At 48.4% G+C, this 57,671-nt stretch carries 49 protein-coding genes, 4 tRNA genes, 1 pseudogene and 2 riboswitches (2 of these 56 only partly in view); of the genes and pseudogenes, 35 read left to right on the plus strand and 19 right to left on the minus strand.

The features are described from left to right. The 4 genes and pseudogenes from ACOMHB_RS03555 to ACOMHB_RS03570 all read right to left on the minus strand — a co-directional run. A protein-coding gene (locus ACOMHB_RS03555) for a CHY zinc finger protein (protein WP_448215530.1) crosses the window boundary here: on the minus strand, window positions 1-523 show its beginning. 2,342 nt of this gene lie to the left of the window's left edge; only the first 523 of its 2,865 coding nucleotides appear in the window; the start codon lies at window positions 521-523; its stop codon lies off the left edge, out of view. 232 nt (window positions 524-755) lie between these two features. Then, window positions 756-2,687, minus strand: a complete 1,932-nt coding sequence (locus tag ACOMHB_RS03560) for a CHY zinc finger protein (protein WP_448215531.1) — start codon at window positions 2,685-2,687, stop codon at window positions 756-758. Window positions 2,688-2,979: 292 nt separating this feature from the next. Beyond that, window positions 2,980-3,405, minus strand: a complete 426-nt coding sequence (locus ACOMHB_RS03565) for a hypothetical protein (RefSeq protein WP_448218677.1) — start codon at window positions 3,403-3,405, stop codon at window positions 2,980-2,982. 3 nt (window positions 3,406-3,408) lie between these two features. Then, window positions 3,409-3,546 (minus strand): annotated as a pseudogene (locus ACOMHB_RS03570) (RING finger domain-containing protein); the annotation flags it as partial. Window positions 3,547-3,705: 159 nt separating this feature from the next. On the opposite strand from ACOMHB_RS03570, the gene xerC reads away from it, so the two are divergent. From xerC to ACOMHB_RS03590, 4 genes are all read left to right on the plus strand, one after another. Next, a complete protein-coding gene (gene xerC, locus ACOMHB_RS03575) occupies window positions 3,706-4,719 on the plus strand; it encodes a tyrosine recombinase XerC (RefSeq protein ID WP_448215532.1) in 1,014 nt (337 codons plus the stop codon). Then, window positions 4,719-5,426 (plus strand): HAD family hydrolase, encoded by a 708-nt coding sequence (locus ACOMHB_RS03580; RefSeq protein ID WP_448215533.1) that lies wholly within the window; start codon window positions 4,719-4,721, stop codon window positions 5,424-5,426. Before xerC ends, ACOMHB_RS03580 begins: the two co-directional genes overlap by 1 nt. A gap of 155 nt (window positions 5,427-5,581) precedes the next feature. Beyond that, window positions 5,582-6,199, plus strand: coding sequence for a hypothetical protein (locus ACOMHB_RS03585; RefSeq protein WP_448215534.1), 618 nt, complete (start codon window positions 5,582-5,584; stop codon window positions 6,197-6,199). 102 nt (window positions 6,200-6,301) lie between these two features. After that, window positions 6,302-6,898: a PX domain-containing protein gene (locus tag ACOMHB_RS03590; protein WP_448215535.1), complete on the plus strand. Its 597-nt coding sequence runs from the start codon at window positions 6,302-6,304 to the stop codon at window positions 6,896-6,898. Window positions 6,899-6,960: 62 nt separating this feature from the next. Here the strand turns inward: ACOMHB_RS03590 and ACOMHB_RS03595 are convergent, their stop codons facing one another. From ACOMHB_RS03595 to mutM, 5 genes are all read right to left on the minus strand, one after another. Then, window positions 6,961-7,917: an ABC transporter substrate-binding protein gene (locus ACOMHB_RS03595; protein ID WP_448215536.1), complete on the minus strand. Its 957-nt coding sequence runs from the start codon at window positions 7,915-7,917 to the stop codon at window positions 6,961-6,963. A 21-nt stretch (window positions 7,918-7,938) separates the two neighbouring features. Continuing rightward, a complete protein-coding gene (locus tag ACOMHB_RS03600) occupies window positions 7,939-8,691 on the minus strand; it encodes an ABC transporter permease (protein ID WP_422136633.1) in 753 nt (250 codons plus the stop codon). After that, window positions 8,688-9,473 (minus strand): ABC transporter ATP-binding protein, encoded by a 786-nt coding sequence (locus ACOMHB_RS03605; protein WP_448215537.1) that lies wholly within the window; start codon window positions 9,471-9,473, stop codon window positions 8,688-8,690. Before ACOMHB_RS03605 ends, ACOMHB_RS03600 begins: the two co-directional genes overlap by 4 nt. 10 nt (window positions 9,474-9,483) lie before the next feature. Next, complete coding sequence (gene thiD, locus ACOMHB_RS03610) at window positions 9,484-10,302, minus strand: bifunctional hydroxymethylpyrimidine kinase/phosphomethylpyrimidine kinase (RefSeq protein ID WP_448215538.1); 819 nt, start codon at window positions 10,300-10,302, stop codon at window positions 9,484-9,486. A gap of 80 nt (window positions 10,303-10,382) precedes the next feature. Continuing rightward, a riboswitch (TPP riboswitch) is annotated at window positions 10,383-10,485 on the minus strand. Window positions 10,486-10,549: 64 nt separating this feature from the next. Further along, window positions 10,550-11,365: a bifunctional DNA-formamidopyrimidine glycosylase/DNA-(apurinic or apyrimidinic site) lyase gene (gene mutM, locus ACOMHB_RS03615; protein WP_422139747.1), complete on the minus strand. Its 816-nt coding sequence runs from the start codon at window positions 11,363-11,365 to the stop codon at window positions 10,550-10,552. A 191-nt stretch (window positions 11,366-11,556) separates the two neighbouring features. Between mutM and ACOMHB_RS03620 the strand changes: the two genes are divergently transcribed. The 5 genes from ACOMHB_RS03620 to ACOMHB_RS03640 all read left to right on the plus strand — a co-directional run bounded on the left by ACOMHB_RS03620 (window position 11,557) and on the right by ACOMHB_RS03640 (window position 16,579). Next, complete coding sequence (locus ACOMHB_RS03620) at window positions 11,557-12,930, plus strand: MATE family efflux transporter (protein WP_448215539.1); 1,374 nt, start codon at window positions 11,557-11,559, stop codon at window positions 12,928-12,930. Window positions 12,931-13,410: 480 nt separating this feature from the next. After that, window positions 13,411-14,382 carry a hypothetical protein gene (locus ACOMHB_RS03625; protein ID WP_448215540.1) on the plus strand — a complete coding sequence of 324 codons (972 nt, stop codon included), beginning with the start codon at window positions 13,411-13,413 and terminating at the stop codon, window positions 14,380-14,382. Window positions 14,383-14,563: 181 nt separating this feature from the next. After that, on the plus strand, window positions 14,564-15,574 hold the full coding sequence (locus ACOMHB_RS03630; protein WP_448215541.1) for a tryptophan--tRNA ligase: 1,011 nt from the start codon (window positions 14,564-14,566) through the stop codon (window positions 15,572-15,574). 241 nt (window positions 15,575-15,815) lie between these two features. Beyond that, window positions 15,816-15,974 carry a DUF5993 family protein gene (locus tag ACOMHB_RS03635; RefSeq protein ID WP_448218600.1) on the plus strand — a complete coding sequence of 53 codons (159 nt, stop codon included), beginning with the start codon at window positions 15,816-15,818 and terminating at the stop codon, window positions 15,972-15,974. A gap of 20 nt (window positions 15,975-15,994) precedes the next feature. Further along, window positions 15,995-16,579 (plus strand): disulfide bond formation protein B, encoded by a 585-nt coding sequence (locus ACOMHB_RS03640; protein WP_448215542.1) that lies wholly within the window; start codon window positions 15,995-15,997, stop codon window positions 16,577-16,579. Here ACOMHB_RS03640 and ACOMHB_RS03645 read toward each other — a convergent pair. From ACOMHB_RS03645 to ACOMHB_RS03655, 3 genes are all read right to left on the minus strand, one after another. After that, a complete protein-coding gene (locus ACOMHB_RS03645; RefSeq protein ID WP_448215543.1) occupies window positions 16,564-18,096 on the minus strand; it encodes a PhoPQ-activated pathogenicity-related family protein in 1,533 nt (510 codons plus the stop codon). The genes ACOMHB_RS03640 and ACOMHB_RS03645 overlap by 16 nt on opposite strands. Window positions 18,097-18,275: 179 nt before the next feature. Then, entirely contained in the window at window positions 18,276-18,797 is a 522-nt protein-coding gene (locus ACOMHB_RS03650; protein WP_448215544.1) for a hypothetical protein, read from the minus strand. Window positions 18,798-18,857: 60 nt separating this feature from the next. Beyond that, window positions 18,858-20,516, minus strand: a complete 1,659-nt coding sequence (locus ACOMHB_RS03655; protein WP_448215545.1) for a hypothetical protein — start codon at window positions 20,514-20,516, stop codon at window positions 18,858-18,860. Between the two features lie 172 nt (window positions 20,517-20,688). Between ACOMHB_RS03655 and ACOMHB_RS03660 the strand changes: the two genes are divergently transcribed. The 4 genes from ACOMHB_RS03660 (at window position 20,689) to tal (ending at window position 23,372) form a co-directional block, all read left to right on the plus strand. Beyond that, window positions 20,689-21,069 (plus strand): hypothetical protein, encoded by a 381-nt coding sequence (locus ACOMHB_RS03660; RefSeq protein WP_448215546.1) that lies wholly within the window; start codon window positions 20,689-20,691, stop codon window positions 21,067-21,069. Further along, window positions 21,062-21,505 carry a YbaN family protein gene (locus ACOMHB_RS03665; protein ID WP_448215547.1) on the plus strand — a complete coding sequence of 148 codons (444 nt, stop codon included), beginning with the start codon at window positions 21,062-21,064 and terminating at the stop codon, window positions 21,503-21,505. The genes ACOMHB_RS03660 and ACOMHB_RS03665 overlap by 8 nt, the downstream gene beginning before the upstream one ends. 227 nt (window positions 21,506-21,732) lie before the next feature. Then, window positions 21,733-22,200 carry a hypothetical protein gene (locus ACOMHB_RS03670; RefSeq protein WP_448215548.1) on the plus strand — a complete coding sequence of 156 codons (468 nt, stop codon included), beginning with the start codon at window positions 21,733-21,735 and terminating at the stop codon, window positions 22,198-22,200. 221 nt (window positions 22,201-22,421) lie between these two features. Continuing rightward, window positions 22,422-23,372: a transaldolase gene (gene tal / locus ACOMHB_RS03675; RefSeq protein WP_448215549.1), complete on the plus strand. Its 951-nt coding sequence runs from the start codon at window positions 22,422-22,424 to the stop codon at window positions 23,370-23,372. A 78-nt stretch (window positions 23,373-23,450) separates the two neighbouring features. On the opposite strand, the gene ACOMHB_RS03680 is transcribed toward tal, so the two are convergent. Beyond that, window positions 23,451-23,870: a hotdog fold thioesterase gene (locus tag ACOMHB_RS03680; protein WP_448215550.1), complete on the minus strand. Its 420-nt coding sequence runs from the start codon at window positions 23,868-23,870 to the stop codon at window positions 23,451-23,453. Window positions 23,871-23,954: 84 nt separating this feature from the next. On the opposite strand from ACOMHB_RS03680, the gene ACOMHB_RS03685 reads away from it, so the two are divergent. Then, entirely contained in the window at window positions 23,955-24,380 is a 426-nt protein-coding gene (locus ACOMHB_RS03685; RefSeq protein WP_448215551.1) for a hypothetical protein, read from the plus strand. A gap of 95 nt (window positions 24,381-24,475) precedes the next feature. On the opposite strand, the gene ACOMHB_RS03690 is transcribed toward ACOMHB_RS03685, so the two are convergent. Further along, window positions 24,476-25,822 (minus strand): PhoPQ-activated protein PqaA family protein, encoded by a 1,347-nt coding sequence (locus tag ACOMHB_RS03690; protein WP_448215552.1) that lies wholly within the window; start codon window positions 25,820-25,822, stop codon window positions 24,476-24,478. A gap of 250 nt (window positions 25,823-26,072) precedes the next feature. Between ACOMHB_RS03690 and ACOMHB_RS03695 the strand changes: the two genes are divergently transcribed. From ACOMHB_RS03695 to ACOMHB_RS03715, 5 genes are all read left to right on the plus strand, one after another. Then, entirely contained in the window at window positions 26,073-26,588 is a 516-nt protein-coding gene (locus ACOMHB_RS03695; RefSeq protein WP_448215553.1) for a GNAT family N-acetyltransferase, read from the plus strand. Window positions 26,589-26,685: 97 nt separating this feature from the next. Next, window positions 26,686-27,516, plus strand: a complete 831-nt coding sequence (locus ACOMHB_RS03700) for a phosphodiesterase (protein ID WP_422136652.1) — start codon at window positions 26,686-26,688, stop codon at window positions 27,514-27,516. Beyond that, window positions 27,513-28,181: a phosphohydrolase gene (locus tag ACOMHB_RS03705; RefSeq protein WP_422411806.1), complete on the plus strand. Its 669-nt coding sequence runs from the start codon at window positions 27,513-27,515 to the stop codon at window positions 28,179-28,181. The genes ACOMHB_RS03700 and ACOMHB_RS03705 overlap by 4 nt, the downstream gene beginning before the upstream one ends. Before the next feature lie 65 nt (window positions 28,182-28,246). Further along, window positions 28,247-28,351: riboswitch (TPP riboswitch) on the plus strand. A 50-nt stretch (window positions 28,352-28,401) separates the two neighbouring features. After that, a complete protein-coding gene (thiC, locus tag ACOMHB_RS03710) occupies window positions 28,402-30,129 on the plus strand; it encodes a phosphomethylpyrimidine synthase ThiC (RefSeq protein WP_448215554.1) in 1,728 nt (575 codons plus the stop codon). A 120-nt stretch (window positions 30,130-30,249) separates the two neighbouring features. Further along, complete coding sequence (locus tag ACOMHB_RS03715) at window positions 30,250-34,773, plus strand: HAD family hydrolase (protein ID WP_448215555.1); 4,524 nt, start codon at window positions 30,250-30,252, stop codon at window positions 34,771-34,773. Here ACOMHB_RS03715 and ACOMHB_RS03720 read toward each other — a convergent pair whose 3' ends face one another. Beyond that, on the minus strand, window positions 34,774-35,826 hold the full coding sequence (locus ACOMHB_RS03720) for a pyridoxal phosphate-dependent aminotransferase (protein WP_448215556.1): 1,053 nt from the start codon (window positions 35,824-35,826) through the stop codon (window positions 34,774-34,776). It abuts the gene before it with no gap. 193 nt (window positions 35,827-36,019) lie between these two features. Continuing rightward, window positions 36,020-37,117, minus strand: coding sequence for a WD40 repeat domain-containing protein (locus tag ACOMHB_RS03725; protein ID WP_448215557.1), 1,098 nt, complete (start codon window positions 37,115-37,117; stop codon window positions 36,020-36,022). Between the two features lie 531 nt (window positions 37,118-37,648). Here ACOMHB_RS03725 and birA point away from each other — a divergent pair. The 15 genes from birA to rpoC all read left to right on the plus strand — a co-directional run bounded on the left by birA (window position 37,649) and on the right by rpoC (window position 53,310). Next, window positions 37,649-38,611: a bifunctional biotin--[acetyl-CoA-carboxylase] ligase/biotin operon repressor BirA gene (birA, locus tag ACOMHB_RS03730; RefSeq protein WP_448215558.1), complete on the plus strand. Its 963-nt coding sequence runs from the start codon at window positions 37,649-37,651 to the stop codon at window positions 38,609-38,611. Then, entirely contained in the window at window positions 38,608-39,360 is a 753-nt protein-coding gene (locus ACOMHB_RS03735) for a type III pantothenate kinase (protein WP_448215559.1), read from the plus strand. The genes birA and ACOMHB_RS03735 overlap by 4 nt, the downstream gene beginning before the upstream one ends. A 107-nt stretch (window positions 39,361-39,467) precedes the next feature. Beyond that, the gene (locus ACOMHB_RS03740; protein ID WP_448215560.1) at window positions 39,468-40,166 is read left to right on the plus strand and encodes an SPOR domain-containing protein; all 699 of its coding nucleotides are present in this window, start codon (window positions 39,468-39,470) and stop codon (window positions 40,164-40,166) included. Window positions 40,167-40,271: 105 nt separating this feature from the next. Beyond that, a tRNA-Tyr gene (locus tag ACOMHB_RS03745) sits at window positions 40,272-40,355 on the plus strand. 70 nt (window positions 40,356-40,425) lie between these two features. After that, a tRNA-Gly gene (locus tag ACOMHB_RS03750) sits at window positions 40,426-40,499 on the plus strand. A gap of 17 nt (window positions 40,500-40,516) precedes the next feature. Beyond that, window positions 40,517-40,592: transfer RNA gene (locus tag ACOMHB_RS03755), tRNA-Thr, on the plus strand. Between the two features lie 148 nt (window positions 40,593-40,740). Then, window positions 40,741-40,816: transfer RNA gene (locus tag ACOMHB_RS03760), tRNA-Trp, on the plus strand. A gap of 60 nt (window positions 40,817-40,876) precedes the next feature. Next, window positions 40,877-41,248: a preprotein translocase subunit SecE gene (secE, locus tag ACOMHB_RS03765; protein ID WP_448215561.1), complete on the plus strand. Its 372-nt coding sequence runs from the start codon at window positions 40,877-40,879 to the stop codon at window positions 41,246-41,248. 9 nt (window positions 41,249-41,257) lie between these two features. Next, complete coding sequence (nusG, locus tag ACOMHB_RS03770) at window positions 41,258-41,791, plus strand: transcription termination/antitermination protein NusG (protein ID WP_317143703.1); 534 nt, start codon at window positions 41,258-41,260, stop codon at window positions 41,789-41,791. Window positions 41,792-41,964: 173 nt separating this feature from the next. Further along, on the plus strand, window positions 41,965-42,399 hold the full coding sequence (rplK, locus tag ACOMHB_RS03775) for a 50S ribosomal protein L11 (RefSeq protein WP_252177357.1): 435 nt from the start codon (window positions 41,965-41,967) through the stop codon (window positions 42,397-42,399). Then, complete coding sequence (gene rplA, locus ACOMHB_RS03780) at window positions 42,399-43,094, plus strand: 50S ribosomal protein L1 (RefSeq protein WP_422136663.1); 696 nt, start codon at window positions 42,399-42,401, stop codon at window positions 43,092-43,094. The genes rplK and rplA overlap by 1 nt, the downstream gene beginning before the upstream one ends. Before the next feature lie 345 nt (window positions 43,095-43,439). Beyond that, on the plus strand, window positions 43,440-43,970 hold the full coding sequence (rplJ, locus tag ACOMHB_RS03785) for a 50S ribosomal protein L10 (RefSeq protein ID WP_317143700.1): 531 nt from the start codon (window positions 43,440-43,442) through the stop codon (window positions 43,968-43,970). Window positions 43,971-44,102: 132 nt separating this feature from the next. Continuing rightward, window positions 44,103-44,480 carry a 50S ribosomal protein L7/L12 gene (gene rplL / locus ACOMHB_RS03790; protein ID WP_422136664.1) on the plus strand — a complete coding sequence of 126 codons (378 nt, stop codon included), beginning with the start codon at window positions 44,103-44,105 and terminating at the stop codon, window positions 44,478-44,480. Window positions 44,481-44,957: 477 nt separating this feature from the next. Beyond that, window positions 44,958-49,034, plus strand: coding sequence for a DNA-directed RNA polymerase subunit beta (gene rpoB / locus ACOMHB_RS03795; RefSeq protein WP_448215562.1), 4,077 nt, complete (start codon window positions 44,958-44,960; stop codon window positions 49,032-49,034). Window positions 49,035-49,098: 64 nt separating this feature from the next. Next, window positions 49,099-53,310 carry a DNA-directed RNA polymerase subunit beta' gene (gene rpoC, locus ACOMHB_RS03800; RefSeq protein WP_422136666.1) on the plus strand — a complete coding sequence of 1,404 codons (4,212 nt, stop codon included), beginning with the start codon at window positions 49,099-49,101 and terminating at the stop codon, window positions 53,308-53,310. Between the two features lie 228 nt (window positions 53,311-53,538). On the opposite strand, the gene ACOMHB_RS03805 is transcribed toward rpoC, so the two are convergent. Continuing rightward, on the minus strand, window positions 53,539-54,909 hold the full coding sequence (locus ACOMHB_RS03805) for a Fic family protein (protein WP_448215563.1): 1,371 nt from the start codon (window positions 54,907-54,909) through the stop codon (window positions 53,539-53,541). Window positions 54,910-55,022: 113 nt separating this feature from the next. Further along, window positions 55,023-55,550: a hypothetical protein gene (locus ACOMHB_RS03810; RefSeq protein ID WP_448215564.1), complete on the minus strand. Its 528-nt coding sequence runs from the start codon at window positions 55,548-55,550 to the stop codon at window positions 55,023-55,025. A gap of 423 nt (window positions 55,551-55,973) precedes the next feature. Here ACOMHB_RS03810 and nhaA point away from each other — a divergent pair, with 423 nt between their 5' ends. Next, window positions 55,974-57,377 (plus strand): Na+/H+ antiporter NhaA, encoded by a 1,404-nt coding sequence (gene nhaA, locus ACOMHB_RS03815; RefSeq protein ID WP_448215565.1) that lies wholly within the window; start codon window positions 55,974-55,976, stop codon window positions 57,375-57,377. 226 nt (window positions 57,378-57,603) lie between these two features. On the opposite strand, the gene ACOMHB_RS03820 is transcribed toward nhaA, so the two are convergent. Next, on the minus strand, window positions 57,604-57,671 hold the end of the coding sequence (locus ACOMHB_RS03820) for an IS4 family transposase (protein ID WP_448218596.1). Its footprint extends 1,213 nt past the window's final position; only the last 68 of its 1,281 coding nucleotides appear in the window; the start codon falls outside the window, past its right edge — the gene reads right to left on this strand; the stop codon is at window positions 57,604-57,606.

Genomic DNA, 57,671 nt, shown 5'->3' on the forward strand with positions numbered 1-57,671 from the left:
TTTGGCCGACTTCCAGCCCAGGGTCAGTCATCCTGTCGGGGTAAACCAGAAGGGTTAGTGGGGTAGCATGGGATTTGCCGCTCAGGAGTTGGTGGATGGCGACAGAAGCCAACTCCGGTTTGTCTGCCGTCCTGGATTTCAAGCGTACAAGCAGGCTGTTTTCAGAGGCACGTTTTGAGACATCCTGAAAGACGGATGTTTGCTCCTTTGCGGCTATTACCAGCTGATAGCAATAGTTACTCAAGTCGTTGTTGACCAATAGTGCGATACTGTTCCAATCTGCTGACACCAGGGGTGCCTTAAAGCAAAGGGTGCTGTTTTGGTCATCGAAATCTTCCGGAAGCAGCAAATTCATTCGCCACTGACTCACACCCTGAGGATCTGTGCCATTATTGATTTCAATCCGAGCCCTGCGTCCATCGGGATAGTGTCGGTCAATGATGGTGGAGGAATGGCACAACTGCACAGTCATCATAACCATTAGGAAAAGTGCAAATGCCATGAAAAAACGGTAAAAATGCATTCAAACCTTTCCAAATAACTTGTGTTAATAACACCAACTTTCTGGTCTGATAAAAAAGTCAGGACAATCTGTGCTGACTTTCTGCAATTGAAAAATAGAGCAACATTATTGACCGATCTTATTATTCGCAGAACAAATAGAGAATAGACAAGAATTTCTGAATTGCTAAATGGGTTACTTGCTTATAAAAATGAAGCGATCACGACGGTGATTATTAAATCCGGTCAGACGGTTAATTATTGTTTTCATCCAACGGACTGTAAAGAGGGTATCTGCAAACAGGGCAGGTTCTTATCCCGTTTTGCATCATCGCAATGGCGCACTCCCTATGAACTTTGTGGAAGCAGGGCAATATTTGGCTACCGCGAAAGGCATCTTCCAGGCAGATGCCGCAGTCATCGTGGCCTGAGTTTTCCCGGCATTTGTGATTGCCTTTTAAGCGAATATCCAGACAGACATTGCAAACATCACAGTGATAGGTTATATCCTTTTCTACTCGGCAAAGGCCGCATTTATCGCAGTGGGATGGTTCTTTTTCCGTATCGGTAAAGTGTTTGCATAGTGCACAGAAATATTGCGACATTTGTTCGTTACAGTTTGGACATGTCTGAGAGTTCTCAGTAATCGTCCCTTCATATCCACATACAGAACATAGAAGCCATGTTGCATCAACAGCCCTGCAATCTGTCACTTTGCATTTATCGCTCTCGTTATGACATTTGTGGCAGGGGAAATACAAACCACAGCACTTAAAATTCACACGGCAGAGCCTGTTGTAATGTTCGCACAATCGCTCTCGGGTTTTTTGAACCCGTGTCGTTAATTCTGCACCCGACGGGGTTGCCTCCTCATTATGTAAGTGCGAACCAGGCGCCTGCCTTATCAGTTCATTTGAGAGGCGTTCTAATTCATGGAACGATGGGTGCTGTTCAAGTTGTATAAGGATATCGTGAAAAGGAGTGGAGAATGTTAATGATTGTGCAGAATTCATAATATCGTGTCTGATGACTGAATCTGATATTTCCCCTAACAGCTCACGAATGGATTCAAGTGGGTTTGAATAAAGCAGGAGTAATTGAACGAAGTACTCAGCAATGCAAGATTTTTCAAAGTGTCCTATTGATGGCTGTTGGTCAGATTGATTGAATCTGTTGATGATGTCCTGAACAATCTTATACAAAATCATCAGGTTATTGTCGTCTGATTCGGGCATTGACCGGTCAGTTGGAATGTTAAAATCATCCAAAGTCCTTGTTTGATCACTCGTAGCTTCTATCATCTGCTCAATAAACCGATTGCGCGTTGAGTTCTCATAGAAAGAACGCTGCAGTTTCAATATTGCCTCAAGAGGCGTGACTGTATTACCACAGGTGTTTGTGCTTTTTGTTTCGAGAACCTGCAAACGCTGAGGCATGTTCAGCTCATCCAGTATTTGCCTTAGCATAAAAACAGCATCGGGATCGTCGCTTTCAATGAGGGCTACGAGTTGGTTGGCAATTAGCTGAAGGTCTTGAGTCCTGGTGTTTTTTGCACTTTCTTTTCCATCGTCGTCTTTTCTGTTATCACCCTCTTCGCTGCCATAATTGCTTTCTCCCGGTGAGTCGCTCCCCTGATCTCCAGGTTCACCTTTTTTTTCTTTTTGGTGGTCGTTACTTTCGTCCTTTGGAGCTTTACCTGATACCTTGCCCGATGGTTCTCCACCACCATTACCTGCCTTTAAGCCCTCTCTATGAGAAGTAGTATGGGGTTTCAGCGATTGATTGGTGGTGATAAAAGCCGACTCTGGTCTGTCTTCCGTCGTGGATTTGTTTTCAGAGGCACGTTTTGAGACATCCTGAAAGACGGGTGTTTGCTTCTCTGTCAGCTGGTAGCAATAGTCACCCGGGTCGTTCGAGGTCAATAGCGGGATACTGTTCGAATCTGCTGGCACCACAGGTGCCATAAAACAAAGGCTGCTTTTTCGGTTATTGAAGCCTTCCGGAAGCAGCAAACTGACTTGCCAAGGACTCGCCCGCTGCGGATCTGCACCATCATTGATTTCAATCCGAACCCTGTGTCCATCGTGATTGTTTCGGTCAATAATGGTTGCACAATAGCATAACGGCAGGACCGCCAGAGCCAGTAGTAAAAGAACAAATGCCAGGAAGAAACGGTAAAAACGCATTCAAATCTTTCTAAACAACGGGTGTTAATAATACCAACCCGCCCCTTCTTGTCTGACGGAAAACGCCGGAACAACCTGTGCTGACTTTCTGCTCTGGAAAAAGAAAGGGACGCTATTGACTGATACTGGTAGAACAGACAGAGAATAGACAAGAACTTCAGAATTGCCAGATGGGGTACTTTCCGTGAGTCGCAGAGCCTTAAACGCACTCACTCGCTCGAATCAGGATAATTGTACGGTTCATTGCCTTAATCACGAGTCACTGCGAGGTCGAAGCGGATGAAAGTGAAACTCACCTCCTACTGTTATATGATGTAAAAGCTATTGTAGCCCCAGAAATGACCCCTACTATAACCCGTTCAGGGAAAGTTTTAACGAAAGAATTATTAGACACAGCCATGACACTAGCCCCGAATGCAGCCCCGGCAGCAGTTGAATAAACTCTGGGGACACCAGTAGCAGCCCCGAGAGCCCCGATAACGCCTGTTGGAATAGACACGGCAGGATTCAAAATACTGGTAATATATGAAACTGAGAAAGCTTCAGACTTTAACTTAATTGCGGAAACAGCAACGTAAATGCAGCAAAACCTGAGATAAAACGAAGCAGTTTTGGTAAAGATTGGGGTAGCTTTTTTCAAAACATTAACAGTTCGATCATATAACGGGAGATCGTTTATCTGTGTTATTTCGTCATCAGTTAATTCTTTTCTACACATCGGGCAGCTCTTGTGCTCAGAACTTTCCAGCCATACCCGTACGCACGATTTACCAAAAGCATGTCCGCATGTTAGCTTGAAGGGACTGCATTCTGCTGAATCGTGGCATATTGCACATCTAATACCTTCGGTAGCATTCATATGAAAACCTCACTGTTTTAACATTTGACACTTGTATCTGGTTTTGGTTCCCTGCGGGTAACGGGAAGCTGGTCGCGAGCTATATTTCCCGCAAAAATGCAAAAGAACCATCGTTATCGATATTGCACGGATAGAGGGCTTGGTGAATGATGAACAGATGTGCTTACCAAAGGTTCTGTCATGGGTTTCCTGCAACAGGATATTGATGCTTTTCTCGATTATCTGAAGTTTGAAAAAAATAGCTCTGTTCATACCTGCTCGGCGTATCAGAGAGATTTGGGTAAATTACTGAAGCAGGCCGAAGTGCTTGGAATCACTCAGTGGCAAAAGCTTGAAGAACGCCAGCTCCGGACATGGCTGGCAGAGTTGCATGGCCAGGGCCTTGGGCAGAAGAGTCTGCATCGCCTGCTTTCATCCGTTCGCAGTTTTTATCGTTACCTTAACCGGCAGGGAAAGGTTGCAGATAACCCTGCCCAGAGAGTCACTGCACCCAAGGTGGGCAGAAAGTTACCTGTCACCATGGATGCCGATCAACTCGCCAGACTGCTCGATCAGGAGGATGATGACCCATTAGTGATCAGGGATCTGGCTATCCTGGAACTGTTCTATTCTTCGGGGCTGCGCCTCTCGGAACTGGTTGGCTTGAATCTCAATAGTTTCCAGGATGATTACAGGCAGGTGATCGTATTGGGCAAGGGCAAAAAAGAACGCTGGCTGCCGGTGGGTCGAAAGGCGCGTGAAGCTATAAAAAAATGGCTGTCCGTCAGAGTTATTTTTCCGGAAAAAAATGCACAGGCCCTGTTTCTCTCAAAGCAGGGTAATCGTATCAGTGCCCGTCAGGTGCAAAACCGTGTGAGTCAGCTATCCAGAGACAGGGGTCTCTCAGGGCGTATGCATCCTCACCTGCTGAGACACTCTTTCGCCAGTCATCTGCTGGAGTCCAGTGGCGATCTCAGGGCGGTTCAGGAGCTGTTGGGGCACAGTGATATTGCCACTACCCAGATATATACCCATCTTGATTTTCAACATCTTGCCGACGTATATGATAAGGCTCATCCGAGAGCACAGAGAGTCAGTAAGACGACCTCTGTTAATGAACCGTCTGATAGGGAAGAGAGAGTTACCGAAGATCAGGAGCCTTCAGCAATAAAAGAACCCAAAAGGAAAAAATAATGATAAAGCTGATCACTTTCGATCTGGATGACACGCTTTGGGAAAACATGCCGGTGCTGATTCGGGCAGAACAGAAAGCCTGGAAAAAACTCTGTGAATACTGGCCAGCAACCCACGATAGAATGAACCCCAAGCAAGTGTTTGAGTATCGGGTCAAACTCCTGGAGGATCATCCGCAGCTCAAATATCAGATTACGGAACTGCGCCGGTTTTCTCTGCAGAAGATTCTGCAAGACTGCGATTGCCCGGAATCAAGAGCGGAAGAAATTGCCGGTGACTTGATGCGGGAGTTTATGGAGTGGCGTCATGATGTGAAGTGTTTTCCCGAAGTTCAGCCGGTCCTCTCCCATCTGTCAGCAGACTATACGCTGGCTGCGGTCACCAATGGCAATATCGATGTTGAGAAATTATCGGTCAGTGAGTTTTTTGACTTTGCTCTCAAGGCAGAGGATTACAACAGTCTGAAACCAGAGCCGACTCTGTTCCTGAAAGCCATGGAACGTGCCGGGGTGACTCCCGATGAGACCCTTCATGTGGGAGATTGCCTGAAAGCTGATGTTGCTGGTGCCGGAGCACTGGGAATTGGAACCGTCTGGTTTAATCCTGCTGACAAGGCGTTCAATGGCGACCGCAGACCTGATTACGAGATACGATCGCTAACCGGTCTGCTCAGGGTTTTGGACAAGGATCTTCAGCCAGAATATTAAGGCTTCGCCTGACTGACCAGGTAATTAATTCCATCTATCACAAATTTATGGACAGCACGACAGTGCTGTCCTTCGGGATTTTTTGTCAGGTATCTATGGATTCCTAATATATATTTCACTGAACTGTATTTTTTTTGGATACCAGGAACCTGATAATGAAACTTAACTATGCAGCTTGCATAATACTACTTCTGTCTTTTACTTATTTACACGCCGATGAAGTGGAAAAGCAGATAATAGGCACTTGGCTTATCAGAGATAATTTACCCTTTAATAGATATATAACTTATCATCCACCTTGTCAGTTTGGAGGGTCGGCATTGTTCAATATTAGAGGATGTGGTGAATGCTTTAGCGAGGATGTATTATACGGCAGATATGATGTGGTTGTAGAAATGCCAATGCTCAGTAGTAAAGCAATAGCTTTCAGTGGTTTATGGTTTTTTCCCAGAGACTCACAGGAAAAAATGATTCTCGATGTTAAGAGCAAAAACGTTGATTTAGATCGTCATAGAGTCAGAAAAGAAATTTTAGACCCAGCTCAAGGTTTATCTCTTACCAGAGTTGTACAAGTTGATGCTAACGAATTTATCTACGAAGAATACAATCCAGATAGCAAGGGATTTGACAAATTCAAAACTGTTAAACTTCCGGGTCAGTCACTGGAACAGATAAAGCAACTACCGTATCTTGATGATATCCGACTGACTTTTTTGAGGCCTGACAGGCAGAGCAACTTGTCCGGGGCCGGTTCGTCCTCTGCCCATCGGTGATTCAGCATGCAGTTTCTGGTGGATGGAATGTTTTTCAGGCATCTCTGGAACTTAATCCATATTCCGTTGGTCTGTATGTTTTTGGATAGGAGAAACCTGATAATGAAAATTAAATATGCAGCTTATATAATGTTATTTCTGTCTTTTACTTATTCACACGCTGAAGAAGTGGAAAACGAGATAATAGGTACTTGGCTTTCTAAAGATGATTTACCTTTTAACGAATATATTACTTACCACCCACCTCAGCGCTATAAAGGTCCGGTAAAGTTCATTATTACAGGGTATGGTGAATACTACAGTGAGGATATATTGTACGGTAGATATGATACGGTTATAGAAATCCCGGAACAGAATCTTAAATTAATAGCTTATTCTGGTGTATGGTTTTCCCCTGAAGACACGGGGGAAAGGTTGATCTTCGATCTTAGACACATTTCCCCCAAAGACACCTGGGAAAGATTGGAATTCGATTTTAAATATAAAGACGTTGATCTAAATGACTTTAAATCGAAAGCCAATATTATTAACCCGAAAGGTGGTTTGGATATTACCAAAGTTATTAAAGTTGATGGTAACGAATTTGTCTATGAAGCATTCAATCCAGAAAATAATGCATTCGACAGATTCAACGCCGTTAAAGTTCCGGTGCAGTCACCGGAACAGATAGGGAAATTACGGTATTACGATGAATTTTGATTGTTTTATCTGATGCCTGTCAGGCAGGGCAGCTGACCTGAAGCTGCTTTGCCCTCTGCTCATCAGAGATTCAGCATGTAGTCTTTAGCTTCTGGAATGTTTTTCAGATCGCCATGGGCTTCGAGAAATCGGGCAAAACGGTCATAGCGCCCTGTGTCTCTGGCCGAGGGTCTGAGAGCAAAGCGTGACACCGTATCAAACCATGCCCGTTGGTTAAGCTCGTTATCCAGCTTTTTGGGACTGTAATCCCTGAAAATTTCCCAGGAGGCTTGCGGATTGTTGACAATAAACTGGGTGCCCAGTTCGATGGCTCGCAGGAATTTCCTGATCACCTGCTTGTCATGCTTCTTGCTGTTGGCAATAAAAATCAGCTCGTCGTAGGGAGGGATACCATTTTCTTCGTAATAGAACATCTTGCCCTGTCGACCTTCGATGGCCAGCTGGTTCAGCTCAAAGTTCCGGTAGGCACCCATAATTGCATCAACACGGCCTGACATCAGGGAAGAAGAGAGGTTCCAGCCAACATTCACCATCTTGATGTCTTTTGAAGAAAACCCGTAAGGTTTGAACAGCGTATCCAGAAAAGCGTTCTCATTGCCGCCAATATTCAGGCCAATGGTTTTCCCTTTCATGTCTTTCAGGGATTGGATCGGCCCATCTTCCAGAACAATCAGTCCATCCAGAGGTGTCGCAACCAGGGTGCCCGCCCAGGCCAGAGGCAGGCCGTTGGCGACGCCGCGAGTCAGGCTGGGTTGATAATAGACGGCGAGGTCAACATCACCGGCGGCAACCAGCTTGGGAGGCAGGTTAGGATCAGCAGGCTCCTGTATATTTACTTTCAACCCCTGATCCCTGAAGTAGCCGTTTTGCCGGGCAATCACGATAGGCCCATGATCTGGATTGACGAACCACTCCAGCATCAGGTTCAGCTCTTTAACAGGTTGGGCAAATGAAAGTGAGCTGGCCAACAGAAGCGACAGCAGAACAGACACTTTTCTGAATAGTTCTTGTGCGAGCAAAATTATGAGTCCTCAGCAGAGTCAGGTGGCAGGTTGCCAGGGGATAAGTTTTTTCAGAGCCAGATCGGTCATGAAGTAAAGACCGACAGAGCAGATAGCCAGTACCGTCAGCGCTGCGAACATCTGGTCTACCCACAGGCGCGCATTGGCTTGCAACATGAGGTAGCCCAACCCGGCGCTGGAGCCAACCCATTCACCGACTACAGCTCCTATGGGAGCCACGACAACCGCAACCCTCAAGCCGGAGGCGAGGGCAGGAAGGGCTGCCGGCCAGCGGATATGACGCAGTGTGGAAAAACGGTTCCCGCCCATGGTCTTTGCCATGTCCAGCCAGCCCTGATGAGTGTGGCGCAAGCCGTCATAGCAGCAGGTGGCTACCGGGAAGAAAATCACCAGAATGGTCATGACTACCTTGGAAGCCAGGCCGTAGCCAAACCAGAGCATCAGTATGGGAGCCAGTGCAAAGACCGGAACCGCCTGGGTAATGAGCAGCAGTGGTAGAAGCCATGGTCGAAGTGTTACGAAATAAACCAGAATCATAGCCAGCAGGATGCCCGACAGAACCCCCAGAACCAGACCCAGCAGCATCTCTGTCAGGGTGACGAGTGTGTGTTCCCACAGCAAAGAGGCATTGTCGTACATACTGCTCAGCACTGCCAGCGGACCCGGTAATATATAGTTCGGCATAGAAAACAGTACGACAATGGCTTCCCAAATGACTAACAGGCCGAGAACTACCAGAAAAGGCTTGAGCAGCGGCATCCAGAATTTCATTTATGCTCTTCCTCATGTCTCAGTCGTTCCAGCAGTTCACCCTGCAGGCTCAGCAAGGTTCTGTTTGCCAATGATCTGGGTGGGGTACCGGGTGGCATAATGGCTTCGGTTAATTTTGCGGGGTGTCCCTGAAGGTGATAAATACGATGGCCCAGCCTCAGGGCTTCCAGAGGGTCATGGGTGATCAACAGTACCGTTCGATGAGCCAGTAGCTCACAGGCAAGGTCCTGAAGATTCAGTCGGGTGATGGCGTCCAGGGCGCCGAAGGGCTCGTCCATTAATACCAGGGGGCGATTTTCCATCAGGGTTCTGGCCAGGGCAACGCGCTGTCGCTGTCCACCGGAAAGGTTCTGGGGTAATTCGTCAGACTTATCCACAAGGCCAACCTGCTCGAGAATATGTCTGGCTCTTGCCATTTCTTCGGCAGGGACTTTTGTTCGTCTAAAGAGAGAGCCTCTGAGCCGTTCACCCAGCGTAATATTGTCAATGACTGAGAACCAGGGCAGCAGCAGATCCTGCTGGGCCATCCAGGCAATGCGACCTTCAAGGGAAAAGCCATCCTGGCAGAGCACAGTGCCGGCTGTGGTTAAGACATTTTTTTGGGGGGTAGAGGGCTGGCCTGTGGATAAACCGGCAATCAACCGCAACAGGCTGGTCTTGCCAACCCCGCTGCCACCGAGCAAACAGGTCCACTCGCCTCCTGCGAGAGTCAGGTCAAGACCATTAAAAATAACTTTTTCGCCATAAGCCAGAGCAGCATTTTTTACTAAAACATCAAACATTCAGACCGGATCACCAGATGTTGTAAAAGTGGTGAACAGGTCCGCTACCCTGACCGATGTTCAGCTGATCGGCATGGGCAATGGCCTGGGCAATGTACTTTTTGGCCTCCGGAATGGCTTCACTCATGGAGTAGCCACGAGCCAGCAATGCGGTGATCGCTGAGGAGAGTGTGCAGCCTGTGCCGTGGGTGTTACCGGTTTGTATCCAGTCGGATTCCAGTCGGTGCAAAGAGCTTCCGTCGTGATAAAAATCAGTGGCTTTATCATCACTATTACTAGCACTCAGGTGACCACCTTTAAGAAGAACTGCCCGCGAGCCAAGCGCCAGCAGAGGCTCAATCATATCGATCATCTGGTCCGGATTTCTGGGCACCGGGCGGTCAAGCAGTACCGCAGCTTCATGCAGATTGGGGGTGATCAGACTGGCTTTGGGAATCAGTGATTGCCTGAGAGTCTCAATAGCACTCTGGTGCAGCAGAACGTCACCACTGGTAGCCACCATCACAGGGTCAAGCACAAGATAGGCCGGGCGGTAGTGAGCCAGACTATCCGCTACCGTTGTGATAACGTCTGGCTGGCTCAACATGCCCACTTTTACGGCCTTGATAGAAAGGTCGGAAAAGACTGAATCCAGTTGTTGGCGGATAAAGGCAGGCTCAACATCAAAAATACCCTGCACGCCCTGAGTATTCTGCGCGGTCAGAGCGGTAATAACATTGCAGCCGTAGGCACCCAATGCTGAAAAGGCTTTCAGGTCTGCCTGTATACCGGCGCCACCACCACTGTCCGATCCGGCAATGGTAAGGGCAATTGGTGTTTCATTAGTCATCGTTCGGTTTACTTCTTCGAACTGACGTAGAAAAGGTATCTGAAGAACGGTGCCGGGGAAATCCTCCCGGGGATAGCGAGCCCGTTCAATCGTCGGTTTCCTACGCCAGTATAATCCGGTTCAGGTTCAATGGGTCTCTCTCAGTCCGGAAAACATTCATTCCGAACACCCCAACCAACGGTGCGAGTCTATTTTGTTTCTGTAACTATGTCTAATCCTCAAAAGGTCGGTTAAATCCCGGTTCAGATTAACGCTGGCATTTTTTACAGTAACAGGTACTGCGATTACCCAGCCGGATCTCTACTATAGGTGTTGAACAGTGCACGCAGGCTTCACCCTTGCGTCCATAGACAGCCAGTTCCTGCTTGAAGTAACCTGGCTTGCCGTCGCCTCCGACAAAATCCCTCAGTGTTGTGCCACCCTGTTTAACGGCTTTTTCCAGAATCTCTTTGATGCTTTCGGTCAGTCGCTCGTAACGGGCTTTGGAAATTTTTCCGCAGGGCCTGTCAGGCCGGATGCCTGCTTTGAACAGGGCTTCATTGGCGTAAATATTCCCGACCCCAACAACAACATGGCTGTCCATGATGAACGTTTTTACCGGCTGTTTTTTCCCCCTGGATTTGAGATAAAGCCTCTGGGCTGTAAATTCATCACCGAGTGGCTCCGGGCCGAGTTTGCTTAACAAGTCATGTTTCATAACATCGTCGTCGATCCACAGAACCGCTCCGAACCTTCTTGGGTCGGTGTATCTCAGCCTTATCCCGTGACTGAAAACCAGATCGACATGATCATGCTTTCGGGCTTCCTGCGGTTCTTTCAGTATGCGCAGGCTTCCGGACATCCCCAGGTGAACCAATAAGGTTCCGGCGTCGGTTTTGATCAGGAGATACTTCGCCCGTCGGGTGACTGCACGGATAACCTGCCCGGACAAATGCTGTTGCAAATGTTCCGGAACCGGCCAGCGCAGTTGTGGATTGCGAACAATAACATCCGATACGGTGTGACCAATAATATGAGGTGCAATACCTCTTCGGGTCGTTTCAACTTCAGGTAATTCAGGCATCCGCCGACAGTAGCAAATATGTCATCAAAAGGCGATGTAACCGGCTAAAGGAAATAGGTAAAAATCCCGCGCAGGGCCCCAAAAAGTCACGGCAAATTAGCCATATCAAATGTTGTTATGTGACTGGTAAGATGGTTTAACTTTTACCCCGATTCAGTATTGGTAAAAGCACATCAGAACAGTGAGTAAAAATGACAGCCAGCCCAACGTTATACCAACGATATTCCAAGGAACTTAAAGAGCTTATTTATTTATCTGCCCCGATTCTGGGTGCGCAGCTGGCAACTACCGGTATGGGCTTTGTGGATACCAGTATGGCGGGTCAATACTCTGCAGAAGATCTGGCAGCGGTGGCTATTGGCTCCAGTATCTGGGTTCCGATTTATCTGTTAATCAGAGGTATCCTGATGGCGACAACACCGACTGTCGCCCATCTGTTTGGTGCCCGAAAAATTGACCAGATTGCTTCACCGGTTCGTCAGGCTATGTGGCTGTCTCTGGTGTTAAGTGTGGTCGGTATGGTGTTGATGATGAATGCCATGCCATTGCTCAATGTTCTGGAAGTCAATGCCGAAATGGCTGCCAGGACGGATGCTTATCTGGATGCATTGGCCTGGGGTGTGCCCGGGATCTGTTTATATCAAACCATGGTCAGCTATTGCGAAGGGCGCTCCATTACCAAGCCGGCCATGCTTATCAGCTTTGTCGGTTTGCTGATCAATATTCCGCTTAATTATGTGTTGATTTATGGCAAGTTCGGCTTTCCGGAAATGGGTAGCGTAGGTTGTGGCTATGCAACAGCTATCTGTTTCTGGGTGATGTGCCTGTTGATGTTCTGCTACACCCGGTTCAATCAAAAGCATACAGAAGTGAATCTGTTCGACCGTTTTGAATCGCCCGACATGGGGCGAATAGCTGCTCACCTGAAACTCGGCGTTCCCATCGGTCTGGCCATCTTTTTTGAAGCCAGTATCTTTTCGGCGGTCGCTCTGGTTATCGGCAAACTGGGCGCAGTGACCGTCGCGGGTCACCAGATTGCATTGAATCTCGCCAGCATGGCCTTTATGGTGCCGTTGAGTCTATCCATGGGAATCACCATACGGGTCGGTCAGGCTCTTGGGGCTGGTGACCCTGAGGCAGCAAGGTTCTCGGGGTATTCGGGTATCGTAGCGACCCTGCTGACAGCCACCCTGATTGCTTCTGTTATGTGGGCGTTTGCCGATGCTCTGACATCGCTTTATACCCGGGATACTGCGGTTAAAACTTTGGCTGCCCAGCTGTTGATCTTTGCTGCACTGTTCCAGTACGCCGATGGTATTCAGGTCGCTTCCAATGGTGCATTAAGGGGTTACAAAGACACCCGGGTACCTATGATCATTATTCTGATTGCCTGCTGGGGTATTGCTCTGCCACTGGGTTATACGCTGGGACTGACGGATTTTATCGCCGATGAACCTATGGGTCCCCATGGTCTCTGGATCGGATTAGTGCTGGCACTCACGCTTTCTGCTGTATTCCTGCTGCTGCGTTTCAGATCGCTGAGCAAGAGAGCCATTGTGACGTAATCGTTTGCCATGAATATTGATTGTAAAATGTGCAATCTGAGTGTCAGAAAGGGCCGACGAATGTCGGCTCTTGTCAGTATCCGGTGTCTTGAGAGCTATCTGGACAATGTCTCAATTTTACCAATCAGTGCACACCTGTTCTGTCAGGGTTGGCAGTGTGATGCCGGATGAGATAAAACCAATAAGAATAAGTACGACACATCTTGAGAATGTCTCTATTTGGGCAGACTTATCAGGGGTTTGCTATTATCAGTCGGTGCATGCGTAGTCTTGGCTGCTCAGAATCAAGCTGACGAATTCTGATCCAATCGAAAACACGAGAGCAAGGCTCTTACTCCCCAGACTTTCAGTGCATGGTTAAAGTGACTTTTGTTGTTCACTTGTACTTTGATTCTATAAAGAAGTCGCTTGACGTTTTTTGCTCTTTCTCTGCATCCGTTTTACTAAACAATGAAAAAAGAGTTATTTATGAAACCCCTCATGCATAGGCTTTTTTTCACGCTGTTTTTATTGTCCACAATTACCCTCAATGTTCGTGCCGATACCTGTCCCAGGAACATGCAAGCTGATTTCAGCTCTGGCATGATGAAAGATGCTGGCGAATTGACGACACATATCTTTGAGGCTGCTCATCCCGATGTCCTGATGTGCATGCCTTCCGACACGCCAGCAGATGCTGGCGATCTGATTGGTAAGGTCATCCCCGGAACTGAACCTGATTCGTTTGTCTGTGCATACCCGCGACTACTTGGTGTTGTCGTCCAGGACACACAGTACACCGCCAACTTCGATTGGCTCGATGCAAACTATGAGCAGCTTGCCACCTGGCTCAGTTCCTTTGCCCATATTGAAAAAAACGACAATGGCTATCAATACATATCCAGGAGCTATTACGTATTCAAAAACAGAAATCAGAACGCAGGTCACCTGGACATCTGCGTCCAGTCTACCGTCGGCAAAGGATTTGAATTTGGATATGAAACGGAATCGGATAATGGTGAGAAGTCATGTGGGTTATTTGTTGGCGCCTTGTATTTCTCACCCTTCTTCCGCCCGGCTTTGAACGACCAGAGCGAGAGTGATGAAGGTAGCAATGAAGGTAGCAATGCAGCGCCCAGCCCTCAAAACTGTGCAAGGTGTTGGCTTAGTAAAAATGAGGGTGGCAATGAAGTTAGCTATGCAGCTAACGATGAAGACGATTTTTGCTCCAAATGCGAGAGCCCATCGTTCCAGGGTGACTGCCCCAGATGTACATGCACTGTTGAACAGTTTTCTCCTGCTTGCCATTTATGCAATGGTGATGGCTGCAATCCTTTTCGTTGCTCTATTTTTACAACCTGGGATGCTTGCCCTTCAGGTTCCACCTTCTATGAAAATATCCTCTGCTTCGGTTTGAGCTGCCCAAAAAAACCTGTTTGTATTAGGAAGCGCTGTCACAAGAAATCAGAATAGTCTTCTCGTCCGGTTAAAAATATTCAAGCTTCAGACGCCCCTGATTATGGAGCTTGAATGTGTTTAACCGGACAGCAGTGCCCCCTGTGGTTGAGATGCCTGCCTTGCCTCTTCTATAATGCCGCCTTCCCGTTTCCAGTAAAGTGCCCATTGCCACTTCGTGAGGCCTATGAGTGACCCCATGACAAAGACCAAAGTATTAACCGGTATTACCACCACAGGCACGCCGCATCTGGGCAATTATGTGGGTGCTATCCGTCCTGCGATTGAAGAAAGCCGTGACGAAAACATTCAGTCCTACCTTTTTCTGGCGGACTACCATGCCCTGATCAAGGGGCGCGACCCCAAGCGTATTCACCAGTCAGGGCTGGAAATTGCTGCGACATGGCTGGCTTTGGGTCTGGATACCGATCGTGTCACTTTTTATCGTCAGTCTGATATTCCGGAAATTATGGAACTGAACTGGATTGTCGGTTGCATGACCGCCAAAGGTCTGATGAATCGTGCTCATGCCTATAAAGCTGCTACCCAGAGCAATCAGGAGGCGGGCGAGTCCGACCCGGACAAGGGCGTACTGATGGGGTTGTTCAATTACCCGATCCTGATGGCGGCGGATATCCTGATGTTCAATGCCAACCGTGTTCCAGTGGGTCGTGATCAGGTTCAGCATCTGGAAATGGCCAGGGATATTGCCGGTCGAATGAACCACCACTACAAAACCAGGTTTGTGCTGCCAGAAGCCGTGGTGGGTGAGAACACTGCGGTTCTCAATGGTCTTGACGGTCGCAAGATGAGCAAGAGCTACGACAACACCATCCCGTTGTTTGTGCCAGAGAAAAAGCTGCTCAAACTGATCCGCAAGATCAAAACCAACTCTCTGGAGCCCGGTGAACCTAAAGACCCGCAAACCTGCACTCTGTTTCAGATCTTTTCAGCCTTTGCGACGGAACAGGAGGTGGCTGAAAAACGGCAGGAGTACGAAGCCGGTGCTGGCTGGGGTGACCTGAAAAATGAACTCTTTGAATACATCAACAATGTACTCAGGGAGCCTCGTGAGCGCTATAACGCGTTGATGGCTGACCCGGCATTTATTGAAGCTGAGCTGAAAAAAGGTGCGGAAAAAGCCCGTGCTGAAGCAGTGCCGTTTCTGCAGGATATTCGCAATAAAGTGGGTATCCGGCCTTTCGCCTGATTTTTCGGGTATACAGCCAGCCAATGGCTGGCTGCTTCCCAAGCCAGACATCTGCTTTCTTTAAAACGTCCTTTCAACAGACGCTTTTTATCTGACAATAAAAAATGACAGAGCTATGCTCTTACGAAGCCTTCATGTTCAGAAGCCTGCCCGAGATTGGTGCCCGAAGTCACTTTTTAACGCCTTATCAGTGCAGCGCGGCATTTCTGAAACAGTCTCGTCGGGCCGGGGAGCACGGTTAATGCCTTACGCTTTGTTGTCTTTTATTTTCATATTATTTGCGATGCTTGTCGCCTGGTTCAATCGAAGATGGGGCATCGTTTTGTTCAGCATTTCTCTCGTTTTGATTGCATTGATTTTTATGCATCACATTGCCGAGCACCTGGAAATTTATCTATAGACACCTGTCGGAGATCGGTCATGAACTCTCGCAGTGAGATCAATGATTTTGTGAAATTTGCCAGTGTTTTTGAATTGACAATCACCTGCCTTCTTCTGGTTGTCGCTTTCTGGTTTCAATTTGTGATGGGGGAGTTACCCTGCCCTCTCTGTATATTGCAGCGACAGGGAATACTAATCATTGCCTCAGGGTTTCTGCTCAATATGAGGTATCATATTCGACCTGGTCATTACAGTCTGTCGCTGCTGGCAGCCGTCTTGACGAGCTTTATTTCTCTTAGGCAAATTGCACTGCATGTGACAACACCTCAAGGATATGGTGAAGCTATCCTGGGGCTGCATATGTATACCTGGTTGTATATTCTGTGCTCTGCTTTAATCGTGTACATCGCACTGGTCATAGGCTACTCCAGACAATTTGAATTGTATGCATACAGGAACGAGGTTTCAGAAGCGAGAGACCCAAGAATTCGTGGGTTTTCCCATTTGGTCTTTGCGTTTCTGGTGTTTCTGGTTGTTGCCAATATCGTTTCAGTCTTCTTTGAGTGTGGGCTTGAGCCGTGCCCGGACAATCCGCTGCGTTATATGTTTTATGGATGGCTCTGACCATGAGACGCATTGCCGCTGTGCTCAGGGTAAACATCCGGAGTGACAAACACCCGGGTAGTAAATGACAGGTCACGATAAGGTGGATTGGGATAGGTCAGTTCTACAAAGCTGGCTTTCCAACCTTTTTCGGGAGCTTTTAACGCAACATCGGCCCGACAGCTTTTATGGCAATGAAATTTGAGTGCTTCGGATTTAAACTGGGTGACTGTGGGGTTGTCAGGGCTGGTTCGGAAATCTCTGGTTTCAGGATTTTCTGCAGTCCAGAGTTTCATGGCTTTGGGGGGCATTGAGGCTTCCACTTTCAGGTTTTGCTTAGAGACATCCCAGTTGATCCTGGGCATGGGACGATCTTCAATGGTGGCTCCATAAAAGGATTCGATGGTTTCACTGACCAGTGTTTGATCCATTCTGAGAATGTAATGCCGCAGGTCAGGAAGAAATCTCAACCATTTTTCGCCTTTCAGATCATTAAAGTAATAACGGCTGGAATCGGGTAAGAAAAAATCATCGCCCGTGGCATTGATAATGTATTTTGGCATGGCCAGCTGAGGAAGGTAGGAATAGGGGTCGATCACTTCCATTAACTGAGTCAGAGGTTGGGTACCGAGTGTGTGCATCAGGGAATAATAATCTTTGATAGCCGGAGCCCAGCTCTGGTAGCTATTGAAATGGTGGCGCATACTGTCTTGCACGTTAAGCACATCAATGACCATGGGTATAATGGCAGAGACCCTTGTGTCCATTGCTGCTGTCAGCCAGACCGTCCAGCCTCGTTTTGATCCCCCGGCTAATACAAAACGGTCAATTTTTATATGCTTCTCTTTCATCAGTGCCTGAACCGTGTCCATGGCTCTGACGGAAGCTTTGACCATGGGCAGTCGGAGTGGCCAGTTATAGTTTTTCTCCGGGTTATCGAGGAATTTTTGCCAGGTATAGGCAATCAGAGCATCCTCTTTCAGTGGTTTTTTGTCTCCAAATTGCAGGAACTGGTTTGGAATATCTTTCAGGTCAACGACGACTGACCGTGTTCTGGCAGCGATATGGGAAAAATGCAGAGCATCGGTGAACCTCTTGTTATTATCGGGCTGACCTTCAGGCCAGTGGATGGTGCCGCCATTGATATTGAGCAGCGCTGTATCGGCGCTGACCTTTTCCGGTACATAAACCATGACCCGGTGCTCCCAGACGGGGTCAGAGACTTTGTCCTGCTCGCCAACAGTCCAGCGCAGAGACTTCATACTGACAGGGTACACTTTGACCTTCAGCACTTTTCCATCCAGCTCAACGTGCTCTTCAGTTGCTGGTGAAACACTCCACTGATAGTTCTTATCTTTCTGCTTCAGGTAGCAGGGCAGCACGTCATGAAAGTGCTTACCCAGGTAAGAAGGGGTACAGTTTCCGGGAGAGACTTTCAGGTGATCTCTGGCATGAACCTGATGCTTCAGAATCAGAAGACAGAAGCAGAGCAATGTCAGTAAGCTGAACCGAGATCTGGAGATGAATTCTTTTGCCATTTTGTTACTCTTGTTTTGCAAGTTTCCTGGTCGTCCGCAAGGGGGGTCGATCGAATCCCATGTCATTTTCTGAATAATGTTTATATCTTCAGAAATGTAAACGTTCCCTTTGTCGCCGAGCATTAGCGACAAAGGGAATGGGGGGACGAAAACTGTTAACAACAGGATCGTGTAGTGTTTCAATGACGGAGTTGAACAACTATCGCGGGGTAGATGTCAGTATGATCTTCATCAAACTCTCTCCACTTAGTGCTGGATATTAAATCACCCAAGTCTTCTCGTACCCATAGATAAGGAGCTTTATCTATCTGTTTGTACCACCGGGCTTTTACCACGCGATTGTGGGAATCCTGTATGATGATGTCTTGATAAGATTGCGACCAACCGCATTTACTGAATGGCGAGGGGTTTAGGTTCATGATTGCCAGGGGTTGTGATGATGATGGATTCTGACCTTCTTGCCATGTGAAGGTGAAACCGTCGTCAATCATAGGAGGATAAAGCATACATCGAGTTTCACCATTCCTATCGTAAGAAACGGTGTAGATTTGTCTGTGATCGCCGTCTTCAGGTGTCACAAAAGCTATCCAGCTACGTTTTGCTACTGCGTTTGCGTTGAACAGCAGGATCACTAATGTCGTGATTAATTTCAGTTGCGTCAGTAAACCGAACCAAGATCTGGAGACGAATTCTTTTACCATTTTGTTACTCTTGTTTTGTAAGTTTCCTGGTAGTCCTCAAGGGTGTTAAGTCACGGCTTCCTACTCTAAAGGTGCTGTTAACATGAAGTATTTCAGCCTTGATTCATGATCTCTTTGGAGTCTCGCCTTGGTATTACTGCTAACAAATTTCTTGCAGGCTTCTGATCCAAGGTCCAGGCAGGCCGGAACCCTTTTTTGATATCGAGACTGGCCTTCACTCTTTAACCAGAGGCTCTGACCAGGCAGAAAACTGAACTCCAGGCTGTTGCGTGCGAACTCAACAATCTGGTCAAAGGACAGGAGAACACTTTCGCCGGTCTGATCAGGGCTAAAGCTGTGTACGGCCTCAACGAACTGACTGGTCAAATCGACTTTCAGAATACCCGGATAGTCAGTAGCCAGCGTCACTGCAATATTACCATTGACATAAACAGGAAAGGGGTGACCGCTGTTGGGTCCGGTACCGCTCAATCGCTGGTTACTGGTGAGTGGAATTTCAATAGCAATGTCATTAGCCAGCATGGTTTTGAGCAGTTCGGCACTGCAGTTGGTGTATTCTTCGTTACCGGAGCCGGATTGCTTCAGACAGTTCTGTGCCATGAGGCTTATTCCGTGGCCTACACGTTTGGGCTTAACGATCTGAATAGCATCTGCCATGGTGGTTCGATAGTAAAAATCCTCAACCGTGGCCCTGGCCAGTTCTCCTGCATTAAGGCTGATACGCTCTTTCACCAGAGGGTATTGTTTGTGGTTTTTCAGAAAACTCAGCATTTTCATGTGACTGGGGTAATCATTCAGTGCCGTATCATTATTTTCAGATCCACCTATGTTAATGCCCAGCACCTGAGGATCGCTGCCGGAGAGACTCAATTGAGCTAGTTCAAAGGCAAAGATCATCTGGGCGTAAACCTGGGGCAGGGGTTCGGTCCGGTGAACCTGGTGCAGAAACCGGACGCTAACAGAACAGGCAGGGTGAGAGTGACTGTGAGAGCAGTTCAAATGGTCTTCAGAAGCTTTCAAGGCGTTGGCTATCTTTCCGGCAGCGGTCTTTAACTGGGTTTGAAAATCTGACTGGGAACTCAGTCTGGCACGAAAGTCTTCCAGACTTTGGGTGCTGTCAGGGTTCGGTGTGGGAAGATGAGTGATAAGGGAAAATAACTCATCAGGCCCGTTCGCTTCATCGAAGTAGACAGTTGATTCAATGTAGGAAAGTCCATCAACAGCGGCCTTTTTGCGTATATATGAAATGAAACGGGCATCTATCCCATCGAACAGGGCTTTAAGGGTGGGAAAGTAGTTGAAGAAAAGCTTGTTACGAACTTCGACAGGATCGTGAACGTCAGGAAGCGATAGCTGCCTGATCAGAGCTGCATGGTTTTCTTCATTATCGACATACTTCTTCACGGACTGGGTGCAACAGTCACACGGAGCCATGCGATGGTTTTTGTACATGCAGAACTCACGCTCTATCGCAATATCAATGATTTCTTTGGGTTCGATGGCCCCCATGAGGTGATGGCGGAGATTACCGCCCTTTGGCAGTTGATTCATAAACATCTGGAGCAGTGGACGGTTGTTACGAATACTCTCCAGGTAGTCACTGCTCCGCTGATGCCCTCTGGTTAACTCGGAAATCTCAAACTCAGAGGCTGAAAAACTGCTGTTGGCCGTCAGGATCAGTATCACCAGGGCGACTCGAACAAAAATATGGGAATGCATAACTGATCGATATTGAGTGCAGAGGATATCAGTATAGATATATTTTGGGCGATCATTCTAATTTGGGTTATTTCTGCTTTCGGTCGTATTTGCATCCTTTTCGTGATTAACCACCATGAAGCAGAGAAAAGGGTTACTATAGACACGCAGTCAATCTTTAAAGGTTTTGCTTATGTCATTGCAAGCTCCTGCTTTACTCCTGCTGGCTCTGTTTATGACTGGTTGCTCCACGCTGGGCTGGAAAGCGGGGGATATGGCCAAGATCCAGTTTGATCTCAATGAACTCAACAGGGAGGGTCTGCGTGGTAAAGATGACAGCTTGACGGCGGTGTCCTATGAATTCTGTATTCCGGACAATATCGAGTATGTTGATCAGGTTATGGCGATTGATCCAACACTGGTTGTTTACCGGGTTTCGCCGGGAAAAATACAGTGTCGCTCAGGCGAGTATCTGGCCGTCGGTGACACCCATCAGCAGGATTACTATGAAGTTCTGAGAAAACTCACAGAGCTGGAGTACGTAAAGCGTATTCAGGAAGCGACATTTGAGTAAGTGTAAAGAGCCCCGTTTGGCTGATCAGGTAGCAACAGAAAAAGGCAACCTTCTGGTCAGAAATCCATTGTTGCGACTCTTGTATCAGGGGTTGGCAGTACTTTGCATTGTGCTCGGCATTATAGGTGCTGTGTTGCCTCTGATGCCAACGACGGTGTTTCTGTTGATGGCATTGTGGCTCAGTGTTCGCTCTTCACCAAAATTGAATCAGTGGCTGTTGGGGCATCCAAGGTTCGGTCCGGTCCTGAAAGAGTACCTGCATGACAGGGCACTCTCACCCAGAATAGGGTATCGGGCTCTGGCATTGTTATGGCTGGGCATTGGGGTTTCAGCCTGGCTGGTTCCCCAGGTTGTTCTGAAAGTATTGCTGGGACTGATTGCACTGGCGGTGAGCATTTATCTTTGGGTATTAATGCGCAGATACCAAAAACAGTGAGTCAATAGCACACTGATCTTTTTAATCATGCTGCGGGCAAGAAGAAGGGAGCGGGTCGTTTTGATATTCATTTTCCAGGCTCTGGCTATAGTAAAGAAAAGGTATTAGGTCAGGGCATCATCATGGAGTTGAGAAAATTATTAAAACTATTACTGGGCGCCGGTATTTTATTGATTCCGGTTACAGGATACGCGAAGCCAATTTACAAATGTCAGGTAAATGGCGCTGTGGTTTTTACAGAAGAAAAGTGCGACAGCAATGCCAAGCCCATTGAACTTAAGGGATTGGCGGCACCCCTTGAGCCATTTGATATGGATAAACTGCGGGGAATGGACGAAAAGGTCCGCGCCCGGATGATCGAAGATCGTATTGCTCTGAGACAAAAGCGCATTCGGACCTACCGTAATCGCATGCAGAGCGAGCTGAAACAGCTGCAGGCCAAAATCAATAAAAAGACCCCTCAGAATAAAAGCCAGCCCCGAAACAGTGTTAAGGAAAAAGACATCAATACTCAATCGAAGTCTATTGCAAACAGTGTTGATCAGAATACCAAAGGAACCTTGTCTGCTCAGATGAATGCGGTGGTAGCCCGTTATAAAACTCTGATTGAAGCGGAGCAGTTTCAAATTGAACTGTTGCTGCAGGAGTTCAGGGTTAACCAGATGATGCACCAGAACACCTCACAGAATAATTGATTTATAAATTCCGGGTGCCGGATTCATTTCATCACGCAGGATGCAATGAGGAAGTTGTGGAAGCCCGGAAGGCAGCGTTATCAGCTCTGGCCATTGGGCTTTGTTAGAGTGCCTATCGTTATTGTTATGAACTTTTCTTGAATGCAGATACGGTCCTGAGTAGTTCTTGACTATTTTAACGAAATCGATTGCCATAAAAAAAAGTGAGGATTGAGAGTCCAATGAATCAGTTAGAGCAACTCAAGGGTATGACGAAAGTAGTGGCAGACACCGGCGATATCGAAGCCATTCGTCGATATCAGCCTGTAGATGCTACAACCAATCCATCCCTCATTCTGAAAGCGGCTGAACTTCCTGCTTATGAGCCACTTTTCAATAGTGCTCTGGAGTATGGCAAATCCAAAACTGATGATGGAGTGGCGCAGGTCAGGCATGCCTGTGATTGGCTGGCCGTAGCGATTGGTAAGGAAGTCCAGCAGGTCGTACCGGGTGTTGTCTCAACAGAAGTCGATGCTCGTTTATCATTTGATAAGGATGCCACCATTGGCAAGGCTCGGGAGCTGGTTGCCCTTTACCGCGAGCAGGGCGCGGACCCTGAACGTCTGCTCATCAAGATTGCTTCTACCTGGGAAGGCATTGAAGCTGCGAAGGTTCTGGAGCAGGAAGGCATCCGTTGCAATTTGACCCTGTTGTTCAATTTTGTCCAGGCTCAGGCTTGTGCTGAAGCTGGTGTATTCCTGATTTCTCCATTCGTTGGCCGTATTCTTGACTGGTACAAAAAAGCTGAAGGTCGTGACTTTGAAGCGGCTGAGGATCCGGGTGTGGTTTCTGTGACCCGCATATACAACTACTACAAGCAGCATGGCTACAATACTGTGGTCATGGGTGCCAGCTTCCGTAACACAGCTGAGATTATTGAGTTGGCGGGTTGTGATTGTCTGACGATCGGCCCGGGTCTGCTGGATGATCTGGAGAAGACAGAAGCGACAGTTGTTCGGAAGCTGTCTCCGGAGAGTGCCACATCCAGTCATGAAAAAGTGGTACTGAACGAACAGGCTTTCCGCTGGGCAATGAATGAAGATGCGATGGCCACAGAAAAACTCGCCGAAGGCATTCGTAATTTTGCCAGAGATCAGGTGAAGTTGGAGAGCCTGATCGAATCCAGACTGTGATTTTTTTCCCAAAATAACACGACATCAGACCCTGAAGCAGATACAGAAAGACCCGGTATCTGCTTTTCATCAGAACTTTTATCTGCCGACTGCGGCCATGGTAATTCTCGAAATACAGGTGAGCCGCCCCTGTTCATTTTCGATCCTGATTTCCCAGACCTGTGTGCTTTTGCCAATGTGAACGGCTCTGGCGGTACCAGTCACCCGTCCGCAAGTGACTGACTTAAGATGATTGGCATTGATCTCAAGGCCGACACAGTATTGATCTTTTGCGCAGCAGAGGTTGGCTGCAATGCTGCCAAGGGTCTCAGCCAGAACCATCGATGCGCCACCGTGTAAAAATCCAAGGGGCTGTTTGGTTCTCTCGTCTACCGGCATGGTGCCACGAAGAAAGTCGTCGCCTATTTCTACTATATTGATACCCACATGACTGCACATACTGCCTTCACATCTCTGATTCAGGCTTTCTGGAGTAGCTTGGGTCTTCCATATCGACATGGCAGGCACCTTTCATGTTATGTATGAGACACCTTTTTTACTCTTCAAGGTGTATGAGCAGTCAATTTCACTGGAGGAATTGCTATGAAACCCGGGGCATCTTTTTATTCTCTGGACAATCATTCGATACCAGGAAGCATAATCTTCTGTCTATCGGTGGTTTCCATTCTGCTGGTGTTTTGCTCTGTCGAAGTAGAAGCGGCTCCGAACAAAGCGCCCGTGAATATGGAAGAAGCATACAGTCAGCTGGAGCAAAAACTCAATCTCACGGATGAACAAAAGCCCAATGTAAAGGCCATCCTGAAGGAGAGTAGGGAGAATGTGAAAAAGATTCAGGTCACCGATCAGGACCGGCTTGCAAAAGCCAGGGCTCTCAAGGCAAACAGGGATGAAACCAATAAGAGACTGGCGACGGTACTCAACGATCAGCAGATGCAAACCTATCGAGAGTCACGCAAGGAACTACGGGATAAACTGAAAGAATATCGGGATATGAAAAAGTCTGAGTAGCCCCCTGATATCGCTCAGTGCTATTCCGATATATGATCTCTGATGGGCTGTCCGGTTATCCTTTTTTGTCGAGTGGATAAACAGTCAGGGCTGCTCTAAGGATAAACGTCAGGAGTCACCCGAACGCCTGATGTCAGGATCAGATCTGGATAAGGCGCATTGTTGAAGACCAGCTCGATAAAGAAGGCAGTCCACCCATTCTCAGGCGTTGCAGGGCAAAACTGATAAGTCCAGGGCATTGAGACGAAAGGTTCTATCCGGGTTGCCTGATAGCGGATACCTGCCTGTTGCAGTACATCTTTTCGGAAGTCTCTGGCCTCAGGGTTATGGCAAACCCAGGCACGGGCTAATTTAGGTTCAAGGCTGGTTCTGATTTCCAAACCACCTTCATCCAGCAGTTGCCAGTTCATGGCGGGCATATCCTGCTCCGAGATCAGCGCACCAAAGACAGAAGCCATGATCTCATCGGTGTTTACGTCACTGTCCCGGCCCAGGTAATGGCTGGCATTCGGTAAATACCTCAGCCAGGTTAATTCGGATAACTTCGGGTAATAGAAACGGGCAGAGTCTGGTGGAAAGAACTCGTCGCAACTGGCGTTGACAATAAATGCAGGCAGATGAAGCTGACTTCTGTAGACAAAGGGGTCAATATCATTGAGCAATTGCTGCATACCCTTGGATTCCAGGCTTGACAGAATGTCATGATCACTGTCTGCATAATCGCTGATAGCGCTGGCAAAGCCGCCATAAACATTCAGATGATGATTCATGCAGGCTTGTACGTTCAATGTATCGATCACCATTGGAATAAGAGCCATGACCCTTTGGTCAGCGGCTGCCGTCAACCATGAAATCCAGCCCCGTTTGGAAGCCCCGGCGATAATGAAGTCATTTATTCGGGAGCATTTTTTTTCACTGATCTCTTCACTGAACTCGCACAAAGCATCCATGGCCCGGATAACACTTTTCACCATGGGCCATTGAATGGGCATAAGACCATTGTGTTCAGGATCTTCCAGAAAGGCTTGCCAGGAAAAAGCAACAAGATCATCTTCCGACCTAGGAACACCATCCCGAAAGGTCAAAGGCTGGTTGGGAACATCTTTGAGAACGGCTACCGGGGCTTTGGTGAGTTGGCATAAATGTGCGCCATCGACATTATGCGAGGGAGTGAGTTCAAGGGATGGATCGTGCCTTGATCCACTATTAATCATTAACAGACAGGGACTCTCTGAACCTCCTTCAGGCCAGTAAAGTGTGAGGCGGTGTTGCCATTCCGGCTGACGGAGGCCAAACCCTGAGCCTTCCTGCCAAGTCTGGGAAATCAGTTCTAAATGGCTAACGGAGACGACCGGAAACTCTTCGCAATGAGAAGTTTCAAGGCAGCGCCAGCTGAAGCTTTCGTCTTTTCTATTCAGGTAGTCCAGAAATATAGGGTTCAATGCCAGACCTCATAGTTACTCAAGTTCCTTAAAGTTTCATCGGCGGTTCTGGAGTGAATAACAGCCGGGAGTCACTTTGCAGTCAGTCTATCGTGTCTGGGAAAAAAACGTTCGATCTGGCGAACTTTTTTTATCGGTTCAGGGTCGAAGAGAGCAGTACTCTTTTTATTAATTGGGTACAGATTCTGGTTAAAGCGAAAAAATCGACTAAACCTTATCTTGCCTGGTCATTAAGTTTCTGGAGTCTCATGTGCTGATTGTTGCCGAAACACCCCGACTGATCCTGCGAACCTGGCAAGAAGCTGACTTAAAGCCGTATGCCGATATCATTGGAGCAGCTCACAAAGAACTGCATTACAGTATTCACTCCCCGGCCAGCGAAGCAGAAACCGATCTCTGGCGCTTTCAGATCGAACTTGACCATAAAGGCTGGTCTCGTTGGGCAGTTGTACTAAAAGAGAGTAACAGGCTGATTGGCAACTGTGGATTTTCAGCCTATGGCGATACCATAGAAATGAGCTGGCGATTCAGTCAGGAGTATCGCGGTCGTGGGCTGGTCATCGAAGCGGCTGAAGCTGTGACCGATCTGGGGTTCAAAAGATTGGGCTTCAAGGAAATCATCTCTTTTGCTTCACCCCAAAACGAGTTTGCCCTTGATGTGATCGAGTCACTGGGTATGAGTCTGGCCGGTTATGAGGGATGGTGTAATTTAACGGTTGCCCGGTTTTCTCTGAGTTCGGCAGAAGCTCTCAGTCACTCTCATTAGTCTGAATAGACCATCAAAAAAGTAAACAAACTTCCTCTAAAGCGATACCTTTTCCGTGCGATCATTTAACTTGAGAATAATGACGGGATTGCATTTTATGGTCTATCGATTTGTACACTTTTCTGATCCCCAGTTGGTTCCGGCGGGCATGTTGAATTACGACATTGACCCACAGGCAAGGTTGAAAAACTGTGTCGATACACTTGTGCAGCAAGTGCCGGAATCCAGCGCCTGCATTATTACCGGTGACCTGACACACTGGGGCGAGAAAGAGGCTTATAGAGCCCTGAAAGAAGAGTTGGACAGGTTGCCTTTTCCGGTTTACTGCCTGATGGGCAATCATGATCACAGGCAGAATTTTCTGGATGTTTTTTCGAGTCACCCAAGGCAGCAGGAAGGTTTTATCCAGTTTAAGCTCGAAACAGAAGGGGTCAACCTGATCTGTTTGGATACTCTGGATGACAGAAAGCGCAGCGGGATTCTTTGTGAGCAAAGACTGGCATGGCTTAGAGATGAACTGAAGGCATCAGACAAACCGGTTTGCCTGTTTATGCACCATCCTCCTTTTGAAACGGGGTTGGCGAGTATGGACAGGGACAATCTGATCAACTCAGCAGCACTCTGGTCAGCGATCAAGCCCCATAAGGAACGGATCAGGCATTTGTTCCTGGGGCATTTGCACCGCTCTGTTTCAGGCAGTTGGCAGGGGATCAGCTTTTCATGCCCACCTTCACTGGTACACCAGACACCTTTTGATTTTGATAACCCCAGGCCAGACTCTGTTTCGCCGGAGCCTCCGGTTTATAATCTGGTGGATATTCACCCGGACAGAGTGGTTGTCCACACTCACAATTTTTTGCATGATTTTCCGGCTATTAACAGCAGAACCTGTCAACGTTACCAAAGGCCTGTGGATCCCGAATCATGAACTTTAATGAACCTGCACTGCTGAAAAGCTGGGAAGAACGTTTTGTCGAATACCTGCAAGACAGGGACTGCGATGATGCCTCGCACGACATTTCCCATTTTCAGCGGGTCTGGAAAACCGCTCAACAATTGATGGATGAGGGGCGTTTTGACATTAACCGGCTGGTGGTTCTTGCTGCCTGTTATTTTCACGACATTGTGGTGTTGCCAAAAAACCATCCGGAGCGCTCCAGGGCTTCCACCCTGGCGGCTGAAAAGACTCAAGTCTGCCTGAAATCTCTGGCCTTTCCAGAAGAGCTGACGGCTGCCGTGTGTCATGCAGTAAAAACTCACAGTTATTCCGCTAATATCACTCCTGAAACTCTGGAAGCTGAAGTGGTTCAGGATGCCGACAGGATGGAAGCTTTGGGCGCGATTGGTATTGCCCGCTGTTTTTATACGGGCGGCAAGCTGGGCCAGAAACTGTTCGATCCCGAAGATCCCATGGGGAAAAACAGGGCGCTGAACGATCGTCAATACTCGCTGGACCATTTTGAAATCAAGCTTTTACAGATTCAAAAGACCATGAAAACAGAGCCCGGGCGTAAAATGGCGGCACGTCACAGTGATTTTTTGCAGACCTTCAGAACCCAGCTGTGTAAGGAGCTTTCAGGCGACTACAGCTGAATAAACCCTTGGTTTTTTTGTGTCTTTATACTATTAACCTTTTAGAAATCTACTTATACTTTCCGGCAATCTTGTCGGAGCGCCACAGGCTGAGACCGAATTGCTGTTTTTCGGAATCCGTAGAACCTGCTCAGGTTAACACCTGCGAAGGGAACAAGATGGCCTATCCGGCAAGCTATATCGAAACCGTCATGAACCCAACGTGAAGGATACAGAAACGATGGCTTGCGAGAAAAATGCGTCCGGGTTTGACCGGCAGTTGCTAATGGACGCCTGTCGCCCTTTTCCCAACTCTCAAAAAACCTATGTAACAGGCAGTCGCGAAGACATTCGTGTGGGTATGAGGGAAGTTCGCCTGCACGATACCCCCGAACGTTTTGGTGGCGGCAAGAATGAACCGGTGCGTATTTATGACACTTCGGGCAGTTACACAGAGACCGGCGTTCCTCATGATTTGAATCAGGGCCTGCCTGGTTTGCGCTCACAGTGGATTGAAGAGAGAGCGGATACTGAGCTGCTCGACGATCGCTCCTCGGAATTTGCCCGCTCCCGTCAGTTCGACCTGCGCTTGCAAGATATTCGCTTCAAAGCACTGAGAACGCCACGCAGGGCCAGGGCTGGCCAAAATGTCTCCCAGCTGCATTACGCCAGAAAGGGGATAATTACTCCGGAAATGGAGTTTATTGCGATTCGCGAGAGTATGGGGCGCACTGATGGCTCCCATATCACCCCGGAGTTTGTCAGAAAAGAAGTCGCTGAAGGGCGCGCCATTATTCCCGCCAACATTAATCACCCTGAGTCCGAGCCCATGATTATCGGGCGCAACTTTCTGGTGAAGATCAATGCCAATATTGGCAATTCTGCGGTGACCTCTTCCATTGAAGAAGAAGTTGAAAAGATGCTCTGGTCGGTTCGCTGGGGTGGCGATACGGTGATGGACTTATCCACAGGCAAGAACATCCATGAAACCCGTGAGTGGATAATCAGGAACTCGCCCGTGCCTATCGGCACTGTGCCTATCTATCAGGCTCTGGAAAAGGTCAGGGGCAAGGTGAAAGACCTGAGCTGGGAAGTCATGAAAGACACCATTATTGAGCAGGCAGAGCAGGGTGTGGATTACATGACGATCCATGCCGGTGTCCTCAGGGAACATGTCGCTAAAACCAGAAACAGGGTGACAGGCATTGTTTCCCGGGGCGGAGGTATTCTGGGCCAGTGGGCAGAGATGCATGATGCCGAGAATTTTCTCTACGACAATTTTCGGGAGCTGTGTCAGATCTGTCAGGCCTATGATATCAGCCTGTCTCTGGGGGATGGATTGCGCCCCGGTTCTATCGCCGATGCCAACGATGAAGCGCAATTTGGCGAACTGAAAACCCTTGGGGAACTGACAAAGATTGCCTGGGAATACGATGTTCAGGTCATGATAGAAGGACCGGGTCATGTACCCATGCACCTCATTAAGGAAAACATGGAGATGCAACTGGAGCATTGTCATGAAGCGCCTTTCTATACCCTTGGACCTCTGACTACCGATGTGGCACCCGGCTATGACCATATTACTTCAGGCATTGGTGCTGCCATGATTGGCTGGTATGGCTGCGCCATGCTCTGTTATGTCACACCCAAAGAGCATCTGGGGCTGCCTGACAGAGATGATGTAAAAGCCGGTCTGATTGCTTATAAAATTGCCGCTCATGCTGCTGATTTGGCCAAAGGTCATCCCGGTGCCCAGGTTCGGGATAATGCCCTGTCCAAGGCGCGCTTCGAATTCCGCTGGCTGGATCAGTTTAACCTGGCTCTGGACCCTGATACGGCCAAAGCCTATCACGATCAGACATTACCTCAGGAAGGTGCGAAAGAGTCTGAGTTTTGCTCCATGTGCGGACCCGATTTCTGCCCTATGCGCATGACCCAGGACGTGCGTGAACTGGAAGAAACTGCCTGAAAATAAACTTCGGGAGTCAGTCCTCTGGCTGACTCTCTGTCGCCTGTCGAATAAGTGACGTAACCACAGCTTGCTAAGCTTTTGGGAATGTTTAGCTGTGCCAATGACAAGGAGGTCATAGTGGTTCCTTTTTCTCCTCTATCATTTCTTGATTTCTATAAATCCAATAAAGACGTTCAAGGCAAATATCCCATTCTTGATAATGGTCGCTTGTCATCGGAAAAAGTCGGCTGGGTTCTGGGGCCGTCTGATAAGTACAATGCCTTTTGTCGCTCCGTAAGCATTTATTACCAGCGACACAATGAACTCATGGATAAGCCAGAGCTGGTGGGCGTTAGTCGTGAAGTACGGACGGCCACCGGGGCCAGAACCCCGCTGTTAAAAAGAGATGTATCCATCACAGATCCGGCTACGCCAAGAAAGGCCAGTGTCTGGAATGATGAATGTGTAGCCTTAAACCAGGCCAGTCTGACCGTTCTGCATGAGGCTGAGGTTGAGCTGGTTCAGCTACTCCTGAAAAAAGCACCAGACAATGAAATAGTGGCAGCCGTCGAAAACCTGATCTCAAAGTTCTGTTTGACCACTAAAGCCCGAGACAAAGATGACTGGGAATCTCATTTAAAGGACTTTATGGAATCCGAGAAAGTCGATATCCGGATTCAATGTGCGAAACATCGGGCTCCTGATGAAGAGAAGCCTTATAGGGTTACATTACTTCAATCAACAACGGATACAACTCGCAAAAATGTGTTCACTTCCCGGCATACTGGCGATCTGGACCAATATTTTTACGTCATGGATCAGGCTATTGATTATTTCAAGACAAACCCTCCCAGAGAGCTTCGGTTTACCAGACGGGAGCGGGCGAATGCCCGCCGTAGTGATGCACTTGATACTCAGCGCCTGTCTGCGATTACTCCGCCGCAAATCAGAGAGAAGCTGGTTCACAGGGCATGTCAGATATTTGTGGATATTCTCGGAGACAGACAATACAGTTTGACCGTTCAGGATATGAAACAGGCTTATCGGGATAAAGTGATGACCGATGAAATGGTCAATGCCTGCCTGGATAATATGAAATTTAATGATCCTCTGCTCAACGAATTGGGGCGCACGGTCAATGAGGGTAAGTTCCTGTATGGCGTTCTCCCCGCAGAAGATATTCAGGCAGCTTCAGAGGCTGCTTCAAAGACCGTAGAGGACGACAACGCAATACCTGTGTTTACCAGCCTTGAGAAATTCTATAGCTACCTGAGACAGTCTTCTGCAAAGCCCCATGACATCAGTGACGAGCTGGACGACGATTATAGGCAAATGGGTTTTAGCCCATTGGGTGAGGAGTTTGTTGGCCCTCAGCAACCAGCAACCAGGGAACAGCTGGAAGCCTTTAAAAAAGCCAGGGCATTCAACCCGGATATAAAGGATGCAGACCTTGCAGTGGCTATTCATCTTTTAAATACCGATGAGAGGCTGGCCCGGGGAGTTTTGAACAGAAGCCCTCGTCAGCAGGACTACATCCGTGAGTTTTCCGGGAAAATTGTGGTAACAGCCAAAAAGGTGATTGCAACAACGGATGGAGCGTCTGTTGTTCCGCAGACAGTCACGACACCGCCTCCTGTTCCTGAAAAACAGCCAGAAGCTTCTGCCGCGAATGCTATGCCCTCTGAGCAGTCTTCATGGCAGTTGCCGGAAATGGACGACGCTCAACAACAATTCCTGACCATGAAAGCTCAGTGGGATCGTATACAGCCATCCGGCCAGCAACCCGACCGGGTTGTCAGTGGCCGGTTTAATCAGCATAGGGTTCATGCAGTTTCTTTTGAGGATGCTGTGCGCAATCTGGAAGCAGAACGTCGAAAGATGCTCATTGATGTGCAACATATGGAGGCAGAAGCATTTAACCAGATTAAGGAAGACCTGGACCGTGGTTATAACCGTTCCAAAATTGGTCTTGAATACCAGTATGGACGGATTGATAAGGATGAAGCCATACGACAGATAGAGGCTGGAACTTTTGGCGCTGATAGAGTCAATCGCCTCACCGAGCTGGATAAAATGACGATCCACAGGCAGACCCTGATTTCAGCCGATGAAGAAGTTGAATTTGAACTCCTCAATAACGTTGTATCCGAACTCTATAAAAGACAGGCAGCGGGTGATTCAAACTGTCAGGGCTTTGCCAACTCTCTGGAGCATTTTGCCAGAGGCAAGGGGTATAACCAGGTCCATGCCATTTCAACGCCAATAGAGATTCCTTTTGATAACAGTGAGACGACGCCTATTGTGGGTTGGGCCCAGATCGACGGTATTGAAGAAAAACAGCATCACCATCAATTTCAGAATCATGTCGGTGAGTTTTTCGAAGCCATCAAAAAAGGTCAGCAGAGACAGCCCGGTGCCGCCAAAAGGCCATTAGCCGAGGCGTTTGATAGTGACCGGTATGTTGTCCTGAAATCAGGCGAAAGCGGTGGTGCCGGTCATTACACCTTTCTGCAAAGACTGAAGTCATCCGGGCGATTTATCGTAGTGGACGCACAAAACCGCCAGATGTTCCCTGTGTTTAATCCCGATGGAACACTGACGGATGAAGCCAGGAATTACTTCAAAAGTGTCTCCGTCCAGGCCTACTCTCCAGAGTTTGTGAGTGATGAGCAATATGACAGGGAGATTGACAGCACCAACCTTTGTCTGGCCAGTGATCGAAATTATGGCCATCTGATAGGCGTATTTGAGCAGCTGGATAAGGTGCCTGAACAGTGGCAGGTCAGTATTGAAGCAGCTGCTGACTGGTTATCCAGCCATGTCAATGGGGCGCCTGCCAGGACTGAAATTATCAAAGGTCTGGAGAGAGCTCCGGGACGTGAGCTGTGGCCTTCTTTGTGGGATGGCACCTACCAGCTGAGAAGACCCGCTGAAGTCGAACCTTTGAAGCATCGTTTTGATGCCTTCGATCCAAACAAAGGGCGAGAGTCGTGCCGTGATCTGATAAAGAATCTGGTGCTTCTGTCACCTGAGCAAAGAAGCAGTCGTCGTACGGCTTATGAGGCATTTCAACAGCTCAGAGGCAGATATATACAGATTGATCAGGCAATGAGGGATGTTCAGGAAACCAACTTTAATGCAGCTTTTCCAACAGAACGGGAGTGGAATGAGTATTGTGGTCCCGATGTCGATATGAGGCTAGAGACTAATATCGACAAGGCTGAGCAACAGGTGATTAATGCTCAACCGATAAGTAAGTCGGCTGCAATGAAACAGCTAATGGACGACTTATGCAAGTTATCTCCCGCTGCATCACAAAGTCGAAAGCAGGCTGCCAGAGAATTGGTACAGATTCGACCTGAACTCCAATTGAGTCCAGCGGAGGTAGAAGCGAATCTATCCAGATGTTTCTCTGAAGCGGGTTGGGATTTCCTCTGGGGGGGATTGAACCTCAAACGCAGCCAGCTGATCTCTCTGCAGATGAAAATGGACCAGGCGCAAGTTTCCAGAGCAGAAGACATGAAAGCATTGATGCATGAGATGTTGAGGCTTTCTGATCCTGCTGCCAATAACATAGAGCTTGCTTCGCAGGAACTGGCCCAGATACGACCCGATTTAGGTCTTGATCCTCTGGAGATTGAAAGAAACCTGAAACAGGCATTCCCGAATAATGACTGGAAAACAGAAAACCGCGCTCTCAGGGGGAGGGCTAAAGAAGTCAAAGATGATATCAAGCTGAATTTGATGGGCCGGGGACGTCAGGTCATGACCTGGGGGCAGAATGAGCTGCCAGCTGCTCAGGCAGTCACGGTTCCACCTGCGGAGGTCACAGTATCTGAAGCAGCGAGTGCTTTACCAGAAGCTCTGAAAGTCCGTGAGTCAGTTAGAGTGCCGAAATCACAAGACATTAGGGAAGTGCTGGCACATATCAAGCCCGGTGAACCGGTCCTGGTCTGTTTCGATTTGGATGAGACGCTCATCGCCAAAGATTTAGTGGCCGAGGGTCGTAAAGAGAGACGTCTGGTCAATCCTGATACGGCCACAATCATTCAGGATATCCGAACAAAGGCGGGTCCGGGCAATGCCAGAATTATTCTGCTTACTGCCAATGACGAAGACTCTTTGAGAGAAAAACTTGAGAAAACACAACTCGACAGAAATCTGTTTGATGATGCAATCACGGTCAAAATCCAAACGGGGCCACTGAAAACCAAGGAGCAGGGCTTGCATCACTACCTCGACAAATCCGGGCATCCGGCACAACACATCGTCATGGTGGACGACTTGCAGGACATGCTGAAGTCTGTTGAAAAAGCCGCTGATGACCGAGGCATACCCTATACGACATTCCACTTCTATGGCGCTAAACCGATGATTTACAGGGTGGACTTTGCTGCCATCCGGGAAATGTTCACGTCTGGAGATGGAAGAGGTCCTGATATCAGTTTTGAGCGATTTATCGAGCTGCAGGAGCTAGCTGATGATAACGGTTGGAATTCTGGTGATTTGACAGCGATCTATATCAACGAATCGCCTTCAATGAGAGATATGATTGATGCGGAGAGAGAGTTCAACCCTGATTTTAATTGGCGAGACTATAAATTACCAAGAGGCTATCAGCCTCCTGCGCATTTGGGGAAACCTGTGATTAACTATCAATAATCAGATTATCCGGGACCAGGTTTGGATAAGAGACTCAGTCTGGGCCTTGTTGCCCAGATTAATTCTCAAGCCTGTTTTACCACTTTCATCGGCCTTCGGTCGAACCAGTATATGGTGAGACCGGAGGTATTTTTCGATCTCATCCGGGTTGTTCGGGAATGTCCAGACAAAGTTGGCGACACTGGGCCAGTAATCAATTCTTTTGCTGTTCAGAAAATCTTCAAACATGGGTTTGGAGACTGCCATCACCTCTTTAACATACTGTTCGGTGTAGCCCGGGTTGGAGAGTGCTGCATCTATCGCAATCACTGCCAGCTGATTAACGTCGTACGGGCCGCGAACATTCAGCAGTGCTCGTATATTCTCACTATTACTGATGACATAACCAAGTCGAACAGAAGGTAAGCCCCAGGTTTTTGAGAAGGTGCGGGTAATCAGCAGATTGGGGTACTGTTCAACGACATCTGCCACTGTTTTCTGCGTGTATTCAAAATAGCATTCATCCACAAGAATGGCGGCGTTGGGGGCAGCGGCTGCAATTTCAAGAATGTCTTCCCTGGCCACAAGGGTACCACTTGGGTTGTTGGGATTGGAAATCACTATAAGCCGGGTTTTATCGGAAATAGCATCAAGCACAGCCTGTTTGGGAAAGCCACTGTCTTTGGAATACGCAGGCTCAATAATATTGAGGTTTTCTACCCTGGCCACCTGCTGATACATGGCGAATGAGGGGCGGGGAATAATGGCTTCTTCACCTTCACGGCAGGCTGAGCGGATGATCAGTTCGATACCCTGGTCGGAGCCGTTGGTGATCATCAGCTGATCAGTATCAACATTGCAGTATCGGGCAATCTTTGCAGCAATGTTCCCATAAGATGGATAGCACTGCAGGCGATCAGCCTGGATGAAATCAATCATGGCCTCTTTTACTGAAGGGCAGACGGGCAGGGTACGTTCATTAAAGTCCAGCAGCAGGTGGTCATGAGGGTCCCGGCCTTCCAGAGGGGGGGTGTAGGCTCCCATTTGGACAATGTGGGATTTGAAAATACTCATGACAAACGGTCCTGCTTGTTCTTCCAGAGCGCAAGTATATTCAGAGTGTGTCGGGCAAGCCAAGGAAAATAACAGGAGCAGTCGGCGGCAGGCCGAATAACATGAGTCTGCTGTTTGTTTTCTGGAAGGTCGGATCAAGCCAAAAGACAAACCATGACAGAGGCTGAATTGGCCAGATGGTTTTCCAAAAACATCATTGCACTAACATGCCCTGAAGAACCGCAGCTAGTAATGCGATTAGCGAAAGGGCTGTAAGCGTCGAAGAATTACCCATTTCGGTGCCACTTTTTATTCTGGTTACCGGGTTGGGTTCTGTACAGTTTTCAGTTGTAGCGGCCTCTGTCGTATTGACTGCTGTTGTAACCGCTTCAGTTGTGCTGGTTTGAGTTGTAGGTGCTCTTACACCATCGACCCTGTACATCGCGATCTCTGTTCTACCGACTGACAGCCATTTACCGTCGGGGCTGAATGCAAGAGCGTTTGCTGGCAACGGTGACTTTACGTTCGGCAGTCTGTCAATTAACCGGTAGGATAACGGTGTGATTCTATAAATATTCACATATCCATTTATATCCCCAACCAGCAGTTGGGTACCCTTTCGGTTGAAGGCAATGCTAGCTACCCGCGTCGGTGCGGTAAAGGTTTGCAGAGGGTTGTCAGGGTGCGTCCCGTTTAAAAGCGTGATCTTTTTTAGATCATCCGCGGTTGCCAGCAGGGTGCCGTCGGGGTTGTAGGCAAAAGCCAGTATCCTGGCGCCCGAAATAAAGACGTTTTTCAGGTGGATATACGGGCTGATCCCGCTGTAAATTCTTAGCCAATTGTTGCGGTCGACGACTGCCAGCGGGTCGTTGACGGGGTGGAAGTGAGCGTCTTGTATATAGCTTCTTGCCTGGGGGAAGATTTTCACGAAGTTGAACAGATTTGTGCTGTTTTTAAGATAAAGCCTCACATTTGTATCTTTCCCCCCCGCTGCCAGCAGGGTGCCGTTGGAGTTAAAGGTAACAACTTCTATATCGTTTTGCCCTTCGGTCAGGGTATCCAGGAGTGTGAACGGGCTCAGCCCTTCAAAAACTTTGACCGTATTATCATCCCCTCCGGTGACCAGCCGAGTGCCGTCGGGACTGAAAGTAACGCTTTCTACCCATTCTGTTGCTGGCACGGAACGCAGGAGTCTGGGGTTTCCTGAACTTATATCAAAGATGAGCAGGGTTCCTGTAACACCGCAGTAGCTATGGCCGCTACCTATCCCTACAGCTATGAGCGTACTGTTTTTATTCCATGCAATACTCAAAGCCCTGTTGGGTCCACAAGGTGTCGGTGGGATGGCAGTGGGCGTTGAAGTAGGTATTGCCTGTGGTTGGTTCGGATCTATGTCAATTACATGGAATAATTGAGGAGGTATTTCTGTTGGCCCAATCAAGCGCGACGTTTGAGCCTGTATACAGCTTAGCGGCAGTGAGATAATCAGACTTGTAATAGCCAGATGCTTCCAAAAGTTCATTACCTTTCTCCAGAGTTCCGGCTTTGAATAATTCGGACCGTTTCCTGAGCCGGTGTGGCCATGATAAAAAACACTGAAAATAGCGAGATGAGACTGCTTCAGAACCGGGCAGCGCTTCCGGGCTTCTGGAAGAAAAATCCGCTGCTCATCCAGAATTGGAAAAAAGAGTATATGGGTTGATCGTTCAGGATTGAGTATAAGCCGGGTCTTGGTGAAAGAACACCAGAAACATCTCGGCAATATCATTCCTTGAATGTCTGGATGATTTGAGCAGCAGGAATGAAGCGCATATTATTTGTTCTCAGTTGTTGGGAGTGGTTGATGGATAAATTACTGGGCTTGTTGGCGGACGGGCAGTTTCATTCTGGTGAAGATCTGGGTGAGCAGCTTGGGATCAGTCGGGCCGCTGTCTGGAAAAAACTGAAAGCGATTGAAGAGCTTGGCCTGGCAGTGGATTCTGTGCGAGGTAAAGGTTACCGCCTCGGCAGTGGTATTGAGCTTCTTGATAAGAAAAAGATTGAGAGCACTATAGATATAGGTGTTCGAAATAAATCTGAAGTCCATACCTGCTTTATTGCGGAATCAACCAATGACCTTGTTCGTAACCTGGGGCCGGTTCCTGCCGGAGTCACTCGTTTTTGTCTGGCAGAGTATCAAGCAAAAGGGCGGGGGCGACGGGGTCGAGTATGGAGCAGTCCTTTTGGGTCAACAATAAGCTTGTCTGCCCTTTGGCAGAATGGTGAGGGAACGGCTTCGCTGGAGGGGCTCAGTCTTGCGGTAGGTCTGGCCGTTGTGAAAGCACTGGAAACATTGGGAGCCGGAGAATTAAAGCTTAAATGGCCCAACGACGTTCTCTGGCAGGGTAAAAAACTCTGTGGTGTGTTACTGGAAGTCCATGGAGATCCCACGGGTGAGTGTGAAGTGGTGATCGGAATAGGCATTAATGTCCGTTTAAGTGATGAGCAGCTGGAGTCAGTGGGTCAGCCGGCTGTTGATCTTTTCCGGGTGTGTGGCAAGACGGTGAGCCGAAATGCGGTCGCAGGACAGTTAATCAATACCCTGACTCATTTGCTCGATGGATTTGGACAAGGTGGCTTCAGGCTGTTCAGAGAGCAATGGTGCGAATACGATGCCTATCGTGGCAAGGAAGTTGCATTAATGGCTTCGAACCGATCCGTAACAGGGCGTTATATGGGAGTGGATGATCAGGGCGGGCTGCTGCTCGAGACAGTTTCTGGTCTTCATGTTTTTAATGGTGGAGAAGTGTCATTTCGTCAATCATGAATGAGATCATCGATAGACAGTTGCAGCTGGATGCCGGAAATACCCGACTTAAATGGCGTCTGATGGCCGGTGGTGCTTCCGTTCAATCGGGCTTCATTCATAATGATGCTGACTGGCAGATTATCTTGTCCCTGCTTCTGGAAGAGTTGGGAACTCTTGACTCCATTGCTATTTCAATAGTCTCAGGGAACGCAAGATTAGAGCAGTTAGTGCGCATTTTGTCAGAAGCTACCGGCGTGGAGCCATTTATTGCTAAAACCCGAAAAAGCTTTGCTGGTCTTACAGTTATCTATAAAGAAGTAGAAAGGTTGGGTGTAGATCGGTGGCTGGCCATGCTGGCGGCACATGCTCATTCTCTGCACAATACTAAAATCGTTGTCAGTTGTGGTACAGCTATTACAGTGGATGTGATTGATGGTCACGGAAACCATCAGGGAGGATTCATTGTTCCGGGTATCCGCTTGATGAAAAATGCTCTGGCCGTCAATACGGCCAATCTCGATAACATTGAGCATCCTGCGGAAGCAACAGCATTGGGAACCGTCACTTCAGAATGTATTAACCATGGTGTTCTGGCTATGGCAGTATCTTTCATTCATGAGACCTGTCTTAAATGGCCGGGCGCCCGTTTGTTTCTGACCGGCGGCGATGCTTCTTTGTTGCAAACTCACATAAAGGAAGAAATAGAGCAGGTGCTGATTGAAGAGTTGGTTCTGGATGGACTCTCGATTGCCTTTGAAAGACAATAATGTTTTTTAATCACCCAGATTTAAAATTAATGGGAAGTCATACTGTTTATAAAAGCTGTTTATAGAAGCTATTTATAGAGTTTAACTTCCAAAATTCGGTTTTTAGTATGCGCTGGATCGTCCTGGTACTTCTCTTTGCCAATGCCGGCTATTTTGTCTGGGGCTATTATCATCAGTCCCATAAGCCCTACCGGGCTGTAAACGTAGGTGACGAAGTTTCTGTGCAGGCAGGTAAAAGATTGATGCTGCTCTCCGAGGTAGCATCAGAACTCCCTGTGCAAACGCGGGAGAAAAAAACGACAAAGAAAGTCGCTGAAGCCCAGTGTCTTGTAGTGGGGCCTTTTGAATCCTCTGCAAAAGCAGACCATCTGCAGCAGAAACTCTTTTCTCTGGGTATTTCGAGCAGGGAGCGTTCTGACAACGAGGCAGTACTTGCTGACTACTGGGTGCATATTCCTCCCCGAAGTAATCGGCAGTCGGCAATAAGGTTGTTAAGAGAGTTGCAGGGGCAGGGAATAGACAGTTTTGTGATTACCCAGGGTGAGCTGGCTAATGGCATATCTCTGGGGTTATTCAGCAAGGAAGTTTCGGCGAATGAAGTCAGTCGTCGTGTACAAGAGGCGGGTTATGAACCCGCTATTAAAAAGCTACCCCGTGAGCCTGAAACATTCTGGCTGGAGATGACAGATTCAGAAGCAAAGAAGTTAAGCGTCGGTTTCTGGGAGAGGCAGGCTGACGAATACAATGATCTGAAAATGCTGGAAAAAAACTGCAAAAGCGTTGCATCCGACGATTCGATTCACTAATATACGCCTGCGCTTCAGGGCGGCTAGACAAGACAAGCTTTCTGCATAGTTGGCAGGGAACGGGCTTGACATTGAAATGCTCCTGAATAGAATGGCGCAGCACTTGGTGGGGTTCCCGAGCGGCCAAAGGGATCAGACTGTAAATCTGACGCGAAAGCTTCGCTGGTTCGAATCCAGCCCCCACCACCAGATTTCTAAGTCTTCTTTCTTGTAAGTTGGCTTGATAAGTGGGCATACTGCATGATGTAGGTCCTGCTTTGCGGGTATAGTTCAATGGTAGAACCTCAGCCTTCCAAGCTGATGATGCGGGTTCGATCCCCGCTACCCGCTCCATTAATTCTGATTTAAGTGCTCTTGTAGCTCAGTTGGTAGAGCGCACCCTTGGTAAGGGTGAGGTCGGCAGTTCAAATCTGCTCAAGAGCTCCATATGGTGTAAAGGGGGGTGGATTCCTCCTGTTGGTTGCCTCTGTTTATGAGGTTTAAAAAAGAATAAGACTTTTCAGCTTGATTGGGGTCGATTATAATTGATCGGTCCTTGTATCGGGGTAGGTATCACAAGACTGCTCAAAGATACAGGCCAGTAGTTCAATTGGTAGAGCACCGGTCTCCAAAACCGGGGGTTGGGGGTTCGATTCCCTCCTGGCCTGCCATTTCTATATTATGTCAGTATAATTTCTGGCAAAGCTTTTCCGAATAGAGATAGTCAACCGATGAGTGGAAAACCTGAAGTAGCACCTAAAGGACGACTGGATGGCCTCATGTGGGCCCTTGTTGCGGTTCTGCTGGCCGCTGGTGTTGGTGGGAATGTTTACTTTGGTGAGTATTCTGTTCTCTACAGGGCGCTGGCTTTGGTGGCCTTGGCTGCAGTGGCCGGGTTTGTTGCGCTTCAAACCGTAAAAGGTGATGCTTTTTGGACGCTGGTCAAGGAAGCTAAGGTTGAGATTCGCAAAGTAGTCTGGCCGACTCGTCAGGAAACTGTTCAGACCACGCTGATTGTTGTAGCTGTGGTTGTAATTATGGGGCTCATTTTGTGGGCGCTTGATTCTCTGCTAGGCTGGATTATCAGCAGCCTGATTGGATAGGGATAAATAATGGCGAAACGTTGGTATGTGGTTCATGCCTACTCCGGCTACGAAAAGCAGGTGATGCGTTCGCTGATTGAGCGCGTAAAGCTTCACGGTATGGAGGATCTCTTTGGTGAGATTTTGGTGCCTACCGAAGAAGTGGTTGAAATCAGAAACGGTCAGAAGCGTAAAAGTGAGCGTAAATTCTTCCCTGGATATGTATTAGTCCAGATGGAAATGAACGAAGATAGCTGGCATCTTATTAAAGATACCCCTCGGGTCATGGGTTTTATTGGTGGTACGGCGGACAAGCCTGCACCAATCACCGAAAAAGAGGCGGATGCCATACTGCAGCGTGTTCAGGAAGGTGTTGAGAAACCACGTCCCAAGACGCTGTTTGAACCTGGTGAGATGGTTAGAGTCATTGATGGGCCGTTTGCGGACTTCAATGGTGTGGTGGAAGAAGTGAACTACGAGAAGAGCCGTCTGCATGTTGCGGTAATGATCTTCGGTCGCTCTACACCGGTTGAGCTGGAGTTTGTCCAGGTTGAAAAAGTTTGATCAGTCTTGAGCGGGTCTTGAGGCATAACAGACTTTAAAAAATTCAAGACCCTGTGCTGCGTAAGTAGTGCAGGGTTTTTATCTGAAGGGCGCAAGCCCTGAACGGGTAGCTGAGGCAGTCTGGTGGAAGCCGAAAGTGACTGTTAAAGCGAAGACCCACTATTGAGGTTGATATGGCTAAAAAAGTCGAAGCTTACATCAAACTGCAGGTGCCTGCAGGTAAAGCTAATCCTTCACCACCTGTAGGTCCTGCTCTGGGTCAACACGGCGTGAACATCATGGAGTTTTGTAAGGCGTTCAACGCAAAGACTCAAGAGATGGATGCTGGTATGCCGATTCCGGTAATAATTACCGTATACGGCGATCGAAGCTTCACCTTTGAGACCAAGACTCCGCCTGCATCTGTCCTGCTGAAGAAAGTTCTGAAATTGAAGAAAGGCTCCGGTCGCCCTAACACTGAAAAAGTGGGTACTGCTACTCGTGAGCAGCTTCTGGAAGTGGCCAAGATCAAAGAGCCTGATCTGACTGCAGCAGACGAGGACGCGGCAATTCGCACCATTGCTGGTTCTGCTCGTTCCATGGGTGTCAACGTGGAGGGTGTGGAATAATGGCTAAGATGACCAAGCGCGCCAAGATGATAGCTGAGAAGGTTGTAGCTGAAAAGGCATACTCCTTCGAAGAAGCTGCTAACGTCCTGAAGGAAGTATCCAGCGTTAAGTTCAAAGAATCCGTTGAGATTTCTGTAAATCTGGGTGTGGATCCTCGTAAATCCGATCAGGTAGTTCGTGGTTCTACCGTTCTGCCTGCAGGAACTGGTAAAGACGTTCGTGTTGCTGTATTCACACAGGGCGCAAACGCTGAAGCAGCTAAAGAAGCCGGTGCTGACATCGTTGGTATGGATGATCTGGCTGCTCAGGTCAAAGCGGGCGAAATGAACTTTGACGTAGTTATTGCTTCTCCGGATGCGATGCGCGTTGTAGGTCAGCTTGGCCAGATTCTGGGTCCGCGCGGCCTGATGCCTAACCCGAAAGTGGGTACTGTTACTCCAAATGTTGCTGAAGCGGTTAAAAACGCCAAGGCCGGTCAGGTACGTTTCCGTACTGACAAGAACGGTATTATCCATGCGGGCATCGGTAAGATCGATTTTGAAGCGGGCTCCCTTCAAGAGAACGCTGAAGCACTGCTGGCTGAATTGAAGAAGCTGAAGCCTTCTTCCAGTAAGGGTGTTTACATGAAGAAAGTCACTCTGTCCTCTACCATGGGCCCGGGTCTGACTATCGACATGAGCTCCCTGAATATCTAATATTCACAGCTTTGCTGAAAACAGCCCGGAGCTGAGAGTCGGCCCTGAGCTGGTTAACGAATAGTGGAAAGCTGCAGGCAGGATATCTGCAGTATCCGAAAGACTTTGGGGTCTCCGGTTTTCGGAGGCCGTCAAAGATCGTAGGTGTGAAGATCTGTGCCTGTTAAATCAGGGTTGGGCCAGGAGGCCTGACAAAAAGATCGACGCTTAATTTCCTGCGTAGACGGTGAGCAATACAAAAGACTGTTTCAGTATTTTGTTATTAACCCTTCACCGTATTGTAACTGCCCGGTTACTCAGTGGCTGAATAGCCGGGTGTTAACTTCATAATTTGGAGTAAAGCCAATGGCGTTAGGACTCGAAGACAAGAAGGCGATTGTCGCCGAAGTCAGCGAGGCTGCACAAAGCGCTCTGTCGGCTGTAATCGCGGACTACCGTGGTCTCACGGTTGACCAGATGACTCAACTGCGTAAGCAGGCTCGTGAAGGTAACGTATACCTGAAGGTTGTACGTAATACCTTGGCCAGGCGCGCTGTTGAAGGTACTGATTTTGAGTGCCTGCAAGACTCTCTGGTTGGTCCAACTGTGCTGGCCTTCTCTCAGGAAGATCCGGGCGCTGCTGCGCGTCTGATTAAGGACTTCGCTAAAGAGAACGATGCTCTGGAAGTTAAGGCTCTGTCCATCTCTGGACAGCTTCTGGGAGCAGAACAGATTGATGTTCTGGCCAAGATGCCTACTCTGGATCAGGCTCGCGCGATGCTGATGAGTGTAATGATTGCACCTGTAACCAAGCTGGCCAGAACTCTGAACGAGTTCCCAAGCAGCATTACACGTGTAATGGCAGCTGTTGCCGACGAGAAAAAGAAAGCCGCCTAAGCCTCTTGGCAGGCATTAAAGCCCTTAGTGCGTGGGAGGCCTTTAATCCGGGTGCTCTCCAGGTGGCTGATTTTTTCTCTTATTTAATGAATTCCGGGGTTTTACCCCAAAAAAGATTTTTGGAGACATACAATGGCTCTGTCTAAAGAAGATATCCTGAATGCAATCGCTGAAATGTCCGTAATGGACGTTGTTGAGCTGGTTGAAGCTATGGAAGAGAAGTTCGGCGTTTCTGCTGCTGCTGCAGTTGCTGCTGCCCCTGCTGCTGCTGGCGACGCTGGCGCTGCGGCTGCCGAACAGACTGAATTCGACGTAATTCTGACTGCTGCTGGCGACAAGAAAGTAAACGTAATTAAGGTTGTTCGCGGCGCGACTGGCTTGGGTCTGAAAGAAGCTAAAGCTGTTGTAGATGGCGCTCCTGCTCCTCTGAAAGAAGGCGTGAGCAAGGAAGAAGCTGAAGACCTGAAGAAGCAGCTGGAAGAAGCTGGCGCTTCCGTAGAAGTTAAGTAATTCTACGACAGCGTTGAAATATCCAGAGCCTATTGCATAATAGACTCAGGTGGCTGGTGCCTTTATGGCACCGGCCTTTTTCCGTTGTATGAGCTATATCGTTCCATGCTGGATGGCAGTGTTCGATGGCTTATTAAATTGATGGGATTCAGATCGGTATTGGCACAGGCTGAACTGTGTGTTACCGCCGAAGTGAACCTCCATCAATCTGAGAAAGTTGCAGTGTCATTGGCAGAGTGGGAGCCTTACCGGAAATCGACAGCTCGGATCATGATCCGTTGGAGCGCAATTTCCGGTCAGATTCTCAGAATGAAAGCCCTGCTTTCATTCTGGACGCTAAAGCTCATGCAACGGTAACGGTTGAAATCACCGTTTTTTAATTGGGTATCAAAAGGGGGCCACCCGCCCTCAATAAACCTAGATGGCCAGGCCAGACGGTCTGAAGCCAGAACCAGGTGACCAAGCTGGGGAACGCTGATGGCATACTCGTATACAGAGAAAAAACGCATCCGCAAAGACTTCGGCAAACTGCCGCATGTCATGAATGTGCCCTATCTTCTGGCTATTCAGCTTGATTCTTATCACAAGCTGCTGCAGTCCGGAAAAGAGCCGACCGCACGTGAAGACATTGGTCTTCATGCTGCATTCAAATCCGTATTTCCAATCGTAAGCTACTCTGGAAATGCGGCGCTGGAATACGTGAGCTACAGGCTCAGTACTCCTGCGTTTGATGTCAAGGAATGTCAACTTCGAGGTGTAACTTACGCAGTACCTCTGCGGGTGAAAGTGCGCCTTATCATTTATGACAAAGACTCTGCCAACAAGGCAATCAAAGATATCAAGGAACAGGAAGTTTACATGGGCGAAATTCCGCTCATGACTGAGAACGGTACCTTTGTAATCAATGGTACTGAGCGTGTTATCGTATCTCAGCTTCATCGTTCTCCTGGTGTATTCTTTGACCACGATCGTGGTAAAACACACTCTTCAGGCAAGCTGCTATACTCCGCCCGTGTTATTCCTTACCGTGGCTCATGGCTGGACTTCGAGTTCGATCCCAAGGACATGCTTTACGTGCGTATCGACCGTCGTCGCAAGCTGCCTGCTACGATCCTTCTGCGTGCTCTGGGCATGAGTAATGAAGAGATCCTGAACTACTTCTTCGATACTGTAGATTTCAGCATCGGTGCTGAAAGTGTCAGTACCGAGTTTGCCGCCGAGCGTCTGCGTGGTGAAGCTGCAAGCTTTGATATTAAAGACGGTGAAGGCAATGTTCTGGTTGAACAGGGGCGTCGTGTTACTGCACGTCACATCCGTCAGCTGAAAAAAGCCAATATTGAACAGCTGGAAGCTCCCGTTGAGTACATTTACGGAAAAGTCCTGGCCAAAACCGTTATAGATTCCGCGACCGGTGAGATCATTGTTGATTGCAACACTGAAATTACCCTGGAAGTATACGAAAAGCTGCTGGCAGCTGGTATCAAGCAGGTTGAAACCCTGTACATCAATGAACTGGATTGCGGTTCATATATTTCCGATACGCTGCGCAGTGACACTACTACAAACCGTCTGGAAGCTCTGGTAGAAATCTACCGCATGATGCGTCCTGGCGAGCCACCCACTCAAGAAGCAGCAGAAACGCTGTTTGGTAACCTGTTCTTCTCTGCAGAGCGTTATGACCTCTCAGCTGTAGGTCGTATGAAATTCAATCGTCGTCTGGGTCGTGAAGAAGACATCGGTTCCGGTGTTCTGGACAACACCGACATTGTTGATGTTCTGAAGACGTTGGTAGACATCCGAAATGGTCAGGGTATCTGTGACGATATTGACCATCTGGGTAACCGTCGCGTCCGTTCTGTGGGTGAAATGGCTGAAAACCAGTTCCGTGTCGGCCTGGTTCGTGTTGAGCGTGCCGTTAAGGAACGTCTGAGTCTGGCAGAGTCTGAAGGCCTGATGCCTCAGGATCTGATTAACGCCAAGCCTGTTGCAGCGGCTATCAAGGAATTCTTCGGCTCCAGCCAGCTGTCCCAGTTTATGGATCAGAACAACCCGCTGTCCGAGGTGACTCACAAGCGTCGTGTATCAGCACTCGGCCCGGGTGGTTTGACCCGTGAGCGTGCCGGCTTTGAAGTTCGGGACGTACACCCGACTCACTACGGTCGTGTATGCCCTATTGAAACGCCTGAAGGTCCGAACATCGGTCTGATCAACTCTCTGGCGACCTATGCCCGTACTAACGATTATGGTTTCCTGGAGTCTCCTTACCGCAAGGTAGTAGATGGCAAGGTAACTGATGATATTGATTACCTCTCTGCCATCGAAGAAGGTGAGTATGTTATTGCTCAGGCTTCTGCGAAAATGGACGACAGTAATAACCTGACTGAAGAGCTGGTTAACGTTCGTCACCGTAACGAATTTACTCTGATGGGTCCTGAAAAAGTCCAGTACATGGACGTTTCGACCAAGCAGGTGGTATCCGTTGCGGCATCCCTTATTCCATTCCTCGAGCACGACGATGCTAACCGTGCTTTGATGGGATCGAACATGCAACGTCAGGCCGTTCCAACCCTGCGTGCCGACAAGCCTCTGGTAGGTACTGGCATGGAGCGTAACGTGGCTTCTGACTCCGGTGTTTGCGTTGTTGCCCAGCGTGGCGGTGTGATTGATACCGTTGACGCTGCCAAGATCGTTGTTCGTGTCAACAACGACGAGTTGCAACCAGGTGAGGCCGGTGTCGATATCTACAACCTGACCAAGTATACCCGTTCTAACCAGAATACCTGTATTAACCAGCGTTCTCTGGTTCGTGCCGGTGAAACCATCGCTCGTGGTGATATTCTGGCTGACGGCCCATCTGTAGACATGGGTGAGCTGGCTCTGGGTCAGAACATGCGCGTAGCCTTCATGCCATGGAACGGTTACAACTTTGAGGACTCGATCCTTATTTCCGAGCGCGTTGTACAGGAAGACCGCTTCACCACGATCCATATTCAGGAACTGACCTGTGTGGCTCGTGACACCAAGCTGGGACCGGAAGAAATTACTTCTGATATTCCTAATGTCGGTGAGTCTGCACTGAACAAACTGGATGAAGCTGGTATTGTTCATGTTGGTGCTGAAGTGGGTGCCGGTGACATTCTGGTCGGTAAGGTAACTCCTAAAGGCGAAACCCAGCTGACTCCGGAAGAAAAACTGCTGCGTGCGATCTTCGGTGAGAAGGCTTCCGACGTTAAAGATACTTCCTTGCGTGTGCCAACTTCTGTTAAGGGTACCGTCATCGACGTACAGGTATTCACCCGTGACGGCGTTGAAAAAGACAGTCGTGCCCAGGGCATCGAAAAGGCGGCTCTGGACGAATACCGCAAGGACTTGAACGAAGAGTTCCGTATCGTTGAAGAAGATACCTTCGATCGTCTGCGTGAAGCTCTGCGTGGTCAGCCTGTCGACCGTGGTCCTGGCCTGAGCAAGGGCAACACCATCACTGACGAATTCCTGAATGATCTGGAACACGAACAGTGGTTCCGTCTGTCCATGTCTGACGAGGCCCTGAACGAACAGCTGGATCTGGCTAAAGAACAGCTGAAAGAACGTCGTGCACAGCTCGACGAGCGCTTCGAAGACAAGAAGAAAAAGCTGCAGACCGGTGATGACATGGCGCCTGGCGTCCTGAAAATTGTCAAGGTTTATCTGGCTATCAAGCGTCGCATTCAGCCAGGTGACAAAATGGCGGGTCGTCACGGTAACAAGGGGGTTATCTCCATCATCATGCCTGTCGAGGACATGCCCTATGATGAAGAAGGTAATCCGGTTGATATCGTACTTAACCCGCTGGGTGTACCGTCTCGGATGAACGTAGGGCAGGTTCTGGAAACTCACTTGGGAGCTGCGGCTCGTGGTCTGGGTCACAAGATCAACCGCATGATCGAGTCTCAGAAGAAAGTCGCTGAAATCCGTGAATTCCTGGATCAGGTCTATAACGGAGTGGGTGGCGGACGTGTTGAGGAGTTGGACAAGTTCACTGACGAAGAAGTCATGGAACTGGCCAACAACCTGCGCGGCGGTGTACCGATGGCTACTTCAGTATTTGATGGAGCCAAAGAGTCTGAGGTTAAGGAACTGCTGCGTCTGGCAGACCTGAGCGACACGGGACAGGTAAAATTGCACGACGGCCGTACTGGCGATGCCTTTGACCGTCCTGTCACTGTGGGCTACATGTACATGCTGAAGCTCAACCACTTGGTTGATGATAAAATGCACGCACGTTCTACAGGCTCCTACTCTCTGGTTACCCAGCAACCGCTGGGTGGTAAGGCCCAGTTCGGTGGTCAGCGTTTCGGTGAGATGGAGGTATGGGCACTGGAAGCCTACGGTGCTGCCTACACCCTGCAGGAAATGCTGACTGTTAAGTCTGATGATGTGACCGGGCGTACCAAGATGTATAAAAACATTGTCGATGGTGATCATCGAATGGAAGCCGGGATGCCCGAATCCTTCAACGTACTGTTGAAAGAGATTCGCTCTCTGGGTATCGACATTGAGCTGGACACCGAATAACGAATACGTGAAATCCGCCGGTCAGGCATAGTCTGGCCAGCAGGTGGATCGAGGAGATGCGATCTTGAAAGACCTACTGAATCTACTCAAGACCCAGGGTCAAACCGAAGAGTTTGACTCGATTCGTATCGGTCTGGCTTCCCCAGAAATGGTACGTTCCTGGTCTTACGGTGAAGTTAAAAAGCCGGAAACAATCAACTACCGTACGTTCAAGCCTGAGCGTGACGGCCTTTTCTGTGCCAAGATCTTTGGTCCGGTCAAGGACTACGAGTGCTTGTGCGGTAAATACAAGCGTCTTAAGCACCGTGGTGTCATCTGTGAAAAATGTGGTGTAGAAGTCGCGCTGGCGAAAGTGCGTCGTGACCGCATGGGTCACATCGAACTGGCCAGCCCTGTTGCTCACATCTGGTTCCTGAAGTCTCTGCCATCCCGTATCGGTCTGTTATTGGACATGACCCTGCGTGATATCGAGCGGGTACTGTACTTTGAGTCTTACGTAGTGATTGATCCGGGTATGACGACCCTGGAGAAAAACCAGCTGCTGAACGATGAGCAGTACTACGAGGCTCTGGAAGAGTTTGGTGACGACTTTGATGCCCGTATGGGTGCTGAAGCCATCAAAGCTCTGTTGGCTGACATCGAGCTGGGTGAAGAAGTTGACATGCTGCGTGAAGAAATTCCGCAGACCAATTCCGAAACCAAACTGAAGAAACTGAGCAAACGTCTGAAACTGCTGGAAGCTTTCCACAAATCAGGTAACAACCCTGAGTGGATGATTCTGACTGTTCTGCCGGTTCTGCCACCCGATCTGCGCCCTCTGGTGCCGTTGGATGGTGGTCGCTTTGCGACGTCTGACCTGAATGACCTTTACCGTCGTGTAATCAACCGTAACAACCGTCTGAAGCGTCTGCTCGATCTTAATGCTCCAGACATCATTGTCCGCAATGAAAAGCGTATGCTGCAGGAATCTGTAGACGCGCTGCTGGATAATGGTCGTCGCGGTCGTGCTATCACCGGTTCCAATAAGCGTCCCCTGAAATCCCTGGCTGACATGATCAAGGGTAAACAGGGCCGTTTCCGTCAGAACCTGCTCGGTAAGCGTGTTGACTACTCTGGCCGTTCTGTAATTACCGTAGGTCCTACCCTGCGTCTGCATCAGTGTGGTCTGCCCAAGAAAATGGCTCTGGAGCTGTTCAAGCCATTCATTTTCGGCAAGTTGGAAGCCAAAGGTCTGGCGACCACCATCAAAGCTGCCAAGAAGATGGTAGAGCGTGAAACCCCTGAGGTTTGGGACGTTCTGGCTGATGTAATCCGAGAACACCCGGTGATGCTGAACCGTGCACCTACACTGCACCGTCTCGGTATCCAGGCGTTCGAACCGGTTCTGATCGAAGGTAAGGCGATTCAACTGCATCCGCTGGTGTGTGCGGCTTATAACGCTGACTTTGATGGTGACCAGATGGCGGTACACGTACCTCTGACTCTGGAAGCTCAACTGGAAGCCCGTGCCCTGATGATGTCTACCAACAACATTCTGGCACCAGCAAGTGGCGAACCTATTATTGTACCTTCCCAGGACGTAGTACTGGGTCTTTACTACATCACCCGTGACCGTATTAACGCCAGGGGTGAAGGCATGGCCTTCGTTGACGTAAACGAAGCCCTGCGTGCCTACCGTACCGGTCATGCTGATCTCCATGCCCGTATCAAGGTACGTGTTGCTGAAAAGTACAAAGACGACGACGGCGTAGAGCACAGCAACGCTTTCCTGGCAGATACTACCATTGGTCGTATCCTGCTATGGGAAATCGTACCTGAAGGTCTGCCTTTCGAACTGGTCAACCAGACCATGAAGAAGAAGGCGATCTCCCGTCTGCTGAATACCTGTTATCGCAACGTGGGTCTCAAGGAAACCGTTATCTTCGCTGACCAGATGCTGTATATGGGGTTCCATTATGCGACGATTTCCGGTTCCTCAATCGGTGTTAACGACTTTGTTATCCCGGGCGACAAGAGCCGTATCATTGATGACGCTAACGAAGAAGTGCGTGAGATTGAAAACCAGTTTGCTTCCGGTCTGGTGACACAGGGTGAGAAGTACAACAAGGTGATCGACATCTGGTCCCGTGCCAACGAATTGCTGGCCAAGCGCATGATGGACAACCTGAAGTCCGACACCGTGATCAACCGTCAGGGTGAAGAGGAAGAACAGGAATCCTTCAACAGTGTTTACATGATGGCCGACTCCGGTGCTCGTGGTAGTGCTGCACAGATTCGTCAGCTGGCCGGTATGCGTGGTCTGATGGCCAAGCCGGATGGCTCCATCATCGAAACGCCGATTACCGCAAACTTCCGTGAAGGTCTGAACGTACTGCAGTACTTCATCTCTACTCACGGTGCTCGTAAAGGTCTGGCAGACACCGCTCTGAAAACAGCGAACTCCGGTTACCTGACCCGTCGTCTGGTAGACGTTGCCCAGGATTTGGTAGTGACTGAAGACGACTGTGGCACTGTCCGTGGTCTGCAGATGACTCCGCACATCGAAGGTGGTGAAGTCGTAGAACCTCTGGGTGAACGTATCCTGGGTCGTGTGGTTGCTGAAGACGTACTCAAGCCGGGTGCAGAGAATGAAATCGCTGTACCTGCCGGTACCCTGATCGATGAGGCCTGGGTTAAGCGCCTGGAGCTGATGAACGTTGACGAAGTCAGGGTTCGTTCTCCAATTACCTGTGAAACCCGCTACGGCATCTGTTCCAAGTGTTATGGCCGTGACCTGGGTCGTGGACACCTGGTTAACAAAGGGGAAGCGGTCGGCGTTATCGCTGCCCAGTCAATCGGTGAGCCCGGTACCCAGCTGACCATGCGTACCTTCCACATCGGTGGTGCTGCATCCCGTGCATCTGCACAGGACAACATCTCTGTTAAGAACAAGGGTACCGCCCGTCTGCTGAACCTGAAGCACGTTGAGCGTAAAGACGGTGCGCTAGTTGCTGTAAGCCGTTCTGGTCAGCTCGCTATCGCAGATGAATTCGGACGTGAGCGTGAGCGTTACAAGCTGCCATACGGTGCGGTTCTGTCTGTCAAGGACGGTATTGAAGTAGAAGCCGGTCAGATAGTGGCCAAGTGGGACCCACACACCCACCCCATCGTGACCGAACTGTCCGGTACCGTTAAGTTTCTGGGCATGGAAGAAGGCATTACCGTCAAGACTCAGACGGATGAGTTGACCGGTTTGTCCAACATCGAAGTTCTGGATCCTAAGGATCGTCCTTCTGCTGGAAAGGATATCCGTCCTGCTATCCAGTTGCTGGATGCTAATGGCAAAGAACTGAAGCTGCCAAATACTGATGTAACAGCTCAGTACTTCCTGCCTGCGAACGCTCTGGTGAACCTGGCCGACGGCGCGACGGTAGAAATTGGTGACGTAGTTGCCCGTATTCCGCAGCAGTCCGGCGGTAACAAGGACATCACCGGTGGTCTGCCACGAGTGGCCGACCTGTTTGAAGCCCGTAAGCCCAAAGAGCACTCTATCCTTGCGGAAATCACTGGTACCATCGGTTTTGGTAAAGAGACCAAGGGCAAGAAGCGTCTGGTCATCACCCCGAACGATGGCAGCGATCCTTATGAGGAGCTGATTCCGAAGTGGCGTCACCTGAACGTGTTCGAAGGTGAACAGGTGACCAAGGGTGAAGTTATTTCTGACGGTCCTACGAACCCCCACGACATTCTGCGTCTACTTGGCGTTGGTGAGCTGGCCCGTTACATCGTTAACGAAATCCAGGATGTATACCGTCTGCAGGGCGTTAAGATTAACGACAAGCACATCGAAACCATTCTGCGTCAGATGCTGCGTAAAGTTGAAGTGACCGACACCGGTGATTCTTCTCTGATCCGCGGTGACCAGTTAGAACTGACCACTGTTCTGGAAGAAAACGAGAAGCTGGGCGATCAGGATCAGATTCTTGCCAAGTACGACAGGGTTCTGCTAGGTATCACCAAGGCATCTCTGGCCACTGAGTCCTTCATCTCTGCGGCTTCCTTCCAGGAAACCACAAGAGTTCTGACCGAAGCAGCTGTTACCGGTAAGCGTGACTACCTGCGTGGTCTGAAGGAGAACGTAGTCGTGGGTCGTCTGATTCCTGCAGGTACAGGTCTGACTTACCACGAAGAACGTCGTAAGGGTCGTGAAGAGCCTGAGTTTGAAGTACCGAGCAAGGTATCTGCTTCTGAAGTTGAAGCGGCTCTGTCTGAAGCTCTTAACTTCGGCGAGGTGTAAAAATAGGCTGACGCCTGTTTTTATACAGTGAGCTAAATGAGAGAGGCTGCCTTCGGGTGGCCTTTCTTATTTTCACAGAGCCAGTTGCTGTCTCGTAAATGTTCAACGATGGCTTTTATTTACCTGTAGTTTGGTACGCTCTGACGCAGACACGGTAAGCTATTTCTATGTAACGCAATTTCGTGACAACCAATAGCAAGGGCAGGTTGGTTGAACGAGTGCTGCTGCTTATTTCCCAGCCAGCCAGATATAAAATTGGCTTTCTGATATTCCAAGGCCAATGATAGCGCCAGCGTGGAGATTGTTAAGGTCGGTCATTGTCATAGCCATAAACCTCTCAACATCTCCGATGCCATTGTTCAGGCAGAATTGTTCGATAAGTTGAGCCGCATCTTGACGGTGTAAATTATCACGGATGACCTGACCCATGACCTGTTTTCTCAAATGTCGGTGTTGGACTCGGAAGGCATCGATCTCTCCCAGTGACTTTTTGACAACTTCGTACTGATTGCAGGAGCAAAGATAAGCCCAGGCAAATAGATCCAGCATAGGGCTGATGTCATTAAATTCATAAATTGCCAGCAGTGCGGCAATATAGTCATCGCGGGGGACATCGGTAAAGCTTAGAGGGCATAGATTCTGCTTGATAAATGGGATATTACAAGTCAGGCGAGAGGTGCGCTTATTGACATCTTCAAATGCCTGCAAGTATGAAAGATGCACCAGAAGAAAGAAGCTCTGTTCGAATGGGTCTTCTATTTTATTGGCTTTGACCATTATCAGTTCCAGCATTTCTCTAAGGATATGAGGGTTTTCGAGAGGCGTGTAACTTGATTTTCCTATTTCGACGGTTACTGTTCGGATGTTACCGCAACTCTGTGGATTTGCCAGTAAGTCCTGGGAGAGGAGGTTGTGCAGGTTGAATAGAGTAAAACTGTCGAGTTTGATCAATTCTGCATTTTCAATGAGAAACAGAATTGCTTCTTTGTGATTCATAATCATCACGGTTTCTTCATGAATTTTTCCATCAGCCGTAATGCCATTTTCAATCAGCTTCTGAGTGTCAAGTTTTGAGTAAGTATTTCCCTCGAGTCGACTTGAGTTGTAAGACAGGTCAATCAGAAGTCTCTGACATATCTGACGGGCATAGGTGCCAGCGGCTAACTGTTGATCAAAGCGTTTACCTTTCAGGAATAGTTGTCTGCGAATGTCATAAGGGACATAACTTGTTTCGTTAGGGACATAAGCTTCGATAAATTCCCTGTTATAGGACACTCTCGTCCGGGCATGGAGCGGTGTTTCCAGCAAATAAAGAGCATTCTGGCTATTGGGGCTGAAAATTAAGCTCGATTTGTCCTTATTTTGTCTCTTACTATCGGTTCGGGAAAGATGAGTCGGATAGTACTTTGTTGTTCTTTTGTTTCCTTCTTTTGCAATAACTCCGTTAGCACAAAGGCTGTTTAACCGTCTCTGTAATGTCTTGTTATTTATAGAAAAAGAAAGTAGATCTGAGATCTCCTTTCGAGCCAGACCTCTTGAATTCAGCTCTATAACTTTAATGATTTCATGAAGTTGATCGCCAATACTTAACGTCATCATTGTCTCTTAAATGTGTCCCTTAAAACCCTATTCGGACAATTATAGGACATGTAAAGGACAAATAAAGGAGATTATGGGACGTTTAAAGGCAGACTGACCTTAGACCGCAAATTTCATTTGAAATGAGCCTGAAAGACAATGGAATAAACGCCTCCCGTCACTCTGACAAATGCGTCATTTTCATGCATTGGACGAATGTATAACTCATCGCCAGAACTGCTTCTTTGCACATCGCTAAGAGCGGTTGTGATCATTACGTGCCTGGGCTCTGTTGCAGGCTGTTGTGAGTTAAGAAATGTTCCTGCACTTGCGAGGTTATATAATCCCTCCGTGGTAACAAATGGTGTTCGTTGATTGTCACTGAGCTGCTTATAATATGCAGCTAATGGAGAGTCTGGTACTTCGAAGGCTTCATGGTGTAGATAGTGGTTCCCATCGTTTGTTCGTATCAGAAACCTTGTGAATATAGCCTGCCTGATGACAGCTATATAGTTCACCATTCCTATTGGCTTATCTATTAGAATTTTTCTTATTTCACCTTGATTGTTTTTGTATTCAAATTGATTGTTAGAAATCTTTTTTATTTCAGCAGCAGTAGAAATAAACGAGATAAATAAAAATATTATCATTGATCTTTTCACTGTGATTCTCTCTTGAAAATTTTACTTTGATTCGGCCTCGATCACAGTTAATCAACATTAGCACAAATACACTATTCAAGCAGTCACATAGTAAGTGCTATCTGCTCGTTCGCTGCGCCCAGCCGATAGTATAAGGCGGCTGAAGCAGGCATTATATTTTTCTACCAATTATCGAGAAAGGTAATAATATGAAGAAATGCTTTTTTGAGGAACGAGTTGATGGAAACAGCTTGCTATGTCTGTGTTAAACAGCAACCGGCTCAGGAGAAAAGCCCTCTTTTTTAAACTTGAGAGGTTTAGAGATAAAACCTTCAACAGACGACTGACTACAGGCAAATAAAAGACTCACTGAACATTCACGAGACATCAACAACCTCATGATGTAGTCTACGGTGTCAAGCTTGATGCTCTTGAGGAGTTGCTGTGGCGGGAAATAATTTCACAAAATTTATAGGTCGAAAAGGCAAGGTTCATAACGCTCGCTGGGAGGTGGCATTTGACCGCATCCTCACGCCTTTTGAAGAATTTATTCATCGTCAAACGACCAGCGGTATCCTTCTGATGATCTGCGCTGTCATCGCTCTGGTGATCGCGAACAGTAGTCTGTACCCTCTCTATGAACAGATCCTGAAAACCTACGCCGGAGTTTCTTTCGGCGACGGTGGTCTGAAGATGTCTATTCATCATTGGGTCAATGATGGCTTGATGGCTTTTTTCTTTTTTCATGTTGGTCTCGAACTCAAGCGTGAATTCCTTGTCGGTGAGCTTTCTGACCTCAAGCATGCCGTATTGCCTATCATGGCCGCGATTGGTGGTATGGTGGTGCCCGCACTGATCTACGCCGGCATCAACCCGAGCGGTGTTGCTGCAGACGGCTGGGGCATTCCGATGGCAACAGATATTGCTTTTGCTGTTGGTACTTGTGCACTGCTGGGTGGTCGTGTTCCTAAAAGCCTGATTACCTTCCTGGTGGCCCTGGCCATTGTGGATGACCTGGGCGCTATCATGATCATTGCCGTCTTCTATACCAACGAAATCAATCAGCTTGCTTTGCTATGGGCTGCAGGATTTACTGCATTATTGTGGGTTCTCAATGCTTCCGGTATTCGTAGTCCACTGCCCTATCTGCTAATAGGTGCCGGCCTTTGGTTTCAGCTCTACGAAGCAGGTATTCATGCGACATTGGCTGGTGTTATTACTGCTTTTGCCATACCGGCAAAACCGAAATACGATCCAGTTGCTTTCAGCACTCAGGTAAAAAATCTGATTCGGCGATTTGATCGCAGTTACCGCCCCGGTGAAGATGTTCTGCGAAATGAAAAAGTGCGGGCTTACGTTCGGGCTTTGGGTAATGGTGCCCGCCTGGCAGAAGCGCCACTGCAGAAAATCGAAACGGGTCTGCACCTGCCTGTTACCTATATCGTCATTCCTATTTTTGCCCTGGCTAACGCCGGTATACCCTTTAATGTATTCTCCGGGGATACCGAGATTTTCAATAACGTCACTCTGGGTGTTACTCTGGGTCTGGTGTTAGGGAAGTTAATTGGTATTGCCGGTGCTACCTGGGTAGGCTGGAAACTGGGATGGGGTGATTTGCCTCATGAATGTAACTTCCTGCATATTGTCGGTGTTGCCTTCCTGGGCGGAATTGGTTTCACCATGTCTATCTTCATATCAGAGCTGGCATTTGCTGGCAGCCCCAATGATCTGATACTGGCAAAAGCAGGGGTTCTGATTGCCTCCCTGATCGCGGGTATTGCAGGCTTTATCTGTTTGACTAAAGCTTCTCCAAAGGCTGATGAAAAGGCTACTGCTGAGCAGGCTTGAAGTCAGACTATTGTCTAAGTACGAATCAAACCCGGAGTTGGCTCCGGGTTTGTTTTTTCAGGGGACTATTCTAATTGTTTTCATGTTGCAGAGGCTGCCCAGAGCTCTGGTTTGTCGTTCTCGATTACCTAAAACTCATTACCTTATCCTATGGAGAGATTCTACAACTTCTGATAGTGGTGTGTGTAAACTTAAGTTTTCACATAAGCTCTTCTTAAGGTAGACATTAAGCCCCACCCACAGCACAAAGACCTAATCTTGTACGCCCTGAACAACCATCTCGTGCAGGGTGTT

The organism is Endozoicomonas sp. 2B-B, assembly GCF_053470045.1.

Coding starts and splice junctions, on each gene's coding strand:
- ACOMHB_RS03560 (WP_448215531.1), bottom strand. CDS start 2,687: ATGCGTTTTTACCGTTTCTTCCTGGCATTTGTTCTTTTACTACTGGCT.
- ACOMHB_RS03565 (WP_448218677.1), bottom strand. CDS start 3,405: ATGTGTAGAAAAGAATTAACTGATGACGAAATAACACAGATAAACGAT.
- ACOMHB_RS03580 (WP_448215533.1), top strand. CDS start 4,719: ATGATAAAGCTGATCACTTTCGATCTGGATGACACGCTTTGGGAAAAC.
- ACOMHB_RS03585 (WP_448215534.1), top strand. CDS start 5,582: ATGAAACTTAACTATGCAGCTTGCATAATACTACTTCTGTCTTTTACT.
- ACOMHB_RS03590 (WP_448215535.1), top strand. CDS start 6,302: ATGAAAATTAAATATGCAGCTTATATAATGTTATTTCTGTCTTTTACT.
- ACOMHB_RS03600 (WP_422136633.1), bottom strand. CDS start 8,691: ATGAAATTCTGGATGCCGCTGCTCAAGCCTTTTCTGGTAGTTCTCGGC.
- ACOMHB_RS03605 (WP_448215537.1), bottom strand. CDS start 9,473: ATGTTTGATGTTTTAGTAAAAAATGCTGCTCTGGCTTATGGCGAAAAA.
- thiD (WP_448215538.1), bottom strand. CDS start 10,302: ATGACTAATGAAACACCAATTGCCCTTACCATTGCCGGATCGGACAGT.
- mutM (WP_422139747.1), bottom strand. CDS start 11,365: ATGCCTGAATTACCTGAAGTTGAAACGACCCGAAGAGGTATTGCACCT.
- ACOMHB_RS03620 (WP_448215539.1), top strand. CDS start 11,557: ATGACAGCCAGCCCAACGTTATACCAACGATATTCCAAGGAACTTAAA.
- ACOMHB_RS03625 (WP_448215540.1), top strand. CDS start 13,411: ATGCATAGGCTTTTTTTCACGCTGTTTTTATTGTCCACAATTACCCTC.
- ACOMHB_RS03630 (WP_448215541.1), top strand. CDS start 14,564: ATGACAAAGACCAAAGTATTAACCGGTATTACCACCACAGGCACGCCG.
- ACOMHB_RS03635 (WP_448218600.1), top strand. CDS start 15,816: ATGCCTTACGCTTTGTTGTCTTTTATTTTCATATTATTTGCGATGCTT.
- ACOMHB_RS03640 (WP_448215542.1), top strand. CDS start 15,995: ATGAACTCTCGCAGTGAGATCAATGATTTTGTGAAATTTGCCAGTGTT.
- ACOMHB_RS03645 (WP_448215543.1), bottom strand. CDS start 18,096: ATGGCAAAAGAATTCATCTCCAGATCTCGGTTCAGCTTACTGACATTG.
- ACOMHB_RS03650 (WP_448215544.1), bottom strand. CDS start 18,797: ATGGTAAAAGAATTCGTCTCCAGATCTTGGTTCGGTTTACTGACGCAA.
- ACOMHB_RS03655 (WP_448215545.1), bottom strand. CDS start 20,516: ATGCATTCCCATATTTTTGTTCGAGTCGCCCTGGTGATACTGATCCTG.
- ACOMHB_RS03660 (WP_448215546.1), top strand. CDS start 20,689: ATGTCATTGCAAGCTCCTGCTTTACTCCTGCTGGCTCTGTTTATGACT.
- tal (WP_448215549.1), top strand. CDS start 22,422: ATGAATCAGTTAGAGCAACTCAAGGGTATGACGAAAGTAGTGGCAGAC.
- ACOMHB_RS03680 (WP_448215550.1), bottom strand. CDS start 23,870: ATGTCGATATGGAAGACCCAAGCTACTCCAGAAAGCCTGAATCAGAGA.
- ACOMHB_RS03685 (WP_448215551.1), top strand. CDS start 23,955: ATGAAACCCGGGGCATCTTTTTATTCTCTGGACAATCATTCGATACCA.
- ACOMHB_RS03700 (WP_422136652.1), top strand. CDS start 26,686: ATGGTCTATCGATTTGTACACTTTTCTGATCCCCAGTTGGTTCCGGCG.
- ACOMHB_RS03705 (WP_422411806.1), top strand. CDS start 27,513: ATGAACTTTAATGAACCTGCACTGCTGAAAAGCTGGGAAGAACGTTTT.
- thiC (WP_448215554.1), top strand. CDS start 28,402: ATGGCTTGCGAGAAAAATGCGTCCGGGTTTGACCGGCAGTTGCTAATG.
- ACOMHB_RS03720 (WP_448215556.1), bottom strand. CDS start 35,826: ATGAGTATTTTCAAATCCCACATTGTCCAAATGGGAGCCTACACCCCC.
- birA (WP_448215558.1), top strand. CDS start 37,649: ATGGATAAATTACTGGGCTTGTTGGCGGACGGGCAGTTTCATTCTGGT.
- ACOMHB_RS03735 (WP_448215559.1), top strand. CDS start 38,608: ATGAATGAGATCATCGATAGACAGTTGCAGCTGGATGCCGGAAATACC.
- ACOMHB_RS03740 (WP_448215560.1), top strand. CDS start 39,468: ATGCGCTGGATCGTCCTGGTACTTCTCTTTGCCAATGCCGGCTATTTT.
- secE (WP_448215561.1), top strand. CDS start 40,877: ATGAGTGGAAAACCTGAAGTAGCACCTAAAGGACGACTGGATGGCCTC.
- nusG (WP_317143703.1), top strand. CDS start 41,258: ATGGCGAAACGTTGGTATGTGGTTCATGCCTACTCCGGCTACGAAAAG.
- rplK (WP_252177357.1), top strand. CDS start 41,965: ATGGCTAAAAAAGTCGAAGCTTACATCAAACTGCAGGTGCCTGCAGGT.
- rplA (WP_422136663.1), top strand. CDS start 42,399: ATGGCTAAGATGACCAAGCGCGCCAAGATGATAGCTGAGAAGGTTGTA.
- rplJ (WP_317143700.1), top strand. CDS start 43,440: ATGGCGTTAGGACTCGAAGACAAGAAGGCGATTGTCGCCGAAGTCAGC.
- rplL (WP_422136664.1), top strand. CDS start 44,103: ATGGCTCTGTCTAAAGAAGATATCCTGAATGCAATCGCTGAAATGTCC.
- rpoB (WP_448215562.1), top strand. CDS start 44,958: ATGGCATACTCGTATACAGAGAAAAAACGCATCCGCAAAGACTTCGGC.
- ACOMHB_RS03805 (WP_448215563.1), bottom strand. CDS start 54,909: ATGATGACGTTAAGTATTGGCGATCAACTTCATGAAATCATTAAAGTT.